At 65.6% G+C, this 57,267-nt stretch carries 50 protein-coding genes (2 of these 50 running past the window's edge); 34 read left to right on the top strand and 16 right to left on the bottom strand.

Annotated elements, in window-relative coordinates; genetic code table 11:
• Positions 1 to 599 carry the 3' portion of a hypothetical protein gene (locus Q8R75_RS01765; protein WP_305614320.1) on the top strand. It extends 409 nt beyond the left edge of the window, so 599 of the gene's 1,008 nt are visible here — the last part of the coding sequence; the start codon falls outside the window, past its left edge; it ends in the stop codon at positions 597 to 599.
• Between the two features lie 3 nt (positions 600 to 602).
• Here the strand turns inward: Q8R75_RS01765 and Q8R75_RS01760 are convergent, their stop codons facing one another.
• From Q8R75_RS01760 to ubiB, 3 genes are all read right to left on the bottom strand, one after another.
• Complete coding sequence (locus tag Q8R75_RS01760; protein WP_305626770.1) at positions 603 to 2,105, bottom strand: sodium:solute symporter family protein; 1,503 nt, start codon at positions 2,103 to 2,105, stop codon at positions 603 to 605.
• 101 nt (positions 2,106 to 2,206) lie between these two features.
• A complete protein-coding gene (locus Q8R75_RS01755) occupies positions 2,207 to 2,803 on the bottom strand; it encodes a hypothetical protein (protein ID WP_305614311.1) in 597 nt (198 codons plus the stop codon).
• Between the two features lie 136 nt (positions 2,804 to 2,939).
• Positions 2,940 to 4,463, bottom strand: coding sequence for a ubiquinone biosynthesis regulatory protein kinase UbiB (gene ubiB / locus Q8R75_RS01750; protein WP_305626768.1), 1,524 nt, complete (start codon positions 4,461 to 4,463; stop codon positions 2,940 to 2,942).
• Between the two features lie 211 nt (positions 4,464 to 4,674).
• Between ubiB and argS the strand changes: the two genes are divergently transcribed.
• The 6 genes from argS to Q8R75_RS01720 all read left to right on the top strand — a co-directional run bounded on the left by argS (position 4,675) and on the right by Q8R75_RS01720 (position 13,937).
• Positions 4,675 to 6,417, top strand: a complete 1,743-nt coding sequence (gene argS / locus Q8R75_RS01745) for an arginine--tRNA ligase (protein ID WP_305614309.1) — start codon at positions 4,675 to 4,677, stop codon at positions 6,415 to 6,417.
• Positions 6,417 to 7,016, top strand: coding sequence for an SPOR domain-containing protein (locus Q8R75_RS01740; protein ID WP_305614308.1), 600 nt, complete (start codon positions 6,417 to 6,419; stop codon positions 7,014 to 7,016). The genes argS and Q8R75_RS01740 overlap by 1 nt, the downstream gene beginning before the upstream one ends.
• A gap of 31 nt (positions 7,017 to 7,047) precedes the next feature.
• A complete protein-coding gene (locus Q8R75_RS01735) occupies positions 7,048 to 7,686 on the top strand; it encodes a thiol:disulfide interchange protein DsbA/DsbL (protein ID WP_305614307.1) in 639 nt (212 codons plus the stop codon).
• Between the two features lie 5 nt (positions 7,687 to 7,691).
• Positions 7,692 to 8,492, top strand: coding sequence for an SDR family oxidoreductase (locus Q8R75_RS01730; RefSeq protein ID WP_305614306.1), 801 nt, complete (start codon positions 7,692 to 7,694; stop codon positions 8,490 to 8,492).
• A gap of 112 nt (positions 8,493 to 8,604) precedes the next feature.
• On the top strand, positions 8,605 to 9,855 hold the full coding sequence (locus tag Q8R75_RS01725; protein ID WP_305614305.1) for an ATP-binding protein: 1,251 nt from the start codon (positions 8,605 to 8,607) through the stop codon (positions 9,853 to 9,855).
• Positions 9,852 to 13,937, top strand: a complete 4,086-nt coding sequence (locus tag Q8R75_RS01720; RefSeq protein WP_305614304.1) for a hypothetical protein — start codon at positions 9,852 to 9,854, stop codon at positions 13,935 to 13,937. The genes Q8R75_RS01725 and Q8R75_RS01720 overlap by 4 nt, the downstream gene beginning before the upstream one ends.
• Positions 13,938 to 14,104: 167 nt before the next feature.
• On the opposite strand, the gene hemL is transcribed toward Q8R75_RS01720, so the two are convergent.
• From hemL to Q8R75_RS01705, 3 genes are read right to left on the bottom strand one after another with little or no spacing between them, the layout of a single operon-like run.
• Positions 14,105 to 15,388 carry a glutamate-1-semialdehyde 2,1-aminomutase gene (hemL, locus tag Q8R75_RS01715; protein ID WP_305614303.1) on the bottom strand — a complete coding sequence of 428 codons (1,284 nt, stop codon included), beginning with the start codon at positions 15,386 to 15,388 and terminating at the stop codon, positions 14,105 to 14,107.
• Positions 15,389 to 15,398: 10 nt separating this feature from the next.
• On the bottom strand, positions 15,399 to 16,022 hold the full coding sequence (gene thiE, locus Q8R75_RS01710) for a thiamine phosphate synthase (protein WP_305626765.1): 624 nt from the start codon (positions 16,020 to 16,022) through the stop codon (positions 15,399 to 15,401).
• Positions 16,023 to 16,025: 3 nt separating this feature from the next.
• Positions 16,026 to 16,877, bottom strand: a complete 852-nt coding sequence (locus Q8R75_RS01705; RefSeq protein WP_305613273.1) for a hydroxymethylpyrimidine/phosphomethylpyrimidine kinase — start codon at positions 16,875 to 16,877, stop codon at positions 16,026 to 16,028.
• 115 nt (positions 16,878 to 16,992) lie between these two features.
• Here Q8R75_RS01705 and Q8R75_RS01700 point away from each other — a divergent pair, with 115 nt between their 5' ends.
• The 6 genes from Q8R75_RS01700 to Q8R75_RS01675 all read left to right on the top strand — a co-directional run bounded on the left by Q8R75_RS01700 (position 16,993) and on the right by Q8R75_RS01675 (position 26,512).
• Positions 16,993 to 17,181, top strand: a complete 189-nt coding sequence (locus Q8R75_RS01700; protein WP_069038733.1) for a rubredoxin — start codon at positions 16,993 to 16,995, stop codon at positions 17,179 to 17,181.
• Between the two features lie 104 nt (positions 17,182 to 17,285).
• Positions 17,286 to 17,684, top strand: a complete 399-nt coding sequence (locus tag Q8R75_RS01695; protein ID WP_305626763.1) for a response regulator — start codon at positions 17,286 to 17,288, stop codon at positions 17,682 to 17,684.
• 31 nt (positions 17,685 to 17,715) lie between these two features.
• Positions 17,716 to 18,099, top strand: a complete 384-nt coding sequence (locus tag Q8R75_RS01690) for a response regulator (RefSeq protein ID WP_069038734.1) — start codon at positions 17,716 to 17,718, stop codon at positions 18,097 to 18,099.
• Positions 18,092 to 18,604: a chemotaxis protein CheW gene (locus Q8R75_RS01685; protein WP_305613275.1), complete on the top strand. Its 513-nt coding sequence runs from the start codon at positions 18,092 to 18,094 to the stop codon at positions 18,602 to 18,604. The genes Q8R75_RS01690 and Q8R75_RS01685 overlap by 8 nt, the downstream gene beginning before the upstream one ends.
• 178 nt (positions 18,605 to 18,782) lie before the next feature.
• Positions 18,783 to 20,876 (top strand): methyl-accepting chemotaxis protein, encoded by a 2,094-nt coding sequence (locus tag Q8R75_RS01680; RefSeq protein WP_305613276.1) that lies wholly within the window; start codon positions 18,783 to 18,785, stop codon positions 20,874 to 20,876.
• On the top strand, positions 20,873 to 26,512 hold the full coding sequence (locus tag Q8R75_RS01675; RefSeq protein ID WP_305613277.1) for an Hpt domain-containing protein: 5,640 nt from the start codon (positions 20,873 to 20,875) through the stop codon (positions 26,510 to 26,512). The genes Q8R75_RS01680 and Q8R75_RS01675 overlap by 4 nt, the downstream gene beginning before the upstream one ends.
• 43 nt (positions 26,513 to 26,555) lie before the next feature.
• Here the strand turns inward: Q8R75_RS01675 and phaC are convergent, their stop codons facing one another.
• On the bottom strand, positions 26,556 to 28,388 hold the full coding sequence (gene phaC, locus Q8R75_RS01670; protein WP_305613278.1) for a class I poly(R)-hydroxyalkanoic acid synthase: 1,833 nt from the start codon (positions 28,386 to 28,388) through the stop codon (positions 26,556 to 26,558).
• Between the two features lie 24 nt (positions 28,389 to 28,412).
• A complete protein-coding gene (locus Q8R75_RS01665; protein WP_305613279.1) occupies positions 28,413 to 29,411 on the bottom strand; it encodes an MBL fold metallo-hydrolase in 999 nt (332 codons plus the stop codon).
• A 260-nt stretch (positions 29,412 to 29,671) separates the two neighbouring features.
• Here Q8R75_RS01665 and Q8R75_RS01660 point away from each other — a divergent pair, with 260 nt between their 5' ends.
• From Q8R75_RS01660 to Q8R75_RS01585, 16 genes are all read left to right on the top strand, one after another.
• Positions 29,672 to 29,986, top strand: coding sequence for a hypothetical protein (locus Q8R75_RS01660; RefSeq protein ID WP_305613280.1), 315 nt, complete (start codon positions 29,672 to 29,674; stop codon positions 29,984 to 29,986).
• A gap of 116 nt (positions 29,987 to 30,102) precedes the next feature.
• Positions 30,103 to 30,672 (top strand): TIGR00730 family Rossman fold protein, encoded by a 570-nt coding sequence (locus Q8R75_RS01655; RefSeq protein WP_305613281.1) that lies wholly within the window; start codon positions 30,103 to 30,105, stop codon positions 30,670 to 30,672.
• Positions 30,662 to 31,039 carry a hypothetical protein gene (locus tag Q8R75_RS01650; RefSeq protein WP_305613282.1) on the top strand — a complete coding sequence of 126 codons (378 nt, stop codon included), beginning with the start codon at positions 30,662 to 30,664 and terminating at the stop codon, positions 31,037 to 31,039. The genes Q8R75_RS01655 and Q8R75_RS01650 overlap by 11 nt, the downstream gene beginning before the upstream one ends.
• Entirely contained in the window at positions 31,036 to 31,830 is a 795-nt protein-coding gene (locus Q8R75_RS01645) for an enoyl-CoA hydratase-related protein (RefSeq protein ID WP_305613283.1), read from the top strand. Before Q8R75_RS01650 ends, Q8R75_RS01645 begins: the two co-directional genes overlap by 4 nt.
• Complete coding sequence (locus Q8R75_RS01640; protein ID WP_305613284.1) at positions 31,830 to 32,741, top strand: hydroxymethylglutaryl-CoA lyase; 912 nt, start codon at positions 31,830 to 31,832, stop codon at positions 32,739 to 32,741. The genes Q8R75_RS01645 and Q8R75_RS01640 overlap by 1 nt, the downstream gene beginning before the upstream one ends.
• Entirely contained in the window at positions 32,738 to 32,932 is a 195-nt protein-coding gene (locus tag Q8R75_RS01635; RefSeq protein ID WP_305613285.1) for a DUF1289 domain-containing protein, read from the top strand. Before Q8R75_RS01640 ends, Q8R75_RS01635 begins: the two co-directional genes overlap by 4 nt.
• Positions 32,933 to 33,378: 446 nt before the next feature.
• Entirely contained in the window at positions 33,379 to 34,227 is an 849-nt protein-coding gene (rapZ, locus tag Q8R75_RS01630; RefSeq protein ID WP_305613287.1) for an RNase adapter RapZ, read from the top strand.
• Complete coding sequence (locus tag Q8R75_RS01625; protein ID WP_305626758.1) at positions 34,224 to 34,598, top strand: NusG domain II-containing protein; 375 nt, start codon at positions 34,224 to 34,226, stop codon at positions 34,596 to 34,598. Before rapZ ends, Q8R75_RS01625 begins: the two co-directional genes overlap by 4 nt.
• Positions 34,598 to 35,119, top strand: coding sequence for a Gx transporter family protein (locus Q8R75_RS01620; protein WP_305614394.1), 522 nt, complete (start codon positions 34,598 to 34,600; stop codon positions 35,117 to 35,119). The genes Q8R75_RS01625 and Q8R75_RS01620 overlap by 1 nt, the downstream gene beginning before the upstream one ends.
• Complete coding sequence (locus tag Q8R75_RS01615; protein WP_305614393.1) at positions 35,116 to 35,751, top strand: flavin prenyltransferase UbiX; 636 nt, start codon at positions 35,116 to 35,118, stop codon at positions 35,749 to 35,751. The genes Q8R75_RS01620 and Q8R75_RS01615 overlap by 4 nt, the downstream gene beginning before the upstream one ends.
• Positions 35,752 to 35,845: 94 nt before the next feature.
• Complete coding sequence (locus Q8R75_RS01610; RefSeq protein ID WP_305614392.1) at positions 35,846 to 36,187, top strand: STAS domain-containing protein; 342 nt, start codon at positions 35,846 to 35,848, stop codon at positions 36,185 to 36,187.
• Positions 36,188 to 36,217: 30 nt separating this feature from the next.
• Positions 36,218 to 37,996 carry a SpoIIE family protein phosphatase gene (locus Q8R75_RS01605; protein ID WP_305614391.1) on the top strand — a complete coding sequence of 593 codons (1,779 nt, stop codon included), beginning with the start codon at positions 36,218 to 36,220 and terminating at the stop codon, positions 37,994 to 37,996.
• A 79-nt stretch (positions 37,997 to 38,075) separates the two neighbouring features.
• Entirely contained in the window at positions 38,076 to 38,834 is a 759-nt protein-coding gene (locus Q8R75_RS01600; RefSeq protein WP_305614390.1) for a GNAT family N-acyltransferase, read from the top strand.
• A 60-nt stretch (positions 38,835 to 38,894) separates the two neighbouring features.
• Positions 38,895 to 39,764 (top strand): lysophospholipid acyltransferase family protein, encoded by an 870-nt coding sequence (locus tag Q8R75_RS01595; RefSeq protein ID WP_305614389.1) that lies wholly within the window; start codon positions 38,895 to 38,897, stop codon positions 39,762 to 39,764.
• A 98-nt stretch (positions 39,765 to 39,862) separates the two neighbouring features.
• A complete protein-coding gene (locus Q8R75_RS01590; RefSeq protein ID WP_305614387.1) occupies positions 39,863 to 42,529 on the top strand; it encodes a CHAT domain-containing protein in 2,667 nt (888 codons plus the stop codon).
• An 88-nt stretch (positions 42,530 to 42,617) separates the two neighbouring features.
• The gene (locus tag Q8R75_RS01585) at positions 42,618 to 43,124 is read left to right on the top strand and encodes a macro domain-containing protein (protein WP_305614386.1); all 507 of its coding nucleotides are present in this window, start codon (positions 42,618 to 42,620) and stop codon (positions 43,122 to 43,124) included.
• A 22-nt stretch (positions 43,125 to 43,146) separates the two neighbouring features.
• Here the strand turns inward: Q8R75_RS01585 and Q8R75_RS01580 are convergent, their stop codons facing one another.
• Both Q8R75_RS01580 and Q8R75_RS01575 read right to left on the bottom strand, forming a co-directional pair.
• A complete protein-coding gene (locus Q8R75_RS01580) occupies positions 43,147 to 44,688 on the bottom strand; it encodes a cryptochrome/photolyase family protein (protein WP_305614385.1) in 1,542 nt (513 codons plus the stop codon).
• Positions 44,681 to 44,770, bottom strand: coding sequence for a DUF2256 domain-containing protein (locus Q8R75_RS01575; protein WP_305614384.1), 90 nt, complete (start codon positions 44,768 to 44,770; stop codon positions 44,681 to 44,683). Before Q8R75_RS01575 ends, Q8R75_RS01580 begins: the two co-directional genes overlap by 8 nt.
• A 251-nt stretch (positions 44,771 to 45,021) precedes the next feature.
• On the opposite strand from Q8R75_RS01575, the gene Q8R75_RS01570 reads away from it, so the two are divergent.
• Positions 45,022 to 46,143, top strand: coding sequence for a sensor domain-containing diguanylate cyclase (locus Q8R75_RS01570; RefSeq protein WP_305614383.1), 1,122 nt, complete (start codon positions 45,022 to 45,024; stop codon positions 46,141 to 46,143).
• A 4-nt stretch (positions 46,144 to 46,147) separates the two neighbouring features.
• Here the strand turns inward: Q8R75_RS01570 and Q8R75_RS01565 are convergent, their stop codons facing one another.
• From Q8R75_RS01565 to gshA, 3 genes are read right to left on the bottom strand one after another with little or no spacing between them, the layout of a single operon-like run.
• Positions 46,148 to 47,170, bottom strand: a complete 1,023-nt coding sequence (locus Q8R75_RS01565) for an FAD:protein FMN transferase (RefSeq protein WP_305614382.1) — start codon at positions 47,168 to 47,170, stop codon at positions 46,148 to 46,150.
• Positions 47,154 to 48,104: a glutathione synthase gene (gene gshB / locus Q8R75_RS01560; RefSeq protein WP_305614395.1), complete on the bottom strand. Its 951-nt coding sequence runs from the start codon at positions 48,102 to 48,104 to the stop codon at positions 47,154 to 47,156. Before gshB ends, Q8R75_RS01565 begins: the two co-directional genes overlap by 17 nt.
• Positions 48,101 to 49,423: a glutamate--cysteine ligase gene (gshA, locus tag Q8R75_RS01555; RefSeq protein ID WP_305627229.1), complete on the bottom strand. Its 1,323-nt coding sequence runs from the start codon at positions 49,421 to 49,423 to the stop codon at positions 48,101 to 48,103. The genes gshB and gshA overlap by 4 nt, the downstream gene beginning before the upstream one ends.
• Before the next feature lie 175 nt (positions 49,424 to 49,598).
• Here gshA and Q8R75_RS01550 point away from each other — a divergent pair, with 175 nt between their 5' ends.
• Together Q8R75_RS01550 and Q8R75_RS01545 are read left to right on the top strand one after the other, a co-directional pair.
• Positions 49,599 to 51,221 (top strand): ABC-F family ATPase, encoded by a 1,623-nt coding sequence (locus Q8R75_RS01550; protein ID WP_305615366.1) that lies wholly within the window; start codon positions 49,599 to 49,601, stop codon positions 51,219 to 51,221.
• Positions 51,218 to 52,105, top strand: a complete 888-nt coding sequence (locus Q8R75_RS01545; RefSeq protein WP_305615364.1) for a DUF3293 domain-containing protein — start codon at positions 51,218 to 51,220, stop codon at positions 52,103 to 52,105. The genes Q8R75_RS01550 and Q8R75_RS01545 overlap by 4 nt, the downstream gene beginning before the upstream one ends.
• 22 nt (positions 52,106 to 52,127) lie before the next feature.
• On the opposite strand, the gene Q8R75_RS01540 is transcribed toward Q8R75_RS01545, so the two are convergent.
• Entirely contained in the window at positions 52,128 to 52,538 is a 411-nt protein-coding gene (locus Q8R75_RS01540) for a hypothetical protein (protein ID WP_305615362.1), read from the bottom strand.
• Positions 52,539 to 52,695: 157 nt separating this feature from the next.
• Here Q8R75_RS01540 and Q8R75_RS01535 point away from each other — a divergent pair, with 157 nt between their 5' ends.
• Together Q8R75_RS01535 and Q8R75_RS01530 are read left to right on the top strand one after the other, a co-directional pair.
• Entirely contained in the window at positions 52,696 to 54,246 is a 1,551-nt protein-coding gene (locus Q8R75_RS01535) for a hypothetical protein (protein WP_305615360.1), read from the top strand.
• Positions 54,243 to 55,856, top strand: coding sequence for a hypothetical protein (locus Q8R75_RS01530; protein ID WP_305615358.1), 1,614 nt, complete (start codon positions 54,243 to 54,245; stop codon positions 55,854 to 55,856). Before Q8R75_RS01535 ends, Q8R75_RS01530 begins: the two co-directional genes overlap by 4 nt.
• Positions 55,857 to 55,881: 25 nt before the next feature.
• Here Q8R75_RS01530 and phoR read toward each other — a convergent pair whose 3' ends face one another.
• Both phoR and phoB read right to left on the bottom strand, forming a co-directional pair.
• A complete protein-coding gene (gene phoR, locus Q8R75_RS01525) occupies positions 55,882 to 57,201 on the bottom strand; it encodes a phosphate regulon sensor histidine kinase PhoR (RefSeq protein WP_305615356.1) in 1,320 nt (439 codons plus the stop codon).
• Between the two features lie 36 nt (positions 57,202 to 57,237).
• On the bottom strand, positions 57,238 to 57,267 hold the end of the coding sequence (phoB, locus tag Q8R75_RS01520; RefSeq protein ID WP_305615354.1) for a phosphate regulon transcriptional regulator PhoB. 660 nt of this gene lie beyond the right edge of the window; 30 of the gene's 690 nt are visible here — the last part of the coding sequence; the start codon falls outside the window, past its right edge — the gene reads right to left on this strand; its stop codon occupies positions 57,238 to 57,240.

The following is a 57,267-nucleotide window of genomic DNA, read 5'->3' as shown; positions in this document are numbered from 1 at the left end:
GAGACCGCCTCCGCCAGCGCGCCAGCGATCTGAAGGTTCAGGCAAGCGAACTGCGGCGCAAGGCCGATGCCGATCGGGCCGCCGCAGACGCGCTCTGCTGGCAGCGCACGCTGGTGTCGTCCTGCATCGAAGAAGCGGACGAAACCCTGCGTCTGCGCGTCACCGAAGTGCGCAAACTGGAGTTGGAAGCGCGCGACATCGAACGTGACTTGCGCACGCGATCCGCTCAGGCGCGACGCGCGGAGAAGCAGCGGACAGCCGATGAACGCCGGCTCAAGTCGATCGAAATGAGCGTGAAGACGCGTGAAACCGAGCAGGCGCAGACGCAACAGCGCGAGCAGGAAGCCCGGGAGCGCGCACAGAAGGATGCCGAGACCGAAGCGCGCGCACGGCTGAAAGCGCAGGAAAGCGCCCGGAAAGAGGCCGAACGGGCCGCCGGGCGGCAACGCGAAGACGCCCGCGCCGCCGAGCGCGCGGCGGACCAGCAGCGCCACGCCGACAAGATCGACGAACGGGTGCGCCGGAAGGAAGCACAACGCGTGCAGCGCGAAGCCGAAGCAGCCGCCAAGGCCAGCTCTCAGCCGCAGCCACCGCACTAGAGATCAGCGCGGCGGCGGCGTACGACCGGTGGCGGCATGATGCGTACCAGCGGCGGCATGGTGATGCAACGCCGCGTGATCCGGCTCATGCGGCAGACGATGGCCCACCCACTGCGGCAGCAGCGAGCCGACGATCATTCCGGTGGCACTGACGACAAGACCGATCAGTTGTGCCGGCACCGCACTGGCCTCGCCGACCAATATCTCGACCAGCAACCATGACCCCAGACCGCCGATGATCGCGGCCAGCGCGCCCTGGGTTGTCGCGCGCTTCCAGAACGCCCCGAAGAACAGCGGCACGAAGGCGCCCGCCAACGTCACCTTGTAGGCGTTCTCGACCATTTCGAAAATGCCCGCTTCGGAATTCAGCGCCACCACCAGCACGATGCCGGCGAAGCCGACGATGGCGCCGCGCATGACAAACAGCAGCTGTCGATCGCCCATGCGCGGATAGAAGCCCTTGACGATGTTTTCGGCAAAGGTGACCGAGGGCGCCAGAAGTGTGGCTGACGAGCAGCTCATGATGGCCGACAGCACCGCACCAAAAAAGAGGATCTGCGCGATCAGCGGTGTGTGCTGCATGACCAGCGTCGGCAGCACGCGCTGCGAATCCTCCTCGATCAGCGCGTTGAAGGTAGCGGGGTCGATCAGTGTCGCCGAGTAGGCGATGAACATCGGCACGAAGCAGAAGCAGAAGTAGATCGATGCACCGAGCACCGAGCCGCTGATTGCGACCTTTGCGCTCTTCGCCGACGTGATGCGCTGGAACACGTCCTGCTGTGGAACGGAACCCAGCATCATGGTCAGCCAGGCACCGAGGAAGGTGATCCACAGCCACGGGTCGGCCGGCGGAAAGAAGTCGAGCTTGCCGGCCGCCGACGCGTGGTCGATCACTGGCGCTACACCCCCGGTCAGGCCGCTGATGACGTAGGCGATGTAGAGCAGACCGCCCATCGACACCGCCATCTGCACGAAATCCAGGATGGCCACCGAGAACATGCCGCCGAATGTGGTGTAGGTCAGCACGATGAGGGCACCGAGCACCATGCCGGTTTCCTGACTGACCGCGCCGTCGGTCACCATGAAGAAGATGAGGCCCATGGCCTTGATCTGGGCCGCCACCCAGCCCAGATACGACACCACGATGCACAGCGACGTGATGACTTCGACCGTGCGGTTGTAACGCAGGCGATAGTAATCGCCGACGGTCATGATGTTCAGCTTGTACAGCTTGGTCGAATAGAAGATGCCGGCGATGATCAGGCACATCGAAGCACCGAACGGATCGGCGACCACGCCGCCAAGGCCTTCAGTGACGAACTGTGCCGACACGCCGAATACCGCCTCGGCGCCGAACCAGGTGGCGAACACCGTGGCGGTCACCACCGGCAGCGGAAGGCTGCGGCCGGCCACGGCGAAATCCCTGGCGTTATGGACCCGTGTCGCGGCATACAGACCGATGCCGACCGACACCATCAGATAGAGCACTACGAACCAGATCAGCATGCATGCCCCGGAGCAACATTTCAGGGCGCGGCACAGCACCGCGCAGGCTCAATGATAACGGCGCGTAAGCCTTGCGGGCACTGGATCTGCGGGGTTTTCGTTCAGGCGTCAAGGCGCCGCGGCGGCAACATGGGCAGACCGGCGAGGGCGGTCATTTCCAGCACCACCAGACCATCGACGCGCAGACCCGACAGATGCATGCGCAGATGGGTCACCAGCGCACTGCGTACGGATTCATCCACGCCGAACAGGCGATCGGGTACCGACAGCGTGACGCGCGGCTGGGCCGCCTCGATGTGCCAGCCCAGTGCGCCGGCCAGCACGCCCGAGCAGGCGTCGATGACGATGTTGCCGACCTCTGCGAGTGCGTCCTGTTCCAGTTCGCCCGGTTCGGCAATGTCACCCGGCAGACCGAGCATGCGCCTCACCAGCGCCAGGCCGCCGAGCTGCGGCAGCACCAGCATGGCTTCGGCGCTGCAGCCCTCGGTGGTGCGCATGCGCTGAGCCACGCCGCACAGGCAACTGTCGAGGCTGGCCAGACACAGATCGAGACGGGTGCGGTCGGCGATCTCGACATGCGAAACCGACATGCCTACCTGCTCGGACACGATCTGCGTGAGGGTGGACGCGGCGCCATGCACCGAGCGGCTCATCGAGCCGGCCAGTTCGCCGAATGCCTTCATGTGTGGAGGAATCATGTTCCTCCCCCCGCTCTGCCCCATACAAATCCTGTCGCCGCTACCGTGGTCGTTCTCATCGTTGGCATCTCCCGGTATGAACAGGGGCTAACGACTTTCGTGGCGACATCTTTAGGGAAGGAATCCCGAGCGACGCTCAGGCGTAGGCGTGCCACACCTCGAAGCCGATCAGCAAAGCGACCAGCAGGCACAGGAACTGTATCCAGCGCAGCTGCCGGCGGCTGCGCTGTTCGAGATCGACCGCCTCCTGCCGCACGTCCTGCGCGGCGGACTGGCTCAACACCTTGTGCGCCAGCCGGGGCAGTTCCGGCATCATCATCGCCCAGGCCGGTGCCTCGTCGAGCAGCTTGCGGCGCAGCGCGCGCCAGCCAACCTGTTCGCTCATCCAGCGTTCCAGAAAGGGCTTGGCGGTTTTCCACAGATCGAGTTCCGGGTCGAGCTGACGACCGAGGCCTTCGATGTTGAGTAGCGTTTTCTGCAGCAGCACCAGCTGAGGCTGGATTTCGACGTTGAACCGGCGCGACACCTGGAACAGCCGCAGCAGCGTGCGGCCGAACTCGATTTCCTTCAGCGGCTTGTCGAAGATCGGTTCGCACACGGCGCGGATCGACGCCTCGAACTCATCCACGCGCGTGCCGCGTGGCACCCATCCGGCATCGACGTGCGCCTGTGCCACCCGCTTGTAGTCACGCTGGAAGAACGCGAGAAAGTTCTGCGCCAGATAGTTCTTGTCCACATCGGTCAGCGTACCCATGATGCCGAAGTCAAGCGCAATGTACTGGCCGTCGGGCGCGACAAAAATGTTGCCCGGGTGCATGTCGGCGTGGAAGAAGCCGTCGCGGAACACCTGGGTGAAGAAGATTTCGACGCCGGCGCACGACAGCGCCGCCATATCGACTCCCTGGGCGCGCAGCGCGTCGGTGTGCGAAATCGGCAGGCCATACATGCGCTCCATCACCATGGCGGTCGGGCCGCAGAAGTCCCAGTACACCTCGGGTACGGCGAGCAGCGGCGAATCGCGGAAGTTGCGGCGCAGCTGAGAACAGTTCGACGCCTCGCGCATGAGGTCGAGTTCGTCGCCCAGATGCTTGGAAAACTCGGCCACCACCTCGCGCGCCTTCAGACGGCGCCCTTCCGACCACACCCGTTCCAGCAGGCCGGCGGCGGTTTCCATCAGCAGGATGTCGTTGGCGATGATGTGTTCGATGCCGGGGCGCAGCACCTTGACCGCCACGTCCTCGCCATTCGGCAGCACCGCAAAATGCACCTGCGCCACCGATGCGGACGCCACCGGCCGGCTTTCGAAGCTGCGGAACACCTGATCGAGCGGCTTGCCGTAGAAGGCTTCGAGGCGGGCGATCGCCTGTTCCGACGGGAACGGCGGCACGCGGTCCTGCAGCTTGGCCAGTTCGTCGGCAATGTCCGGCGGCAGCAGGTCGCGCCGCGTAGACAGCATCTGGCCGAACTTGACGAAAATCGGGCCCAGCGCCTCCAGCGCCTCGCGCAGCCTGACGGCGCGCGGGTCGCTGAAGCGCCGCCCCATCCGGGTAACGCGCAGAAGACTGGCAAAGCGAAGCTTGCTGCCGGCGTCGAGCAGCATCTGGTCAAGCCCGAACCGCAGGCTCACCGTGAGGATCTTGAGCAGTCGCAGCCAGCGCATGCGGCTCAGCCCTCGACCGCACGGAGCGGGGCAGGGACGGACGGTGTGGGGGCTTGAAACCTCATGTTGCGGGGACTCGACAGCGGCGTGCGGAGCGCGCACTGTACAAGAAGCACCGCCACGCCGGAAGCGGCTTTCCGGGCTGTCTGCAGGCTCGCGCTATACTTCGCGGTCTCCAAATGCACTTGCGCATCGCGCTTCCGTTTCATCCATGACCCCCGAACTGCGCCGAGAACTGACCCGTCTGCTGCACGCCGCACTGGCCAGCGTGGCGCCCGACACCGCGCCGCCCGACATTCTTCTTGATCGCCCGAAGCAGGCTTCGCACGGTGATCTCGCCTGCAACGTCGCGCTGCAACTGGCCAAGTCGCTGAAACAGAATCCGCGCGTCATCGCCGAACGCATCGTGCGCGAACTGCCGCCATCGGCCATCGTCGAGCGCGCCGAAGTGGCAGGCGCCGGTTTCATCAATTTCTTCTTCAGTGCTTCCGTCAAGCAGGCCGTCGTCGGCCGCATCCTGAACGAAGGCGAACGCTACGGCCGGTCGGACACCGGCGCCGGCAAAAAGGTGCAGGTCGAATTCGTTTCGGCCAACCCGACCGGGCCGTTGCATGTCGGGCACGGTCGCGGCGCCGCCTACGGCTCGGCGTTGTGCAACCTGCTCGACGCCGCCGGCTATGCAGTGACGCGCGAGTTCTACGTCAATGACGCCGGTCGCCAGCTGGACATCCTCGCCGTATCGGTGTGGCTGCGCTACATGGAAACGCAGGGCGCGGCAGTGAAATTCCCGGCCGACGGCTATCGCGGCGACTATGTGCGCGACATCGGGGCGGAACTGTTCATCCAGCAAGGCACCCGACTGAATCGACACACGGCCGAGCTGCCCGACGCCTCGGTCGCCGGCGATACCGCTGACGCCATGCTCGACGCACTGATCGCGCACGCGAAGACCACGTTGGGCGAAGACTGGTGGACGGTGCATCGCTACGCGCTCGATGCCATGCTGGCCGACCAGCGCAATGATCTGGGCGAGTTCCGCGTGCATTACGACGTGTGGTATTCGGAACAATCGCTGCACAGTAATGGCGCGGTGGATCGCGCCGTGAAACGCCTGCAGGACGGCGGCTTCCTGTACGAACAGGATGGTGCGCTGTGGTTTCGGTCGACCCGCTTCGGCGACGAGAAGGACCGCGTCGTGCGTCGCGAAAATGGCGCCTACACCTACTTCGCGTCCGACATCGCCTATCACGCGGAGAAATTCGCGCGCGGCTTCGACCTCGTCATCGATGTGTGGGGTGCCGACCACCACGGCTACATTCCGCGCGTGAAGGGCGCACTGGCCGCGCTGGGCGAAAACCCGGACAAGCTCGAAATCGCGCTGGTGCAGTTCGCCGTGTTGTACCGCGGCGGTGAAAAGGCCGCCATGGGCAAGCGCTCGGGTGACTTCGTCACGCTGCGCGACCTGCGCGCAGAGGTCGGCAACGACGCGGCGCGTTTCTTTTACGTGCTGCGCAAGAGCGACCAGCATCTGGATTTCGACCTCGATCTTGCCAAATCCGAGTCGAACGACAATCCGGTCTACTACATACAGTACGCGCACGCCCGCATCTGCTCGGTGCTGCGCGAGGCGGTGGCCAATCACGCGCTCGACCTGTCGCTGCTGCCCGGCATCCCGTTCGGTTCATTGACTGGCGAGCGCGAACTGCTGCTGGCCCAGCGCCTGGCCGAATTCCCGGATGTGATCACCCAGGCTGTGGCCGACCGTGCGCCGCACTCGGTCGCCTTCTACCTGCGCGACGTGGCGTCCGATTTCCACGCCTTCTACAACGCCTCGCGCATGCTGGTCGACGACCTGACGACACGTGAAGCCCGGCTCGCGCTGGCAGCAGCCACGCGCCAGGTCATCGCCAACGGACTGACGCTGCTCGGCGTGTCCGCACCGGAATCCATGTAATGGCCAAAGCTGCACAAAAGAAGGCGCCCGCGCGCAAGCATCGCGGCGGCACCGTGGTCGGCATCTTCGTCGGCCTGGTACTGGGCGTGGTGCTGTGCGCCGGCGTGATGTGGTACATCAACGGCTCGGCGCTGCCTCTGCAACTGCGTGAAGCCGCGCCGACGGCCGCGGCGTCCGGTGACGAACCGGTCGCACTGCCCGGCAAGCCGGGTGACAAGCCCCCCGCGAAGCCGCGCTTCGATTTCTATGAAATCCTGCCGGGCAGCCAGAGCGCGCAACCCGCCCCCACCCGCACGCCGCCCGCGGCAGCACCGTCTCAGCCAGAAGAAAGCAGCGCACCCACGGCCGTACCGGCGCCGGCCTCTGCGCCTGAATCGCTGGTTTTGCAGGCTGGCGCCTTTTCGTCGGAAGAAGAAGCGGACAACCTGCGCGCCCGTCTTGCGTTGATGGGTCTGGAGTCGAACATTCAGACCCATGCCGTCGCCGGCAAGGGCACGCTGTACCGCGTACGGCTCGGCCCGTTCGCCAGCCCGGACGACATGAGCCGGGTTCGTGCCGACCTGGCGCAGAACGGGATCGACACTTCGCTTGTCCGATGACCGGACTTGCCATGCATACACAGGAGACAGCATGAAATTCGGATTCAAGCAGATTGCCGCGCTGGCTTTTGCCGGCTTCATGGCCGGTGGCGTCGCTGCCGCCCCGCTGAACGAAAAGGACTTTCGCGAAATCAAGCCGGCACAGTCGGTCGAACCGGGCCCGAAGGTCGAGGTGATCGAATTCTTCTGGTACGGCTGCCCGCACTGTTTCGAGCTCGAGCCGTCATTGAAGAAGTGGATCGACCGCAAGCCGGACGACGTAACCTTCAAGCGGGTACCGGCCATCTTCCGCCAGTCCTGGGTGGCCGGTGCGCAGACTTACTACACGCTGGAAACCCTGGGCGAGCTCGACCGCATGCACAGCAAGGTGTTCGACGCCATCCACATGGAGCGCCAGGCGTTCAACGACATGGCGACCATCAGCAGCTGGATGGGCAAGAACGGCATCGATGCGAAGAAGTTCGAGGACACGGCCAAGTCGTTCGCGGTGTCGGGCAAGGTGCAGCGCGCGCAGCAGATGAGTGCCGCCTATCAGCTCACCGGCGTGCCGGCACTGGTGGTCGATGGCAAATACATCGCGCTCGGCAACAGCTACGAAGGCATGCTCGCCATTGTCGACCAGCTGATCGAGCGCGCCCGCGGCGAGCGCGCAGCGGCCGCCAGGAAGTAAGCCTCATGGACGCAGCGCGTCCGGCAGGAACGGGTGCCCGCGCGGCACCCGTCGTCTTTCTGACCGGTGCATCGAGCGGCATCGGCGAAGCACTGGCCCGCCATTACGCCGCGGAAGGCGCCACGCTCGGCCTCGTTGCGCGGCGAGCGGCACAGCTCGATACCCTGGCTGCCAGCCTGCCGGGGCGACATTTCACCTTTGCCGCCGACGTGCGCGACGCGGCCGCACTGCAGGCCGCCGCCGGATCCTTCATGCAGCAGGCCGGCGTGCCGGACATCGTCATCGGCAACGCCGGCGTGTCGGTCGGCACGCTGACCGGCGAGCTGGAAGACCTGCCAGCGTTCGAAACCATATTCGACATCAACGTGCTGGGGCTGGTGCGCACCTTCGCACCCTTCGTGAAACCGATGCAGGCGCGACGCAGTGGCGCGCTGGTCGGCATCGCCTCGGTCGCCGGCATCCGCGGCCTGCCGGGTGCCGGTGCCTACTGCGCGTCGAAATCGGCGGCCATCACCTATCTGGAAAGCCTGCGCGTGGAACTGCGCGGCAGCGGCGTGAAGGTGCAGACGATCTGCCCCGGCTACATCGACACGCCGATGACTGCCATCAACCCCTACCCGATGCCTTTTCTGCTCAGCGCCGACGAAGCCGCCCCGCGCTTCGCCCGCGTCATCGCACGCGGCACGTCCTACGCGGTCGTGCCCTGGCAGATGGGCGTGGTGGCCAGGCTGCTGCGCCTGCTGCCAGACGCCGTGTTCGACTTCGCCTTCGCGAAAGCCGGCCGGAAGCCACGCGGCACGTTGTAGGGCAGATGCAAGTTGCAGGATTCAAGATCGAGGAAGGCGCTTCGAAACGAGGCTTGCCAAGGCTATACGCATCGTTTAACTTACTGAGTAAATTTACTCAGTAAGTTAAACGATGTTTGTTTACCAGCGTCCGGAAGCGGATCTCCTCATTCAACGCCTTCTGGAATCCCCGCGGTTCCTGATCGTCGTGGCAGGTCCACGCCAGGTCGGCAAGACAACGATGGTGCGGAGCGTCCTCGCGAGCCATGAGCGTGTGAGCCACTCCTTTGTCGCAGTAGACAGCCCCGACGAGCCGTCGTCAGCGAACAGCGACAGCACGACAGCGCCAACAAATATTCAACTGGTGCAACCACGGGACGCAGCATGGCTGGTCGATGTCTGGCAGAGAGCCCGCTCCGTTGCGAGAACCTCACTCGACGGACACATTCTGGTTCTCGACGAAATCCAGAAGATCTCCCGCTGGTCCGATGTCGTGAAAGGTCTTTGGGACGCGGATCGCGCGGAAAACCTGCCCCTGCATGTCGTGCTGCTCGGATCGTCTCCGCTACTCATGCAGCAAGGCATGAGCGAAAGCCTCACCGGACGTTTCGAGACCATTCACCTGACCCATTGGTCCTTCCGCGAAATGGTCGACGCGTTCGACTTCGATCTGGAAGACTTTCTGTACTTTGGTGGCTACCCCGGCAGCGCCGGTCTGACCCGGGACGAGAAGCGGTGGAAAAGCTACGTCATCACCGGCCTGATCGAACCCAGCATCACGAAGGACATCCTGATGATGACGCGGGTCGACAAGCCGGCGCTGCTGCGTCAAGTGTTCGAACTCGGCTGTCGCTACTCCGGTCAGGAACTCTCCTACACCAAAATGATGGGGCAACTGCAGGACGCGGGAAACACCGTGACCTTGGCCCACTATCTGGATCTGCTCGGCCACGCTGGGCTGATCCGCGGTCTGTCCAAGTATGCAGGGCAGCACCATCGCCGTCGGGGTTCATCGCCCAAGCTCAACGTGCTAAACATGGCACTGATGTCTGCAGCCTCCGGCTACAGCAAAGCCGAGGCGCAGGCCGACCGCAGCTTCCGTGGCCGCATGGTGGAAAGCGCCGTCGGGGCGCATCTTCACAATACCGCCCCCGAGGATTGCAGGCTCTATTACTGGCGCGATGGCACCAATGAAGTTGACTACGTTCTTGAGCGAGGCGAACGCCTGGCCATGATCGAAGTGAAGAGCGCGTCGGCACCGGGCGTGATCCGCGGTTTCGATGCGTTCGAACGGCAGTTCGGCCAGTGCCGGCGACTGTTGATCGGCGAAGGAGGTATTCCACTCGCCGAGTTCCTGTCCTACCCCGCAGAGCACTGGCTATGAACGGATCGGAAAAAATCCCGATGCTGGTGCCGCGCACTTGCACAACTCGGCCCGCGAAGAACCAGCCGCCCGTCAGCCTGCCATTGGCCGACTACCGCGAAGTGCCCGCCTATGTGTTGCTCGGGGACCCGGGCGCTGGCAAGACGCAATCTTTCCGGCAGGAAGCCGCTGAAACGGGGGGCCATTACATCAGGGCGCGCGACTTCGCTACCTTCGATCCCGACCCGGAACTCGCAGGCAAGGTGTTTTATATAGACGGATTGGATGAAATGCGTGCCGGAAGCGACGATGGGCGCACCCCGCTTGACCATGTGCGCCGACATCTAGCTCGGCTCGGAAAGCCGAGGTTTCGCCTGTCGTGCCGTGAAGCAGACTGGCTTGGCAGTAGCGACCGCGAAGCGCTAAAGGCAGTTGCGCCCGGCGGGGACATTGCGGTTCTGCACCTGGACCCCTTGAGCGCTGATGACATCCGTCTCTTGCTCAAACGCAAATTCTCGGTTGCCGACCCTGATGGATTCATACGTGATGCCGAACGTCACGGGCTGGATAGCCTGCTGCGCAATCCTCAAACACTCGAATTGATGGTCGAGGCCGTTGGCGGCTCCGAAAAACCGGACAGCCGCGCCGATGTGTACGCCCTTGCGTGCAGAAAACTGGTACGTGAGCCAAACGGCGAGCATCAGGCGGCCACCCGAGCCATCTCGCCACCGCACGACGCCTTGCTCGAAGCAGCTGGCTTCCTCGGCGCCGTTCAGTTGCTTGGCGGACTTGCGGGATTTGCGTTGGAAGAGAATGCAGAGGACAGCCAGCACGCACTCTGGCGCAAGCTCCCGGCTCCAGGTGATCTACCGATGCTGTCCGCAATGTGCCGTCGCCTGTTCCAGCGTGGCGACGACGATCAGCAACGCGCCTTTATCCATCGCAGCATCGCCGAATACCTGGGCGCCCGATACCTCGCAACCCGGATTGAATCGGGAGGCCTGCCAGTGGGGCGAGTCATCGCATTGCTTGTCGGGGAGGACGGTGGCGTCGTTCCCGAACTGCGGGGCTTGATGGCATGGCTGGCGACTCATTGCCGCAGTGCGCGCGAGGCACTCATCGAACGCGACCCGCTCGGCGTGGTGCTTTACGGTGATGTGCGCGCCTTTCCAGTCGAGGACAAGCGCCGTATTCTCGCCGCGCTCAGGTCCGAAGCCGAGCGCTACAAACATTTCCGGTCCGAGGACTGGACAGCTTCCCCGTTTGGCGCGCTGTCGACCTCCGATATGGTGCCGACATTTCTTGAACTGCTTGCATCACCCGCACGGACGGAGGCAGATGTCGCGTTGCTCGACTGCGTTCTCGACGCACTGTTATATGGCCCGCCGCTTTCGACACTTGCAAGCGTCGACGATCAGCAGCGCCTCACCAGCCTGCTTGAAGCGATCGCACGGAATGCAGGTGATCGCTCCGATATTCGGGCTACCGCACTGGACATCCTGATGTGCGACATAGCCGCGAACAAGGATCGACTGATCGCCTTCGCAAAAGATGCACATAGTGGTCGAGTGGAAGATGAAGACGACGAGCTGATCGGTCGGATTCTGCATGAGCTATTTCCGGACCACCTCTCGGCAGAATCAATATTTCAACTCTTGCACCCACGAAAACGAGACCGCCTGACCGGCTTGTATCGCATGTTCTGGGCCTTCGAAATTGCGAAAAACTCTCGTGATGACCTGCTTCCTGAACTGCTTGACCAGATGGTCGTTCACAGCCGTGAGGTACGCGCTGCCCTAAATGAAAGCGATGCCGGCCGAATTTTCGGAGCCCTCCTTTTTCGCGCACTCGAGAAACATGGCGATCTGATTGATGACGAGCGTCTTTATAGTTGGTTGGGCATCGGACTTGATGAAGAGTCTGAAGGGCAAATGGAAAGCGCCGACCAGCAACGTATTGCGTTGTGGTTCAAGTCGCGGCCGGAGCGATACAAGTCGATACACACCAAAGCAATTCATGCGTGCGCCAATTCCGAGAACCTCCGCTCCTGCTTATATCTAGCAAACTCGCGCCTTTACGATGCGGAAGCACCCAGCGACATCGTGCCTTGGTTGCTGGAGCATGCGGCGACAGAAACGCAGACCGAACTTCGTGAACACTATTTCTCGGAAGCGGTCAGGCACCTTACGCTGCAGGGCGGACAGCGTTGGCCAACGCTTGACGCACTTGATTATCTGGCACCTTGGATGGCCAAACACCCCATGTTTGACGAGATTCTTCAAGGATTCACCTCCTGGCGGCTCGACGACATGCGCAAGCGTCAAGCGTCTTGGAAACAAGAGCAAAGCAAGGAGCGAACGCGTCGACAGGAAACCGCCCGTGCGGGGTTGCGCAAACAGATTGAAGAAATTCGCGCGGGTACGGCGCATCCATCCGTGCTCAACCAACTGGCTTGGGCCTATCTCGGTCTGCATTCAGAAGTATCGAGTGAAACACCGCGCGCGCGCCTTGCCGACCTTTTCGGACAGGACGATGAACTGATCGACGCGGCGTACCTGGGATTCCATCGCGCACTGAATCGGAACGACCTTCCAACCGTCGCCGAAATCGTTGATCTCGAAACCAAGGGGCGAATGCACTTCATCCGCCAGCCCTGCCTCGTGGGCATGGCCGAACTGTTTGCCAGCGACCCCGCTGCGGCGATGCGTTTGGACAATGAGCTGCTGTGCAAGCTAGTCGCGTTTCGGCTGACATGGGGTGCTGAACTTGCAAGCGATTGGCTGGATGCGCTGATTAACGCCCGGCCAGCGCTGGTCGCTGACGTACTCGTAGTCTATGCGCTGGCTCTGCTGCGCGCCGGTCGTGACCATCTGTACGGTATCTGGCGACTGGGCTATGGCGCCGACGACATGGCAGCACTTGCGCGGCTCGCAGTACCGCGCATTCTCGAAGGGTTTCCGCTGCGAGCGAACGAAAAGATGCTCTCGAGCGTGCTCGACCCACTGCTCAAGGCGGGATTGCGCCATCTGGATCGCCCGGTCATGACCGATCTCGTTTCCGCTCGACTGGCCCGAAGCAGTATGACCACTGCACAGCGCACTTACTGGCTCGCGTGCGGACTGATGATGTCACCGGAAGAGTACGCGCCGAAGCTGAGGGAACATGTTGCCCGCCGCGAAGCGCTGCTCGGCCACCTGGGGAATTTTCTTGTCGAAGGCGAAAGATGGGCCGGGCTCACCAGCGGGCTTTCAGTAGCAGCGATCGGCATATTGATCGAAATGCTCGCCCCGAACAGCCCACCCGAACGCCCCGAGGGAGCGCATTGGGTCAGTCAGGCGATGCAGGTTGCCGACGTGGTCAGCGGACTCATCAGCACACTGGACAACAACCCGTCCGAAGACGCCGGCCGCGAGCTGGAGCGACTGTTGGCCCGGCCTGGATTGACGCGGTGGCAGGACAAACTGCGCCATTCCATCCATGCTCAGCGCATCGCACGACGCAAGGCCACATACCGCCGGCTCGATGTAGCCGATGTCTGCCGAACCCTGGTCAATCGGGAGCCGGCCAATGCAGCCGACCTCGCCGCACTTACGGTTGCACATCTGCAGGACCTTGCAAGAAGGATTCGCGACGGCAGTACCAACGACTACCGGCAGTACTGGAGCAATAAGCGCCGGAAGCCGGAAAATGAATGTCGTGACGCCCTGCTGTCCGATCTCCAGGACAGGCTCGCAAAGCAAGGGGTCGATGCGATCAAGGAGGGCTATTACGCCGAGGACAAGCGGGCTGACATCCGGGTAGCAATGGGCGGTGCCAACGGGTTCAATGTCCCCATCGAGATCAAGAAGGACGCCCACAAAGACCTCTGGCGTGCGATCCGTGAGCAACTGATCACGCGCTACACCCGCGACCCGGGGGCGGACGGCTTCGGCATCTACCTGGTATTCTGGTTCGGGGGAAGCGGAATGCCACTGAACGCGGGAAAGAAACCGCGCACGTCCGCCGAACTGCAGGAGCAACTGTGCTCATCCCTCACGGATGAGGAAGCCCGGCGCATTTCGGTCGTAGTGATCGATTGCGCGTTGCCGGCGACGAAGAAGTGAGCGTCAGCCGGACACTGTCTGCGCTGGCTCGATGACGGTCAGCCGGATCATCCGTCAGACCCACGCAGGCGTCGTCAAGCAGCCGCAAATAACAAAATCCGTGCGGCGTGGCACCTGAATGCCCGACACTCTTCGCAAGGTGAATCTTGCCCCGCGTCTCTTTGGCATCAAGCCACCTTGGCAAACGCGGCCTTCGCCCGCGCCAGCGTCTGCGCCACGTCATCCTCGCTGTGCGCGCCCGACACGAAACCCGCCTCGAACGCCGACGGCGCGAGATACACGCCAGCGTCGAGCATGGCGTGGAAGAAGCGGTTGAAGCGTTCGCGGTCGGACTGCATGACTTCGGCGTAGCTCGCCGGCGGCGCATCGCGGAAATACAGGCCGAACATGCCGCCGACCGACTGCGCCGAGAACGGCACGCCGGCCTCGCGGGCGGCGGCGTCCATGCCATCGGTGAATTGCTTCGTGCGCGCGGCAAGGCGGTCGTGGAAGCCGGGGGCATCAATCAGTTCCAGCGTCTTCAGACCCGCCGCCACGGCGACCGGGTTGCCGGACAGCGTGCCGGCCTGATACACGGCGCCGATCGGTGCGATGGCGGCCATGATGTCGCGCCGGCCGCCGAAGGCACCGACCGGCATGCCGCCACCGATCACCTTGCCCAGCGTGGTGAGGTCGGGAGTGATGCCGAACAGGCCCTGGGCGCCGACCGGGCCGACACGGAAACCGGTCATCACCTCGTCGAAGATCAGCACCGCACCATATTGCGTACACAACGCGCGCATCGCATCGAGGAAGGCGCGCGTCGGCACGATGAGGTTCATGTTGCCGACCACCGGCTCGACGATGACGCAGGCGATGCGCTCGCCGTGGTTGCGGAAGCAGTCTTCCAGTTGCTGCGGGTCGTTGTAGTCGAGCACCAGCGTGTGTTTGGCGAAATCGGCCGGCACACCGCCCGAACTCGGATTGCCGAAGGTGAGCGCGCCGGAGCCGGCCTTGACCAGCAGGCTGTCGGCGTGGCCGTGATAGCAGCCTTCGAACTTCACGATGGTGTCGCGGCCGGTGAAACCGCGTGCCAGACGGATGGCGCTCATCGTCGCCTCGGTGCCCGAACTGACCAGGCGTACCTGTTCGATGGACGGCACGCGCGCGCACAGCAGTTCGGCCATCAGGATTTCGCCTTCGGTCGGAGCGCCGAACGACAGGCCGCCCACCGCCGCTTCCTGCACGGCCCGGATCACTTCCGGATGTGCATGGCCCAGGATGGCCGGGCCCCAGGACCCCACATAGTCGATGTATTCAACGCCATCGGCGTCCCACAACCGGCTGCCCACGCCACGCGTGAAGAAGCGTGGCGTCCCGCCAACCGAGCGGAAAGCCCGGACCGGTGAATTGACGCCGCCCGGAATGCTGCGCTGGGCGCGTTCGAAAAGCTGCTCGTTGCGGGTGGTCATGGCGATTCCTTCAGAAAAGCTGCGCATAGGCACGTGCCCGCGCGGAAATATCGGGGGCGTCGAACAGATCGGACACCACGGCGAGCAAGTCGGCTCCGGCTTCGATCAACGCCGGTGCCCGCGCCAGCGTGATGCCGCCAATGGCGCAGCGGGCAATGCCCAGATCGGCCACCTCGGCGAAGCGCGCGCGGTCGGCGACCGGCGCGGCGGGCTTGGTTGCCGACGCGAACATCGCACCGAAGGCCACGTAGTCGGCGCCGGCACTCCGGGCGTCGCGTGCCAGCCCGGCATCGTTGTAGCAGGACACGCCGATCAACGACGTCGGACCGAGCCGCCGGCGGGCCGCCGCCGGATCGCTGTCTTCGCGACCGACGTGCACGCCATCGGCGCCGACTTCGTGCGCCAGCTCGACATCGTCGTTGATGATGAAGCGCGTTCCGCAGACCGTGGTGATGGCGCGCAGCGCGCGGGCGTCGGCCAGACGGCTCGCGGCATCCGGCGACTTGTTGCGGTACTGCAGCAACACCGCGCCGCCGACGCAGGCGGCCTCGACTGCGCGGTAGAGCGCAGGGCCGGTCAGGGTTTCGGGGGTCACGGCGTACAGGCCGCGCAACAAACTGAGGTCGGCAGCCATCGTCTAGTCGTCGCTGCCGTCGTCCGCGTCCATATTGCTGTTGCGCGTCCAGAAGAAGCGGTCGGGCAGATACTGACCCATGCCGGGCCGGAAACCGTTGACCAGCGTACGCCAGGTATATTCCTGTGCCGCCTGCACGGCCGCGCCGACATCGAGGCCCTGCGCCAGCCAGGCAGCCACAGCCGACGCGAGCGTACAGCCGGAGCCGTGGTAACTGCCGGGCAGGCGGTCCCATTCGTCGCGCCGGATCACGCCGCCATGGCCGTACAGCACGTTGCTGACGCGCAGCGTCGATTCGTGGGTGCCGGTCAGCAGAACATGCCCGCAGCCGGCCGCTATCAGCAGCCGGGCGCACTCATCGAGCGCGAGCGGGTCCTGGCGGTTGTCCGGGTCGTCGTCTTCGTCCTCGTCGTCTTCGTCGTCGCCGAACTGCGCCAGCCGGCGCGCTTCGAGGCTGTTGGGCGTCAGCACCGTGGTCAGCGGCAGCAGCAGTTCCTGCAGCGCGATCACCATTTCCTCATCGGCCAGTTCGTCGCCGCGGCCGGATGACAGCACCGGATCGAACACCACCGGAAGATGCGGGTAATCGGAAATGATTTCGGCAATGGCGGCGATGTTCTCCACGCTGCCCATGACGCCGATCTTGAAGGCCGCTACCGGAACATCCGACAGCAGCACACGCGCCTGATCGACCACCAGGTCGTCGTCCATCGGCACAATTTCCTCGACGCCGGTGGTGTCCTGCACGGTGACAGCCGTCACCACGCCGAGCGGATGGCAGCCGAGCGCCGACAGCGTCATCAGATCGGCCTGCATGCCAGCGCCACCGGTGGGGTCGGTGGCGGAAAAACACATGACAAGAGGCGGATGCGCCCGCACATCACGATTGACCATAAAGCGCGCGCCCGGATTGTCGTTACAGAAGGTTAATTACGGTAATATCGATTCGATTCTAACAAACCATACTGCCATGAGTTCCACAGTCACGGCCGAATTCCAGAGTTACATGTGTCTCATTTGCGGCTTCATCTACGACGAAGCCGCCGGTCTGCCGGAAGAAGGTATCGCGCCCGGCACGCGCTGGGCGGATGTCCCGCCCAACTGGACCTGTCCCGAGTGCAGCGCACGCAAGGACGACTTTGAAATGGTCCAGATCTGACCAGCCGCCGGTCGTTTCCGCAGCGTGCGACCCACGTCGCTGTCTGACGGCGAACGGCACAACATCGCGGCATCGATCGTCGCGCACAAGAACGGGAGAGCATCTTGGCTGAATCGGGTGGCAGCGCCGGCGTCAAGGTGATGGTGATCGACGACAGCAACACCATCCGCCGCAGTGCCGAAATCTTTCTTGTCCAGGCCGGATATCAGGTCGTTCTAGCCGAAGACGGCTTCGATGCGCTGTCGAAAATCAGCGACCACCATCCGCAGATCATTTTCTGCGACATCATGATGCCGCGTCTGGATGGCTATCAGACCTGCGCGCTCATCAAGAAAAACCCGAGGTTTGCCGCTACTCCTGTCGTGATGCTTTCTTCGCGCGACGGTCTGTTCGACCGCGCACGCGGCCGGATGGTCGGCTCGGACGAATACCTCACCAAACCCTTCACCAAGGACAGCCTGCTGCAGGCAGTGTCGCGTCACGCGCGCAACGGCGCTGACTGACCCGCCGGCGCTCACCGAACGCGGAGCCACAATGGCCATCAAGCGCATCATGGTGGTGGACGACTCGCCCACCGAACGCCATGTACTGAACGACTTCCTGACCCGCAAGGGCTTCGAGGTCATCATCGCCGAGAACGGCGAGCAGGCCATCGAGAAAGCCAAGGCTGAAAAGCCCGACCTCATCCTGATGGACGTCGTGATGCCCGGCGTCAACGGCTACCAGGCGACGCGCACCATCACGCGCGAGGACAGCACGCGCGACATCCCGGTGATCATGTGCACCAGCAAGGATCTACCGACCGACCGCATCTGGGGCATGCGGCAGGGCGCGCTCGACTACATGGTGAAACCGGTCAATCTGGAAGAATTGCTGGGCCGCATCCAGCAACTGGGCGCGGCGGGCAACGATGGCTAGGACATCGCTGCGCGAATTCGAGGAAGAGCTGGCCCGCAAGCTGTCCGATACCTCCGGACAGACCAGCACGCGCGCGCTGCTTGGCGTGCAGGCGGGCGACGAGTTGTGGCTGGTCGATCTGGCCGAATCCGGCGAAATCCTGCCGGTGCCCGCGCTGACGCCGGTACCGCTGACCTGCAGCTGGCTGCGCGGCATCGCCAACGTGCGTGGCCTGCTCTACGCGGTAACCGATTTCGCCGCCTTTCAGGGCGGCGCATCGACCGGTGTGGCGGGCGAAACGAGGCTGCTGCTGCCACACGCCAAGTTCGGGACCAACAGCGCGCTGCTGGTGTCCCGTGTGCTCGGCCTGCGTTCGCTGGAAGATTTCGAAGGCGCTGACGCCGGTCCGGCCGATGCCCGCCCCTGGGCGTCGGACCGGCTGGTCGACACCCAGGGGCGTGTGTGGCTGCGGCTGGATCCGCGCCGCCTGTACGCAGACCCCGGCTTTGCCGACGTGGCGGCCTGACCCGCATGCCGGCCCTGCTCGCCATATCTCACACTGCCGGTTGCCGCCGCTCACCCGGCACTGAATCGGGCCATGCTTTCGTGTTCGCGCTTCCGGGCGGGCTGCTGCTCCGGTTTCCAGCCTTGCTCTGGTTTCCCGCCTTTTTCCCTACGCAACGTAGTCCCCGAGGAAAGTCCCGATGGCGTTGAACATTCCTGGACTGAAATCCGCTGCGCAGGCAGGCACCGACAATGCGCCGTCGGATCTGGCGGGCGCCGCGGGATTCCTGCGCGGCAGGCTGCCGCTGATCGGCCACCTGCCGCTCGGTCAGCAGGTGAGGTCGCTTGCCGTGATCTTCCTGCTGTTCATCGCGCTGGCGGCGCTGCTGGTGTGGCAGGACTGGCGTGGCACGCGGCAAAACGCGGCCCACATCCATGCGGCGGGTCAGTTGCGCGCGCTGCTGCAAGGCGTCACGAAGTCTGCGCCGCAGGCCATGGCCGGACAGGCCGGTGCCTTGACTGAGCTGTCATCCGGTCGCGCTGCCGTCACGGCGCTGCTCGACACGCTGAACCGCGGCGGCGAGGTGGATGGGGTGTCACTGCCTGCCGCCAGCGGCGCTGCAAAGGATGCGCTGCAGCAGATCGATGCCGCGTGGAGCAGTCAGGACCGCAATGCCGCCCTGCTGCAGGGCCAGCAGCAGACCCTGCTTGCGCTCCGCGAGGCCGGCCGCACGCTCGACGCCGCTGCACCGCCGATGATGGCTGTGCTCGGCCGCATCGCCGCCCAGCGCGGCGCGCGCGATGGCGGGCTCAGCCTGTCGTTTGCCACCAGCGTCGGTCAGGCCCGGACGGCGATCCATGCGCTCACCAGCGCCTTGCCAGCGCCGGCCGACACCGTAGATGCACTTCTGCGCACCCTGCCCGCGCTGCTCGACAGTGCGGCCCAGCTCGAACAGGGCGCCGAGGGCGAGCCGCGCGACGCCTTTGCGCAGGCGCGCAGCGAACTGGCACCGCCTCTTGCCGCGCTGGCGGCAGCGCTGGACAAGCCGGCCGATCTGGTCGGCGCGCGGGCCGCGGGTCTGGCATTGATCGGCGGCGCGCCTGCGCTGACGGCTGCGGCCGACGCGCTGGCTGCCATCTATTCGACGGAGCGCGACGCCCGTGCGCTGCGCACGCTCGGTGCCGTGCTGTGCGTGTTGCTTGCGCTGGCCAGCGTGTTCATGATGGTGCGCGCCTACAACGAGGACCAGCACCGGCAACGCATTCTCGTCGAAGGTTCGCGCGAAGAGGCGAAGCGCGAAAAGGACACGACGCAGCAGGCGATCCTGCGTCTGATGAATGAAATGGGCGACCTGGCCGACGGCGACCTGACGGTGCGAGCAACGGTTTCGGAAGACATCACCGGCGCCATCGCCGACTCGGTCAACTACACCATCGAGGAACTGTCGGTGCTGGTGAAGCGGATCAACGACGCCGCCGGACGCGTGGCCGAAGCGTCTGAATCGGCACAGCGCATTTCGACCCAGCTGCTGACGGCAGCGGAGCGGCAGTCGCGCGAGGTGACCGAGTCCGGTCAGTCGGTGCTGGTCATGGCGAAATCGATGAATGCGGTGTCCGAAGAGGCGACCCGCTCGGCGCAGGTGGCACGCCAGTCGCTGGCGGCAGCCCAGAACGGCTCGAACGCGGTGTCGAATTCGATCCGCGGCATGAACGACATCCGCGACCAGATCCAGGAAACGTCGAAGCGCATCAAGCGTCTCGGCGAGTCTTCCCAGGAAATCAGCGAAATCGTCGAACTGATTTCCGACATTACCGAACAGACCAACGTGCTGGCGCTGAATGCCGCCATCCAGGCAGCGGGCGCCGGTGAGGCCGGACGCGGCTTCACCGTGGTGGCCGAAGAGGTGCAGCGGCTGGCCGAACGGTCGGGCGAGGCGACCAAGCAGATCGCAGCCATCGTGCGCACCATCCAGACCGACACCCAGAACGCGGTCGCGGCGATGGAAAACTCGACCCGCGGCGTGGTCGAGGGCGCACGCCTGTCCGATGCAGCCGGACAGGCGCTGGACGAAATTTCAACCGTATCGACCGAACTGACCGGGCTGATCGAAGCGATTTCGTCATCGGCCCAGGTGCAGGCGGAGCAGGCGACCCGGGTGGCGCACGGCATGCAGGGCATCCTGCGCATCACCGAACAGACCACGGTCGGCACCAAGCAAACTGCACTTTCCATCGGACAGCTGGCCGATCTGGCGGCTGAACTCAAAGGCTCGGTCGCGGGCTTCAAGGTATGAACACGACGCCTTCCACCCATCAGGATCTCGGCCCGCTGATCTGGGTCCGCGGCGAGATCGATCTGGCGCTGATCCGCGCGTCCGAAGCACTCGGCAACGAAGATCATCAGGCAGGTGCCGAGCCGCTCAAATTCGCCCAGACCCATCTGCACCAGGCACGCGGCGCGCTGGCCATCGTCGGCCTCGACGGCCTGACCCATTTCTGCGACGCGCTCGAACAGATGTTCGCCGATTGGCACGCCGGCCGGCTGGCCAGCAGCCGGGGTGCTGCATCGCTCGCCCAGCGCGCCATCGCATCGGTGCGTGGTCATCTCGACGAACTGGTCGCTGGCGGTGTCGACCAGCCGATGCGGCTGATGCCGCTGTATCGCGACCTGATGGCGCTGCGCGGCGAAACGGTGGTGGTGCCGTCGGAACTGTTTTTCCCCGATCTCACGCTGCGCCCGCCGACACCGGCCCAGCCGGCGCCGCAACTGTCGCCGCTTGACCGTGCGCGGGCGCTGCGCGCCGCGCGCAGCCAGTTCGAGCGTGGCCTGCTGCGCTTCCTGCGCGACGATCGCGAAGGTCTGCCGCAGATGCGTCAGGCCATCGGTGCCATCGAACAGATGCAGTCGGCGCCGGCCACGCGCGCCTTCTGGTGGGTATGCGGCGCGCTGACCGATGGTCTGGCGCAAGGCGCCATCCGGGGCGATTTCTTCATCAAGCGGCTGTGCGCACGCATGGACGTGCAGATGCGTCGCCTGCTCGAAGGCTCGCGCGGCGTGGCCGAACGGCTGATGCGTGATTCGCTGTATTTCATCGCCACCGCCGAACAGGTTACGCCGCACATCCGTCAGGTGCGCGACACCTATCGTCTCGACGCACTGCTGGCGCCCGGCGATACGGCTGGCCACGAGGACTTCGGCACGCTGCGCCCGGCGCTGGCCGCACTGCGCGAATCGCTCGGCCAGGGCAAGGACGCGTGGACACGTTTTTCGTCCGGTGCGGCGGTCGGCCTGCCGCAGTTCCATGAACAATGCGAAGCGATGGTCGCGGCAGCCGCCCGCGTCGGTCAGCCCGATCTGGCGCGGCTGGCCGCCGCGCTGCTCGATCTCGGCCAGTGGCTGCGCCGCGATCCGCTGCAGCACACCGAAAGTCTGGCGATGGAAGTCGCCACCGCGCTGCTGGTGATGGACGCACTGGTCGAGCAGTTCAGCCGCGCGCAGAGCGAAGACCTGCCGAGCCAGGTCGACACGCTGATCGACCGCCTCGCGCGTGCGCGCCGCGGCGAGGCGCTGCCCGCGATGCAGATTCCGCTGTTCGACGAAATGTCGCGCCGCGCGCAGGAACGACTGTTCATGGGTCAGGTGGCGCGCGAAATCATGGCCAGCCTGGCCGATGTCGAACAACAACTCGACGGCTACTTCCGCGATCCCTCGCGTGCGGCCGAACTGGCATCGCTGGCCGGCCCGCTGAAGCAGATAGACGGCGCGCTGAACATGCTGGGGCAGGACGCCGCCGTGTCGTTGGTGCGTCGCGCCGCGGCGCAGATCGCCGACATGGCGAAGCCGGAACATGAAATCGTCGACGGCGAGTTCGAAACGCTGGCGCACCAGCTGTCAGGCCTGGGCTTCTTCGTCGACAAGCTGCAGTACGGTCCGGCCGATCTCGACCTCATCCTGAACCCGCGCAGCGCGGCGCATGACGCCGCCGAAGCCGGCGAAGGCGCAAGCGTGGAGTCGGAACTTGCGAACCGGCGGGAGAAAGCGGCTCAGCTGCTCGACAGGCTGTCTCACGGTGGCGCCGACGAGCACACGCGCGACGAACTGCGTCAGGCACTGGAAACCATCCGGCAGGACGCCAAGCTGCTCGCCGATGAAAAGCTTGAGCAGCGTGCCACCGAAGCGCTGGCTGCACTCAAGGCGGGTGAGGCGGTACCCGATGCCGCCATTGCCGACGCGGTGCAGGGCATCGGCCAGACACCGCACGAGTCGCTTGCGCCGTCGGCCGATACGGTGCGCCTCGCCGAAGCCAGCCAGGAAGATTTCGACGCCGAACTGCTCGAAATATTCATCGAGGAAGCGCGCGAAGTGCTCGACACGATGGCGTCGAGCACAGACGCTGCGCGCCTGCAGCCGCACCGTCAGGATCTGCTGACCACGCTGCGACGCGGCTTCCATACACTCAAGGGCAGCGGTCGCATGGTCGGCCTGCGCGACCTGGGTGAAGCGGCGTTCGCGGTCGAGCAGGCGATGAACCGCTGGCTGGGTAGCGAGCGCGACGGCACACCGGAGCTGTTCGACCTGCTCGACGGCGCGCGCATGCTGTTCGCCAGCTGGGTCGACCGGCTGGCACAGGGCGACACCCGCTCCCCGGAACACGAATGGCTGCAGCCGGCCTGCGACGCGATACACACGCACGACGCAGAGCCGGCTGAAGGCGCGGCATCGGTCGCTGCCGTCACGGGCGGCGACCTCGACATCGACCTCGATTTCAATTTCAATCTGGAGGGCGATGCGCCGGCAGCGGAGCTTGTCTCAGCGAATGTCTTCGAGCCCGACACCGGCCTCGATTCGGTGACCAACATCGTCGCGCTCGATGCTCCGCTGGATGCCGCAGCCGGCGATGTCGATCTCGAACTCGATTTCGACCTGGAAGCACCAGGTATCGAACTGACGCTGCCGGAAAGTACGATAGACATCACGTCCGACATCGACGCCGAAGAGCGCGCACTCGATGCCGGCGCCGACCGCACGCTGTTCGACCTGTTTCTCGCCGAGGCGCGCGGCCACGTCGCCACGCTGCGACGCGAACTGACGCGGCTGCACATCAATCCGTCGCTGCGTCCGAGCCAGGACAGCCTGCTCGCCGCGCACACGCTGGGCGGCATTTCGCTCACCGTCAACCAGGACGACATCAGCGCGCTGGCGCGCGCGCTCGAACATGCGCTGCTGCGCTGCGAAGCACGCGGTGACGCGCCACAAGCCGACCAGTCCGCGCTGCTGAACAGCGCCGCCAGCACGCTCGAAGCCCAGATCGCCGCCATCGAAGCCGGGGCGATCGCCACCCCGGCACCCGAACTGATTGCCCGGCTCAATGCGCTTTTCGGCTTCTCCGCCGTAGCGCCGGAGACCGTCGAACTGCAGGTGCTCGAACTGCCGGACATGGACATCACGCCGGTTGCAGACGTCACCGACGTGCTGGTGGAAGCGCCCGAACCGCCGCAAGCCGAGCCTTTCGAGATGGCAGGCGAGCCGCCCGCCGCGATGGCAACTGAAGAGGACATCGTCGTTGCCGATGGCCCGGTCGTCACTACCTTCGAGAAGGTCACGCTGCCGGACGAATACGTGCTGGCCGAGGCCGCCGGCAATGACGCGCTGCCGTTCGAAACGGCACGCCTGCCATCAGCCCGCGCTGCCGCGACGGCCGAGAGCGCGCAAGCCTCCGTGGTACCGGATGAAATCGATCATCAGCTGCTGCCGATCTTCATCGAGGAAGCGCATGACCTGCTTCGGGAAATCGGCAGCGAACTGCGCAGCTGGCGCGACGACACCAACGCGCTGAGTGCGTCGGACGCGTTGCGCCGGCAACTGCATACGCTCAAGGGCAGTGCCCGGATGGCTGGCGTAATGCGCTTCGGCGATCTGGTGCACAGCATGGAAACGCTGATCGAACAGCCGTGTGCGACAGAGGATCGCGCGCTGCTGCTCGACGAGCTTGACCTCGGCTATGACCGCTGCGAAGAACTGGTGGCGAAGCTCGAACGCGGCGAAGCGCTGACTCCGGCGACCGAGGAAACGGCGACGCCGACTCCCGCGGCCGAGGACGATGCCGGCGTACCGCGCGATCGGCCGTCGGTTCGCGTGCGCTCCGACAAGGTCGACCGCTTCGTCAACGAAGCGGGTGAAATGAGCATTGCGCGCACCCGCATCGAGGGCGAGCTGCGCTCGCTGCGCGGCTCGCTGAATGACCTGACGGAAAACGTTCAGCGCCTGCGCAGCCAGCTGCGCGAAATCGAAATCCAGGCCGAGAGCCAGATGCAATCGCGCATGGCGGCTGCCGAGGCGCAGCACGAGCAGTTCGACCCGCTGGAAATGGATCGCTTCACGCGCTTCCAGGAGCTGTCGCGCATGATGGCCGAAAGCCTGTCTGACGTGACCACGGTGCAGTACAACCTGGTGCGCAATCTCGACGCGGCCGACACCGCCATCCAGTCGCAGGCGCGGCTGAACCGCGACCTGTCGCAGGCGCTGATGTCGGTGCGCATGGTGCCGTTCTCGACGCTGGAAGACCGGCTGTACCGGGTGGCTCGCCAGTCGGCCAAGGAAACCGGCAAGAAGGTCAATCTGGAATTGAACAACACGCGCATCGAACTCGACCGGGAAGTACTGGAGAAAATGACCGGCCCGATCGAGCACCTGCTGCGCAACGCGGTGGCGCACGGAATCGAGCCGCGCGAGGTGCGCGAGGCGGCGGGCAAGTCGGAAACCGGCGAGATCGTCATTTCCCTGATCCAGCAGACCAACGAAGTCATCATCGAACTGGTCGACGATGGCAGCGGTCTGGCGTTCGAACGCATCCGCGCGCGCGCCGTCGAGCGCGGTCTGCTCGGCGCCGACGAGGAGGCCGACGAACGAAGGTTGACCGGCCTCATTTTCGAACCGGGCTTCTCGACCGCCGAACAGCTGTCGGAACTGGCTGGCCGTGGCGTCGGCATGGACGTGGTGAGGAGTGCCACGACCGCACTGGGCGGCCGCATCGAAACCACATCCGAGGCCGGCCGCGGTACGCGCTTCAGGCTGTCGCTGCCGATGACGCTTGCGGTGACCCAGTCGCTGCTGGTGAGCAGCGGCGGCAAGACCTACGCCGTTCCGTCTTCGATGGTGAAGCACGCGCGCGAGTTGAGCGACGACGAAGCGGTCACGCTCCGTCTGGCGGGTGGCCAGGACTGGATGGACCACCACTACACCTATCATTACCTGCCACGGCTGCTGGGCAATGCCGACGCCCAGCCGGGCACCGGGACCTGGCTGCTGCTGCTCGGCGCCGGGAACGAACTGATGGCGCTGGAGGCAGACGGGCTGCGCGGCAACCAGGAAGTGGTCGTGAAGCCCGTCGGACCGCAGCTGTCACGGTTGGCCGGCATCGCCGGCGCCACCGTGCTGGCCGACGGCGAAGTCACGCTGATCATCAACCCGGTGTCGCTCGCTTCACGCATCGGTCGCATGGCCGACCGACCCGACATCGTGCGCGCCGTACCGGAAGTGCCGGAAGCGCTGCCGCCGCTGATCATGGTGGTGGACGATTCGCTGACCGTGCGCAAGGTGAGCAGCCGGCTGCTGGAACGTGAAGGCTATCGCGTGATAACGGCCAAGGACGGTGTCGATGCGCTGGAAAAGCTGGCCGACAAGCTGCCGGCAGTCATGCTGGTGGACATCGAAATGCCGCGCATGGACGGCTTCGAACTGACGTTGAAGGTACGCGCTGACGAACGCACGCGCGACATTCCCATCGTGATGATCACCTCGCGCATCGCCGAGAAGCATCAGGCTTATGCGCGCGAGATCGGCGTGAACGAGTATCTGGGCAAGCCCTACGACGAAGCCCACCTGCTGCAGCGGGTGGCGGACTTCACCGGTGGCAGCGGCCGCCGGTGAAGTCGGGGGCGCCTTGCGCGCCCCCCTTTCCGTAACCTCTCGATCAGCCCTTCACCGTATCCAGACGCAGCTTGGCGTAACGGCCCGGCGCATCCTCGATCACCTTCAGCTTGCCCTTGGCCGGGTCGCGCGCCGGCACCATTTCTGCGTCAAGCGCAGTGACCCACTGCTGCCAGTCGGTCCACCATGAACCGGTGTGCTGCGTGCAGCCCTCCAACCACGCGTCGGCTTCGGCTGCCAGCTTGGGCGCGGCATTGGTCCAGTAACCGTATTTGTTGGCGGCCGGCGGATTGACGATACCGGCAATATGGCCGGAACCGCCGAGCACGAAGCGGGTCGGGCCCGACAGCAGGGTGGCACCGGTATAGGTGCTCTTCCACGGCGCGATGTGGTCTTCGATGGCCGAAATGAAATACACCGGTTGCTTGATCTTGCGAATGTCGATCGCCTCACCGAGCACCGTGATGCCACCCGGTTCGCGCAGCTTGTTGTGGATGTACATCTGCCGCAGGTAATAACTGTGCATGCAGGCCGGCATGCGGGTCGAATCGGAGTTCCAGTACAGCAGGTCGAACGGGAACGGTTCGCGGCCCATCAGGTAGTTGTTCACGACGAACGACCAGATGAGATCGTTCGAGCGCAGCATGTTGAAGGTGCCGGCCATTTCCGACCCTTCGAGATAGCCGCGCGAGAACATCTTCTTTTCCAGCCCCTCGACGGCCTTTTCGTCGATGAACACGCCCAGCTCACCCGGTTCGGAGAAATCGATCAGCGTGGTGAAGAAGGTCGCGCTGGCGATCCGCTTGTCCTTCTTCGCCGACAGGTAGGCCAGCGTGGTGGCCAGCAGCGTGCCGCCGAGGCAGTAGCCGGCGGCATTCACTTCGGTTTCGCCGGTCTGCTTCGTGATCATGTCGAGCGCGGCCAGCGGGCCCTGTTGCACATAATCTTCGAAGGTCAGCTGGGCCAGCTTTTCGTCCGGATTGACCCAGGAGATGACGAACACGGTATGACCCTGATCGGTCGCCCACTTGATGTAGCTGTTCGAGTCGCGCAGGTCGAGGATGTAGTACTTGTTGATCCAGGGCGGCACGATCAGCAAGGGGCGCTTGAACTGCTGTTCGGTCGTCGGGTTGAACTGCAGCAGCTGCATCAGCGCGTTCTCGCCCACCACCTTGCCCTGCGTGGTGGCCACATTGCGGCCCAGTTCGAAGGCCGAAGTGTCGGTCATGCGCACGCGCAGCTGGCCGTCGCCGTCCTCGATGTCGCGCAGCAGGTTGTTGAAGCCCTTCAGCAGGTTCTGGCCGTGGCTGCGCACGGTTTCGCGCAGCACTTCGGGGTTGGTCAGCGCGAAATTGCTCGGGCTGAAGGCGTTGATGGTCTGGCGGGTGAAGAAATTGACCTTCTGCAGCGTGTGTTCGTCCATGCCTTCGACGTTGCTCACCACATCGTGGATGTGGCGCGCCGAAATCAGATAGCTCTGCTTGAAGAAATCAAACAGGAAATGGCTCTGCCACTCTTCGCCGCGAAAGCGGTTGTCGCCTTTGACCGGGGTGACCACCGGTGCGGCATCGACGCCCATGAATTTCAACATCGATTGCTGCCACAGCGTGTAGTAGTCCCACACCAGCCCCATCTGCGCCTGCGCCAGCTTGTACGGGTTGGACAGCAGGTGCGACGTCATGTCCATGAAAGCCTGGGCGATGCCCAGTTCGTCGGTCGGCGGCGTGATGCCGCGCTTGAGCTGACGCTGCACGTGGTCACCCAGCAGCTTGGACGCACGTTCGGCAACCTGGGCATAGGTCTTGGCGACTTCTGCCGGATCCGGCAGGGACGACGCCTCGGGCTGTGTGGTGTCTTTGGTGGCTGGTTTATTCATGGCTCTGGCTCCCCCGGAAACTGGTTAAGGCTGGGTGTAACGAAGCACGCCGCCCTGCTCAGGCAGGCGACGCAGGCGGCCCGTTTGCCACAGGTGGTTGAGGTGGGCAATCACCTCACCCATGGCAAATCGGGTCTGGAAACTGTCGAGTTCGCGTTTGAACAGCGCCGGAAGCAGCGCTGCGGCGGTCTGCGGTTCAGCACACAGACTCACGATCAGCGCGAGCCGTTCCGCATGGTGCGCCTGAAGCGCGTCCACGCGTGCGGCGATGCCGACATACGGATCGCCGTGCGCAGGCAGCACCACCGTGTTAACGGGCAGCGCGCGAAAAAGTTCGATGGAATCGAGGTACTGGCCGACCGCATCCACCTCGGGCTCGTAAGCCAGCGTCGGCGTGTTGGGCGAAATGCGCGGCAGAAGCATGTCGCCAGCGATCAGTACCGGATCGTTGGCACGATGGAAGGACAGATGCTCAGGCGAGTGGCCGTAGCCGACGATGGCGGTCCAGTCGTCACCGCCGATGCGCAGGGTTTCGCCAGGCAGGATGCGCCGCATCGCCAGCGGCAATTCACCGACGACCTGCCGGTAGCGCCCGCTTTCACCGCGCATCGCATCGGTGTGTCCCGCGCCCAGACCGTGCAGCACGAAGAAATCTGCCATCAAGCCGCGATCCGACGCCGGCACGGTACCGAACCATGCCTGCGCTGTCATGTATTCGCCGAGCGACATCCAGATGCGCGCGTCGGTTTGCTTCGCGAGCCACTCGCCCAGACCGAAGTGGTCGGGGTGGCAATGGGTGATCAGTATCCGGCGCACCGGGCGCCCGGCGAGGTCGCCGGTCAGCGCCGCAGTCCAGTTGGCGCGCGTCGCGTCGTCCGGGAAACCCGCGTCCACCAGCGTCCAGCACGGTCCGTTATTGACGTCATCCTCGTACTGATCCTCGATCGCCCAAAGATTCACATGACCGGGCGCGAAAGCGACCGGCATGCGCAACCAGTGGACGCCACGCGCAACCTTAACCATGCAGCCTGGCGGCGGGGCGATCGCGGGATGAGGTTCGAGTGCAGACACGATGGGCAGCGCAGTCCAAGGCGTTGAATTTCCTGAATGGTAACCCGAAACGACTGCGCATTGTGCAGTGCAATATCGAACCTGCTTCCGGAACGCAGCCGTGGGCTTGCTAGACTGCGAGTCAAAGAATGGAACACCGGCGGCTGACCGGCATCAGAGATCTGCGGCTCACCTGATGGCCCATGAATCCGGAGGAAACAATGCGGAAAACGATGTGTGCGCTGCTGCTCGCGCTGTGCGGCCCGGTGGTGTGGGCCGAGGACGAAGACCCGACGAAGTTCGTCACCTTCAGCCAGGATTTCGCCGGCAACTGTGTGTCGCGCAACTCGGTGCAACTGCTCGTTTCCAATAGCCATCCGACGCGCACCGTCATGGTGTGGCTCGACCGCTTTCACATGGATGTGGGCACCGGCGACCGCTCGAAAACGGAGATGAAACCGGGCGCCGAGCCAGTACCCCTCGGTTGCTCGCGTACGCTCGACGGGCCGCAGGAATGGCGCATCGCCCGGGCAAAATTTCTCGACTGAGCATCGATCCGGATCCGGAAATCTTCGCGCCCCGCCAGGCTCGCCCTGCGCAGGGCACCCGCGGCCGGGCATACTCGCCGGTGCAGGCTTTCTCCAACCCGAATTCGTACTGTCCGATGCGCGTCTGTGTGTTCTGTGGCTCCCGCGAGGGTGACCGCCCCCTCTATCGCGACACCGCCGCCGAACTGGGCTCGCTGATCGCGCGCGCCGGCCACGGCGTGGTCTACGGTGGCGGCAATATCGGTCTGATGGGCATCATCGCCGATGCGGCGCTGGCGGCCGGCGGCGAGGTGATCGGTGTCATTCCGCGTCACCTGCTCGATCGCGAAGTTGCCCACAGTGGCCTGAGCACGCTGCACGTGGTGCGCAGCATGCACGAGCGCAAGGCATTGATGGCGGAACTGGCCGACGTATTCGTCGCCGCACCCGGCGGCTTTGGCACGCTGGACGAACTGTGCGAAATTCTTACCTGGGCGCAGCTGGGACTGCATCGCAAGCCGTGCGGCCTGCTGAACACGGCGGGCTACTTTGATCCACTGCTCGCGATGTTCGATCATTCGGTGCAGGAAGGTTTTCTCAGCGTTGCGCATCGGCAGCTCATGCCATCCGAGCACGACGCGCAACGCCTGCTCGATCGCCTGCTGTCCGCTGTCGTTTCCGGGGAGAATTCGCTGCATGAAGCCTGATCTGACGCGCCTGCTGTTCGCCTGTACCTGCGTATTCCTGCCCGCAGTCGGCACCGCCCAGAGCGCACACGTGCGTCCGGTCGACCTGGTGCAAGCGGTGCCGCTGCTGACCGAAAGCGGTCGCGCCGGCTACAGCCGTTTTCTGCGCATCGGCATCCGCCCGCGCGCTTTTGCGCTGAACATGAATGGCGACTGGGCGTGGAATGCCGGCGAAGGCGCAGTGACTGACGCACTTGCACGCTGCGAAGCACACGGCCTGCCCTGCCAGTTATATGCCGTAGACGAGGAAGTCGTCATGCCCGGCTTCGAACTGGGTGCGCCGCTGCGCGCGCTCGGCGGCACGCTCGTTCAGGGAGACCCGCAGTGACGCGCCATGCCGACGCGCTCGTGCTGTCCGAAGTCGATGCCGGCATCGGCATCGTCACGCTGAATCGCCCGCATGCGCACAATCTGCTCGACGCGTCGCTCGCGGAGTCACTGATCGGTGCCATCGACGATCTGGTCGCACACCCGGGCGTGCGCACCATCGTCTTGTCGGCGCTGGGCGACAGCTTCAGCATCGGTTCCGACCCGCTCGAGCTGGAGCGCAGCGGCCTGATCGCCGTCGAGCCGGCGCTCGCCGCGCGATTGCTGCGCAGCGTGGCCGAATGCGCGCGACCCGTGGTGGCACGCGTGCAGGGCCCGGCCTACGGGCTGGGTGCCGGCCTGATTGCCGCATGCGACATCGCCATCGCCAGTTTCGATGCCGAGTTTTCGTTCGAAGCCGTGCATATCGGTCGCGTACCGGCTGTCATCGCGCCCTACGTGATCGCCGCAATCGGTCCGCAGCGCGCGCGCCGCTACTTCCTGACCGGCGAGCGCTTTTCTGCATCCGAGGCCTACCGCATCGGCCTGCTGTCGGAACTGGCCGCGTCGGCCGATCAACTCGACGATGCGATCGGCGAGGTGGTCGATGCGCTGCTGCTCGGCGGACCGCGCGCGCAACAGCAGGTCAAATCCCTGGTGCGCGCGCTCGGCCGGCCGCGGGTGGATGAGAAGACGCTCGATCAGGCGGTGGACATCGAACACCGGCTCGACGCTGGCGCCGAGGCACAGGAAGGGCTGGACGCGCTGTTCGGGCGGCGTCATCCCGGCTGGGTGCCGGTTGGCGGTGCGTGATGGCGGCGCTGCCTGCTGCCGTACGCATCGTCGAGGTCGGCCCGCGCGACGGCCTGCAGAACGAAACCGTCGCGCTCGACGTCGACCACAGGCTCGAATTGATCGGCCGGCTGGCAGATACCGGTCTGCGCGACATCGAAGCCGGTGCCTTCGTGTCGCCGAGCCGGGTGCCCAATATGGCTGGCAGTGGCGAACTGATGCGGAGGCTCGACCGCCGCCCCGGTGTCAGCTACCCCTGTCTCGTACCGAACGAAACCGGCCTTGATGCCGCGCTGGACGCCGGCTGCACCGACATCGCGATCTTTGCCGCCGTGTCGGAAACCTTTTCGCAACGCAATACGGGCTGCAGCATCGCTGAATCGATGGACCGGCTGGCGCGCGTAGCAGTGCGCGCGCAAGACGCCGGTCTGCGGGTGCGCGGCTACCTGTCGTGTGTCATGGGCTGCCCGTATGAAGGTGCGGTCAACAATGAAACGGTCGCCACACTCGCGGCCGACCTGAGCGCCATGGGCTGTCACGAAGTGAGCCTCGGCGACACGACTGGCGTCGGCAGCCCGTTCCGGGTGCGTTCGCTGATCGACGGCGTCGCGCGACGCGTACCGCCGGAGCGGCTCGCCGGTCATTTCCACGATACCTGGGGCATGGCCGCAGCGAATGTCCATGCGGCCACACTGGCTGGAGTGGCCGTGTTCGACGCCTCGGTCGGCGGATTGGGCGGTTGTCCGTTCGCGCCGGGAGCAACCGGAAACGTTGCGACCGAAGACCTGGTCTATCTTTTCGATGATGCCGGCGTGCACACCGGTGTCGATCTGCAGAAGCTGGTGGAGGTAGCGCACTGGATCAGCGCGCAGCTGGACCGCCCTGTCGCATCGCGTGTCGCCCGTGCCTTCAACTCAAGACGACTTTCATGATCGCTTCACCTTGTACCGGCGTTTGCCAGCTTGATCCCGCCACTGCACTCTGCCTGGGCTGCCTGCGCTCGCGCGATGAAATCGCCTGCTGGGGTTCAACGACCGACAGCCATCGCCTGCAGATCCTGGCAAACATCGGCCGACGCGAAGCCGCCGGGCACCTGCGGGTCACGCCGACGGACGGCATGTGAGCAAGTCAACCCGACTTCAGTTTGCGTGGGCTGACTGCCGGCTCGACGGGCGCCTGTTCGGCGGGCGCAGGGTACTCACGAGCGAGCGGATCATTCTGCACCGGTTCGTTGCGCGGCCCCGATCGATCGGCGTCCCGTTCGGAACGCCGCCTGTTGGCCTGACTGCGCTGAAGTCTGAGATATCGCATGCCGGGCTCCTTCGAATTGAAAGTGCAGCGGGCGGAAATCCGGACACGGCGTGGAAACGCGTCAGCCTTTGCAGAAAAATCGCCTGCGACGCACCCGTGTGGATCATCATGGGCGGCCTGTGGCGGACGACGGGTCAAGGTGTCCGGAGCAGGCCCGAGCTTCAAGCGTAGATTGCGGCCGGCCAGAGTCAAGCATGTTGTATGCATGAACATCCATTTGCAGGGTGAATCAAGGTGAACGAATTGCGACGCGGCGCGATGCGCCTCGTATTGATCAGCGGCATGTCCGGTTCCGGCAAGAGCGTGGCGCTCAATGTGCTGGAAGATGGCGGTTTCTTCTGCGTCGACAATCTGCCGGCGCCGCTGCTGCCGCAGCTGGTCGGGCATTTGCGCGAAGCTGGCTACAGCCGGGTCGCCATCGCGGTGGACGTGCGTTCGGGCAAGAGCATGGAAGCGTTGCCGCCGATGATGGGCGTGCTGCGCAACGGCACCCAACTGCAGACGCTGTTTCTCGACGCGCGTGACGCCACGCTGATTGCGCGCTTCTCGGAAACACGCCGCCGCCACCCGCTGGGCGACGACCAGACCTCGCTCGGCGAGGCAATCCGGCGCGAGCGCGAGTTGCTTGGGCCGATCGTCGAACTGGGTCACCGCATCGACACCAGCGATCTGCACGCCTCCGTGCTGCGCAAGTGGATACGCGACGTGGTCGAGGTCGACGAAGCTGCCGGGTTGACGCTGATGTTCGAGTCGTTCGGTTTCAAGCATGGCATTCCGCTCGACGCCGATCTCGTGTTCGACGTACGTTGCCTGCCCAATCCGTATTACGACCTCGCACTGCGACCGCAGAGCGGACAGGACAAGCCGGTGATCGATTTCCTCGAAGGCCACGCCGAGGTGATCCGCATGCGCGACGACATCGCGCGCTTCGTGCGCGACTGGCTGCCCTGCTATGTGAAGGACAGCCGCAGCTATCTCACCGTGGCCATCGGCTGTACCGGTGGCCAGCATCGCTCCGTTTATATGGCGCAGTGGCTGGCCGAACATTTCCGCAGCGCGGCGCGCGTGCTGGTGCGCCATCGCTCGCTGGCTTCGGCGCATAAATGAAGGCAGTGCGGCCAGGCGACTGGCTGGTCATTGCCGCCGGGCTGCTCGCCACCGCGGCGACGGCGGCCGCGCAATGGGGCCGCGGCGCACCGGCCATGGCACAGGTAAGGCTGGACGGGCGCATCGTGGCCGAACTGCCGCTGACCGGCACGCATCGCATCGCCCTGGACGGCGCCCTGGCCGCGCGCGGCCAGACCGTGATCGAGGTCGAACCGGGCCGGGCGCGCATCGCGGCCGATCCGGGCCCGCGCCAGTACTGCGTGCAACAGGGCTGGCTGACCCGCGCCGGCAGTGTTGCGGTGTGCGCACCCAGCCACATTTCGCTGCAACTGGTCGGGCCCGACGGTGCGCATGACACGGTGGCATTCTGATGTCGTCATCGGCCACGACGCTGCAGGTCGAGCCCAGTGCGCGCGATCGCCGGCTGGCGCGCTACGCGGCGGCGGCGATCGCCGCCTCGCTGGTCGAAGCGGCCATTCCGAGTCCGCTGCCGGGCGTCAAGCCAGGTCTGGCGAACATCGTCATCCTGATCGTGCTGGCGCGTCACGGCTGGCGCGACGCCGCCTGGGTCAGCGTGCTGCGGGTGGTTGCCGGCAGCCTGCTCGCCGGCCAGTTTCTTGCGCCCGGATTCTTTCTGGCCGGTGCCGGCGCACTGGCCAGTCTGGCGGCGCTGGGGGTGCTGCAGGCAGTGTCCTGGCAATGGCTCGGACCGATCGGCCGCTCGGTCGCCGCGGCGTTTGCCCACATCGGTGCGCAGCTCGTACTGGCGCGGCTTTGGCTGGTGCCGCATGACGGCCTTTTCAATCTGGCACCGGTTTTTTTTGGCGCCGCGCTGCTGTTCGGCATCCTCAACGGCATCGTCGCCGGCCGGCTGATGCAGGAGAAAACATGATCCGCACGTCCCCCGCTGTACCGCCGACCATCCTTGTCGCACTGACCGGCGCCTCCGGCATGCCATACGGCCTGCGCCTGATCGAATGCCTGCTCGGCGCCGGCTGCAAGGTGTGGCTGGTTTATTCGCAGGTGGCGCAGATCGTGGCCCGGCAGGAGATGGATCTGCTGCTGCCGGCCAATCCGGCACAGGCCGCACGCGAACTGTCCACGCGTTTCAATGCCCCGCCTGGCCAGCTTGAAGTATTTGGCCGCGAGGACTGGAACTGCCCGCCCGCGTCCGGTTCAAATCCGCCCGACGCGATGGTGGTGTGCCCGTGCTCGATGGGCACGCTGGCTGCGATCGCCCACGGTCTGGCATCGAGCCTGATCGAGCGCGCCGCTGACGTGGTCATGAAGGAACGCCGGCAGCTCATCCTGGTGCCGCGCGAAACGCCATTTTCCACGCTGCATCTGGAGAACATGCTGAGCCTGTCGCGCAATGGCGCGGTCATCCTGCCGCCGTCGCCCGGCTTCTATCATCAGCCTCGGGGCATCGACCACCTGGTCGATTTCGTCGTCGCCCGCGTGCTCGACCAGTTGCGCGTGCCGCACGAGCTGTTGCCGCGCTGGGGCGACACGCCGGGAGAGTGAAAGCGCTGTCACACGCCTGACATGGAAATGAAACAAGCTGCAGAGCTCGTTCGGTCGCCCCCAGTCGGCGATCGGATAACACCGGAGCAAGCAAATGAAAATGGACAGCCAGACGCTGGATGGCGACATCACCCTGATCCGGCTGGACGGCCGGCTCGACATCGAAGGCGCGCAGACACTGGACCAGCCCTTCACCTATCTGACCAGCACGCATCCGGCAAAAATTGTGGTCGACCTGTCAGACGTCAGTTTCGTCGCGTCGATCGGCATCCGGACCTTGCTGGCTGGCGCGCGTGGCCAGGCCTCGCGCGGCGGAAAACTGGTGCTGTTCGGTGCCCAGCCCATGGTACTTCGCGTGCTGCAGACCGCCGGCGTCGACCAGTTGCTGACCTTGTGCGCCGACCTCGACGCCGCGCGCGCAGCACTCGACGCCTGAGCCCGCTCGACTTGCCTCTCGGGGGCGCCGATGCATAGCGCCCACGCACGCCGCAGCCTGCGGCTGATCAACGACAGCGGCGCGATTTCCGCCGCCAGCGCCTGGCTGCGCACGCTGGGCGACAGTTTCGAGCTGGGCAGCGAACTCACGTTCAGGCTCGATCTGTGCGTGTCGGAGCTGGTTGCCAACATCGTCAGCTACGCCTTCGACGACGAAGCGCCACACACGCTGGCACTCGATCTCATACTCGAACCGCAGTCGGTCAAGCTGGTCATCGCCGACGACGGCTGCGAATTCGATCCGCTCGCACTGCCCGATCCGGTCGCCCCAGCGACGCTGGAAGAAGCGAGTGTTGGCGGCCTCGGTGTGCATCTGGTGCGCCAGTTTGCCGATCAGGTGAGCTACGAGCGGGTCGGTGCACGCAACCAGCTGACGCTCGCCTGGACCCGGCCCGGCCGCGCCGGGCCGGCACAGGGCCGCGCGCCGATCCGTCGCGGCATCGAACGCCGGCGCCGCCCGGCCACGGCCATCCCGCTGACCACCGGCGATGGCGCGCGCATCGGCGCCGAGCGGCGCAGCGGTGGCGAGCGGCGCGCGCTGGGTTTCATTTCCCGCATCGAACTGTTCCGCGACGTGCCGTATGCGTTGATCGAAGGCCTGCTCGCGCACTGCCCGCAGCGCGACTATCCCGACGAATACGTCGTGCTGGCGCCCGGCATATCGAACGAACACGTGGCGCTGGTGCTGACGGGCCGGTTGCGCGTGCACCTCGACAACCCTCAGGGCGGCGATTACAGCGTGATCGCGGCAGGCGAATGTGCCGGCGAGCTGTCAATCATCGACGGCGAACCTGCTTCGGCCTGGGTGGTGGCCGAACCGGGCACCCGCCTGCTGCTGATCGATGCCCACCAGTTCTTTTCCGAGCTGCTGCCGCTGCCGCGCGTCGCGCGCAATCTGCTCGGCATGATGGCGGCGCGCATGCGCAAGACCAATCAGCAGGTGATCGACCGGGTGCGCAACTCGATGGTGCTCGACCGGCTGCAGTCGGAAATGCGCACCGCGCAGGAAATCCAGACCGGCATGCTGCCGATGCGCTCGCCGCTGTTTCCCGAGCATTTCGAAATTGAATGCGAAGCGAGCATCCAGCAGGCACGCGAAGTGGGCGGCGATTTTTTCGACGCCTTCTTCATCGACGAGAAGCGGCTGTTCGTGGCGATCGGCGATGTGTGCGGCAAGGGCATGCCGGCCGCGTTGCTGATGATGCGCACGCTGACCACGCTGCGCTCGGAAGCCGGCCGCAAGCAGGGCCAGAAAGGCCATCTCGAACGCGTGATGGAGCGCATCAACCGCAAGCTGGCTCTGAACAACGACCGTCTGCTGTTCGCCAGCCTGTTCATCGGCCTGCTCGACACCGGCATTGGCAGCTTCCGCTTTGCCAATGCCGGTCACATGCGACCGGTCATCGCGCGACACGGCGAGCCGGCCTCGCTGCTCAAGGTACCGCGCAACCCGATCGCCGGCATTGATCCGGCGATCGATTACGCGCTCGGCGAAACCCGGCTGGCGCGCGGCGACCTGCTGCTGCTGTACACCGATGGCGTGACCGAGGCGGAAAACGCAGCCGCCGAACAGTTCGGCGAAGCACGCCTGCTCGCCGCCGTGTCCGGCGCGGCGCGCGGCAGCGCGCTGCAGACCATAGGCGCGGTGCGTGACGCCACGCGCGCATTCTGCGGCGCGCACGCCCAGGCCGACGACATCACTCTGCTGGCGCTGCGCTTTCTCGGCCAGCCCCGAGGGTCGCCGCTGTAACCGTCGTGACGCCGCTACGTCATATCGCCTGAACACTGCGCACATATCGTGAAGCGGACCCTTCACGGAGACCGCATGCATGCTTCAGGTCGATACCGCACGCGAGCGGCGTGCCCAGCGCAATCTCAGCGTCACGCTGGCGAATTGCGAATCCGAAATCCTGGCGGCGCAGAAATTGCGCTGGCGCGTATTTGTCGAGGAACTTGGCGCCCGCCTCGACACGCCTACCCACGGCGTGGACAGCGACCGCTTCGATCCGCACTGCGATCACCTCATCGTGCGCGATGACGACAACGGCCGCATCGTCGGCTGTTACCGCATCCTGGCGCCCGATGCAGCGCGGCGCACCGGCGGCTATTACTCGGAAACCGAGTTCGACCTCGGCCGGCTCGACCACCTGCGTTCGCAGATCGTCGAGATCGGCCGCTCCTGCATCGACCCGGACTACCGCAACAACGCCGCGGTGATCGCGCTGCTGTGGTCCGGTCTCGCGCGCTATCTGCTCGACGGCGGCTACCAGTACCTTATCGGCTGCGCCAGCATCAGCATGGCCGATGGTGGTCACAACGCAGCCGCGATCTTCAACAGCCTGAGCGAGCGCATGGCGCCGCCCGAGTACCGCGTGTTTCCAAAGGTGCGTCTGCCGCTGGAGCGGCTGACACCTCACCCGGCCTGCGTCGTGCCGCCACTGGTCAAGGGCTATCTGCGCGCCGGTGCAGACGTGTGCGGCGAACCGGCCTGGGACCCGGACTTCAATACGGCCGACCTGCCGCTGCTGCTTACCCTGTCACGGCTGGACGCACGCTATGCCAGGCACTTCGTGCAGCGCGCGGCCTGAGCCGGGCACCTTCGTCGAACCATCGGGCAAACCATCAGGCAGAATGCGAGGACGCGCGCCATGTCACTGATCGATATCTCAGCCGACTTTTTCGACGCATCCGCCTTGACTTTCGAAAGCCCGCCAGCCCGCCAGCCCGTTCGCAACGCCTCCGACAGAGGCCTGCGCGCGGGACTGCGCATGAGCTGGCGCATTTCGAGGCTGGCCATGCATCTGGCCGACGGCTGCGCCCGTGTGGCGCTGATCTATCCGCTGGTGTCGGCGCGCACGCAACGCAAGATAAAGGCACAGTGGTCGCGCCGCCTGCTGCGCGTGCTCGGCGTCGAACTGCAGGCCGGCGGACCGTTGCCGCGTCCTGGCCAGCTGCTGGTGAGCAATCACATTTCGTGGGTGGACGTGTTCGTCATCAATGCGATTTCGCCGCTCGGCTTCGTCTGCAAGGATGAAATCCGCAGCTGGCCGGTACTGGGCTGGCTGGTCGCGCGCAATGAAACAGTGTTCATCCGTCGCACCAGCCGCAACTCGGCGGCCGAAGTGCGCAACACGTTGGTCAGCGCGCTGAGCTGCGGCCGCAGCGTCATGGTGTTCCCGGAAGGCACGACCACCGACGGGCGCAGCGTACTGCCGTTTCGCGCCGCAATGTTCCAGGCGGCGATCGACGCCGGCCGCGCGGTCAAGCCGGTGCGCCTGCGCTATCTCGACGTGCGCGGCGAGCTCTCCGAAGCCGCCGTGTACATCGGCGACACCACCTTCTGGCAGTCGGTGTGCCGGCTCGCCCGCGCACCGCGCACCGTTGCACAGGTCGAACTGCTGCCATCGCTGCCCACGCACGGCCATAGCCGCCAGCATCTGGCCCGCACCACGCATGCCACCGTGTCCGGCCTCGAAATCCCTGCCGCCGGCCACGATCCGGCGATAAGCACTGACTGACGCACTGCCGGGCGCCGCCCGGCAGTGCGCGGTCTATACTCGGTTCGCCTGCCAGAACGGATGACCGGCCGGTCATCGGGCAGCGCCGGAGCCAGCCGTTGAAAATCTTCTTGTCCTACGCGTCGGAAATACGCGCGCGTGCCGAAGGCGTGAATGCCGCGCTGCAGGCCGCCGGACACGACGTATTCTTCGACCGCGAAGACCTGCCGGCTGGCCTGAACTACGACGACCGCATCCGCAGTGCGATCGAAAGCAGCGACCTGTTCGTTTTCCTGCTGTCGCCCGCAGCCGTCGCCGAAGGCCACTACACCCGTACCGAACTGAAGATTGCCCGCCGCCGCTGGCCGGACCCGGCAGGGCACGTGCTGCCGGTGATGGTCGACGCCACACCGTTCAGCGCCCTGCCGCCTTATCTGGGCTCGGTCACCGTACTGGTGCCGGAAGGCAATCTGGCGGCCGAAGTCGTGCTGGCGGTAGCAGATATCGAGCAGTTGCCATCTCATGCACCGGCCGAACCCGAAGCCGTCACGCCACTGCCCGACACGCCCGACGTCGCACCCACCTATGCCTCGCTGAAGGTACGCTTTTCCTACGCCGAGGCCGGCCGCTACACGGTGGATATCAACAGCCCGCCGGCCGTCGACAGCTTCAGCGGCGACTGCGTGATCGATGCACCGGCGATCGAGGACGCGATGCGCGGCGCACCGGTTGGCGACACACTGCGGCGCCCCCCCGGTGCCCTTGCCCACAACGGCCTGCCCACGGCGGCCCAGGCACGCGACGCCGGCACCCTGCTTTACAGGGCTCTGTTCGGACCGACGCTGCGGCCGGGCATCGAAGACAGCCTGCGCGCCATCGATCCGCAACAGGGCAAGGGGCTGCGCTTCGTCATCGACACCACCGACACGCCCGAACTGGGTCGCCTGCCATGGGAATTCCTGTACAGCCCGGAGAAGGACGACTTCCTGTTCTCCGACCGGATGAAGCCGGTGGTGCGCTGGCTCGACGTCGATGAACCCACGCCGACGTTGAGCATTTCGCCGCCGCTGCGCGTGCTGATCGCATTCGCCGCCCCGGGCGGTCTGGCGCCGCTGAGCATCGGCGACGAACTGGCGCGGCTCGACCAGGCGCTGCTGCCGCTGACCAGGCGCGGCCTGATCGGCATCACGCGGCTGGAGAACGCCACGCTGGAGCGGCTGGACGAAGCGCTTCTGACGGTGCGCCCGCACGTGCTGCATTTTATCGGCCACGGCGACTTCAACGGCGGCGACGGCCTGCTGCTGCTGGAGAGCGACACGCCGGACCGCGCGCCCGACCCGCTGACCGGGCGCCGGCTCGGCGTGCTGCTGCGCAATCATCTGGCGAATCTTCGGCTGGTGTTCCTGAACAGTTGCATGGGTGGCGCGGTATCGCCGGTCGACCCGTTCGGCGGCATCGCGCAGACGCTGATCCGGCGCGGCGTGCCGGCGGTGATTGCGATGCAGTTCGCGATTCCCGACAAGGCCGCGGTCGAGCTGTCGCGTCACTTCTACCGCTACCTCGCCGCCGGCCAGCCGGTCGACGCCGCACTCACGTCGGCACGCGCCTTTCTGTTCGCCCGCGGACACGAGGTCGAGTGGGGCGCACCGGCGCTGCACATGCGATCGCCTGACGGGCGGCTGTTCGCGATCGCGGCGCCAGTGATGGCCGCTGCGCCACCACCGGTGATCGCCGTTGTACCCGCACCAAAGCCGGCGGCAGTCGAACCGGAGGCCGCGCGCGCAGCGGCGGCGCCGATTCTGTCCGAGCCGCTGGCACCACCGGTCCCGCGCGACGCTGCGGCGCACGCCCCGGCTGCCGCGCCGTCCCCCTCCACACCGGCAGCACCGCCGCCGGATCCGGCCGGCGCGCTGGCGCGAGCGGGATCACGTGCTCCGCTGTACGGTGCACTCGGCGTGGTCCTGCTGCTGGTGATCGGTGCGGGCCTGCTCATGCTGAGCGCCCGTGACACGGCAGAGCCGCCGGCCGGGGTCGGTGCCCCGGCGGGCACTGACAGCAGCGGACCGGTACCTGTCGCCGCGGCCGATGGCGATGCACGCGCCGTGTTGTCGGAGGCACGACGCCTGCTGCAGACGGGACAGGATGCGGCTGCGGCGGTCGCGTTGCAGCGGGCGCTGACGCTCGACCCTGGCGTACTCAGCGAGACCAGCCTCGGCGACGAGACCTATGCGCTTGCCCTGCAGTTGCATGAGGCTGCACAGCGCCAGACCGACCCGGAGCTCGGCGCGCTGTTTGGTAGTCTCGTTGACCGACTGGCTCCCCCCGCCCTGGCAGTGGGTGGCGAACCGGCACCACCCGGGCAGATCGCCGAGTTGCCGGTACCGCGCGCAGGCAGCGATGATGGCGCGCTCGTCTATATCGTGCAGCGTGGCGACACGCTGTCCGGCATCGCCGCGCGGCTGCTCGGCCAGACGGAACAATGGCCTGCGCTGCTCGACCATCACAACGCGGTCGCCCTGCGGATTCCGACTCTGCGCCGGATCGACGATCCGGACCGCATCCTGGCCGGCGAAGGACTGGCGACTGCATGGTCGGCCAATGCAGTCGGACAGGGCGGTTGGTCCTATTTCGTGCAGCGCGGCGACTCGCTGTGGGGGATTTCGACCCGCCTTTACGGTGATGGCCAGCTCTGGCCCCAAATCGCCCGGGCCAACATTGACCGGGTGCCCGACCCCTCCCGCATCGCGCCCGGACTGGAACTGTTCATCCCCGCACCCAGGAATTGACCCCGGTCAACGGTCGCCCGGCGCAGCCGCGTACTGTGGAACTGACGCGCAACACCCATGCTGCGCGCGGCTTTCAGGGGGAAAATTGATGATTCAGTACGTAACGGGCGACATTCTGCTGAGCCAGGCTCAGGTCATTGCGCACGGCATCGCGCCGCAGGAACACTTCGACCATGGTCTCGCACTTGCGCTACGCGAACGCTGGCCGTCGATGGCGCGCGACTACCGGCATGCGCAGCGCGGCCAGCATCTGGAGGCCGGCACGGTATGGTCCTGGGCCGGCGTGGACAGCGACGGCAGCACACGCACCATTCTCAATCTGCTGACCCAGAAAATGGTGGGCGAAGGGCCGTCGGCGCGACCCGGCAAGGCAACGCTGGAATCGGTCCACCACGCGCTGAAGGCGCTGGCGCGCTACGCAAGCTCCACCGGCGTCACCAGCATCGCGCTGCCACGACTGGCTACCGGTGTCGGCGGCATGGACTGGGCCGACGTGAAGCCGCTGGTCGAACAACATCTGGCGCCGCTGGGCATTCCGGTCATCGTCTATGAAACCTATCATCAGGGCGTGGCTGCGAGCGAAGTGCTGAAGTAGCCATTGCCAGGGTCGGCAGACCCTAAAGCCGGTCGAGGTTTTCCAGCATCCCGGCCGCACGGATGCGGAGCGCGCTGCGCTCCGCATCACCGATGCGCTGCAGGTTCTTCACCATCAGCGCAGTGCGCGGATTGCCGGCAAAGGCCGCCTCGTGGCGGTCGAGAAAGTGCCAGTACAGCGTGGTGACCGGACACGCGCGCTCGCCGGTGCGTTCGGTCGGCTTGTAGCGGCAACCTTCGCAGTAATTGCTCATGCGCTGGATGTAGGCGCCGCTGGCGACATAGGGCTTGCTGGTGAAGCGGCCACCGTTGGCGTACAGCGTCATGCCGGCGACGTTGGGCAGTTCGACCCACTCGACCGCATCGACATAGACCGCCAGATACCAGTCTTCGACCTGCTGCGGTTCGACCTCCGCCAGCAGCGCGAACTGGCCGGTGACCATGAGCCGCTGGATGTGATGCGCGTAGCCGTATTGCAGCGTCTGGCCGACGGCCGCGCGCATGCATTGCATCTGCGTGTCGCCGGTCCAGTACCAGCGCGGCAGCGCACGCGCGTGGCCGAAATGGTTGGCCTGGCGAAGGCCGGGCATGTCGAGCCAGTACATGCCGCGGATGAATTCGCGCCAGCCCAGCACCTGACGCACGAAGCCCTCGACCGACTGCAGCGGCAGGCGATGACGCTGCATGGCGTCGACCGCCGCTGCGATCACTTCGCGCGGGCTGATCAGCTTCAGGTTCATCGCCGCACTGATGCGGGCGTGCCACAGCCAGGGCTGACCGGTCCACATCGCATCCTGATGGTGGCCGAACAATTCGAGACGGTGCTCGACGAAATCCAGAAGCGCGGCCAGCGCGTCGGCACGGGTGACCGGCCAGTCGAAGTCTGCGGTCGAGCCGGGATGATCGGCAAAGCGTGTGTCGACCAGATCGATCACGTCGCGCGTCACGTCGTCGGGCGGAAAAGCGAGCGGTGCGGGTACAAGGCCCGGGCCGCGCTTGCCGAAACCGGCCCGGTTGTCGGCGTCGAAATTCCAGCGCCCGCCTGCCGGCTCGCCGCCGTCCATCAGCACGGCGTGCCGTTCGCGCATGTGGCGGTAGAAGAACTCCATGCGCGGCTGCTTGTACTTGCGCGCCCAGTCGGCGAATCCCTGGCGCGACATCATGAAGTGCAGGTCGTCGCGCACATCGATCGTCATCCCGCTGTTGGAACACAGCGCGCGGATCGCCTGCTCGAGTCGCCACTCGCCCGGCTCGACCAGCACCAGTTTGCGCGGATGGTGCTGCGCGAGGCGCGCCGCGAGGATGTCGACCAGCGCCGCTTCGGCGTCGTCGCCGAGCGCGCGGTAGTCCACCGTCCAGCCGCGCGTGCGCAGGTTCTGCGCGAAATGCCGCATGGCCGACAGGAACAGCGCGCTGCGGGCCTTGTGGCTCCAGACGCGGGTCGATTCGCCGCTCGCCTCGATCATCAGCACGGCATCGCACGCCGGATCGAAACCTTCGAACGCGGCGGACTCCGCATCCAGCTGGTCACCCAGCACCAGCACCAGATGGCGCAACTCAGGCATGCGGCACCCCCTTGCGGCGGCAGGCATCGGAGCAGTACTTCACCTGTTCCCAGTTCTTCGCCCAGGATTTGCGCCACGTCATTTCACGGCCACAGGCAGCGCAAGGCCGGCTGGGCAACGACTGCTTGTTTCCTTTGAAATGAATGGTCATGACGCACCGGAATGACGGGACGTGAGAAAGACCGGCATTGCGCTGCCGGGTTTCACCACACGAAGGTATTTTTGTCGGGTGCCGTCGACAGCACGGCGTCGCGTCGGAAACACGACGCCCATCACGGCTCAAGGTCGAGCCGGAAAAGGCGTTAAATCAGCAACGATACCTGTTGAGTACCGATGAAAGCCGCTCCCATACCTGCCAACGAAATGCAGCGCCTGCACGCGTTGCACCGCCTCGATCTGCTCGATACCGACCCCGAGCCGGCATTCGACGACCTGACCATGCTCGCCGCACAGATCTGCGAAGCACCGATCGCACTCGTGTCTCTGGTGGACGCCGAGCGGCAATGGTTCAAGTCGCGCTGCGGACTGCAGGCGACCGAAACATCGCGCGATGTATCGATGTGTGCCCATGCGTTCACCGAACAGGATGGTCTGCTTGTCGTGACGGATACCTTGCTCGACGATCGCTTTGCCGATAGTCCGCTGGTGGTCGGCGAACCGCATATCCGCTTCTATGGAGGCGTAGTGCTGTGGTCGCCGGACCGGCTGCCGCTGGGCGCCCTTTGCGTGATCGACCACCGTCCGCGCGCGGTGGATGCGTCGCAACAGCAGGCGTTGAGAGCGCTGGCCCGGCAGGCGGAGGCGCAGATACATCTGCGGTTGCGCGTGCGCGAACTGCGCGAAACGTCGCTGGCGCTCGAACACCAGAAATCGCAGCTGATACGCCAACACGATGCACTGGAAGCGCGCTGCGAAAAACTCTCGGTCGAGGCGCGCGTGGATGCGCTGACCGGCGTCGGCTCCCGGCGCGACGCCGACGACCGGCTGAACGAAGAGTTTCGCGTCGCACGGACGCTGAATCTGCCGCTGTCGGTTGCACTGATCGATATCGACCACTTCAAGCAGGTGAACGACACCTTCGGCCACCCGCGGGGCGACGAAGTGCTTCGTGAAGTGGCGCGCAGGCTCGCGTCGGCGCTGCGCAGCGCCGACTATCTTGCGCGGTTCGGCGGCGAAGAGTTCGTCGTCATGCTGCCGAACACGCCGGCCGGGCTGGCGCGGCAGATCTGCGAACGTCTGCGCCGCGCAGTCGAGGCCGGTCCATGGTGCGCGCCTGACGCACTGACCGTGAGCATCGGCCTCGCCAGCATCGGTGCGCAGGTGACATCAGTCGAAAGCCTGGTCAAGGCGGCCGATGACGCGCTGTACCGGGCCAAGCGCGATGGCCGCAACCGGGTCGAGGCGGCGACCGACCGGACGTCAGCCAGCGCGGGCAAGCCAGTGGGCGCGAAATGATCGCTCAGCGCAGCCGCGCCTGCATGTCCGGCGTGGCGGCCACGCTGCCATCCCGGTCAACGCGCAGCGCGTAACTGACGCCCATGCGCGCGGCCAGCGCCTGCCAATGGTCGCGCCCGGCAATGAACAGCGGCTTGCTGTCGGCGTCCGAGCGCGCACCGGCCCCGGGCGCAGCAGGAATCAGCACGGTCAGCGACTGGGTGTGGCGCACCGGCTGACCATCGCGCGGATCGATCAGGTGGCACAGCCGCTCTTCGTCGAGTTCGAAGTAGCGCTGGTAGTCGCCCGAGGTGCCGATGGCCTCGCCGTCGCGCAGCTCGACACTGGCCAGCGCTTCGGACTTGCGCGGGTGCTGGATGCCGACGCGCCAGTGCTGGTTGCCCTTGCGGCCCAGCGCCATCACATTGCCGCCGATATTGATCAACGCATTGCGCACACCGCGCGCACGCAGCAGCGCGGCCGCGCGGTCGAGCGCGTAACCCTTGGCATAGCCGCCCAGGTCGAACTGCACGGCGACGTTGCGGCTGCTCAGGCGATGACCGCCAGCCGGCCCGGGGGCGATGTCGACATCGGCCATGCGCGGCCACGCCGCGATCAACGCCGCCAGCGTCGCCGCATCGGGCCGCCGCGGCAGGAACTCGTCAGCGTGGAAACCCCAGGCGGCGATCAGCGCACCGGCGGCAGGATTGAACAGGTCTTCGCCGCGCAGTGCCGTGGCCTTCACATCAGAGAGCAACTGCGCCATTTCATCATCGATGGCGGCCGGCTGGCCGGCGGCGATGGCGGCGTTGATGCGCGTCAGCTCCGACGGCTGCCAGGCGTGCAGCAGGCGGTGCAGGCGATCGAATTCACGCAGTACCTCGCCCAGCGCAGCACGCGCCTGTGCGCGGTCGACGCCGTAGACGACGACTTCGACCCGGGTACCGAACACGAAGGATTCCTGCCGCTCGACCGGATCGCGTGCGCAGCCCGCGAGCAGCACGCACAGCCACAGCAGCGCAAAGACAGCGCTAGCGCGTTGCCGCACGTTCGAGCGCGTCGACGAACATCGCGGCGACATCGAAGCCCGTCTGTTCGGTGATTTCCACGAAACAGGTTGGGCTGGTGACATTGATTTCGGTCAGCCGGTCGCCGATCACGTCCAGCCCGACCAGCAGCAGGCCGCGCGCGGCGAGCACCGGGCCGAGCGCGCGGGCGATCCGCCAGTCGGCTTCGGACAGCGGCTGCGCCACGCCGCGCCCGCCGACCGCGAGATTGCCGCGCGTCTCGCCGGCCTTCGGGATGCGCGCCAGGCAGAACGGCACCGGCTCGCCATCGATCAGCAGGATGCGCTTGTCGCCCTGCGCGATGTCCGGTATGAATCGCTGCGCCATCAGCGTGTCGCCGCCGTCGCCGGTCAGCGTTTCGATGATCACATTGCGGTTAGGGTCATCGGCGCGCACGCGGAAGATGCGCGAGCCGCCCATGCCGTCGAGCGGTTTGAGGATGCTGTCGCGATGCAGGTCGATGAAGGCATTGATCGCCGCGACATCGCGCGTGACCAGCGTCGGCGTGATCAGGTCGGGAAATTCGCAGATCGAAACCTTCTCCGAGTGATCGCGCACCGCACGCGGATGGTTGAACACGCGCGCCCCGCCTGCCACGGCGCGCTCGAGCATCCAGGTGGCGGTGATGTACTCGAAGTCGAACGGCGGGTCCTGGCGCATCAGCACGGCGTCGAAGTCGCGCAACGCGCGCATCTCGGCACCGGCCGGGCTGTACCAGGGCTGGTCGCCCTGCGCGAGGTCGATGCGCAGCGCGCTCGCCGACAGCTCGCTGCCCGACAGACTCAGCGCCCCGCGCTGCACGGTCCAGATTTCGTGACCGCGGCGTGCCGCCTCGCGCATCATGGCGATGCTGGAATCCTTGACTGGCTTGAGCGCGTCGAGCGGATCGACGATGAAGGCGAATTGCATGATCAGCCGCGCAGCCCTGTTTCGATGGCTTCATCGTGACCGTCGAGCGGCAGGCCGCGGTCAAGTTCGATGCTGGCCGCCAGCAGCGCAAGGCGCGCTACCACACCATAGGCATAGAACCGGTTCGGCGGCGCATCCGGCTCGCAGCCCGGGTCGGGCATTGTGCAACAGGCTTCGAACGCCAGCGGCTTGAAGTGCATGCCGGGCGCGTTCAGGTTTTCGTCGCGACCGCGCTCGGCATGTACGCGGTAGAAACCGCCTACGACGTAGCGGTCGATCATGTACACCACCGGTTCGGCAACGCCGCCATCGACCGTCTCGAAGGTGGGTACGCCTTCCTGGATCAGCACCGAACTGACTTCCATGCCTTCCTTGATGACAGCCATCTTGTTGCGCTGCTTGCGGTTGAGGCCGACGATTTCGGACGGGTCGCGCACCGTCATGATGCCCATGCCGTAGGTGCCGGCATCGGCCTTCACGATGACGAAGGGATCGTGGTCGATGCTGTGCTGGGCGTACTTGTCGCGGATGCGCGCGAGCAGCGCACCGACCCGCGTCGCCAGACACTCCTCGCCGCTGCGCTCATGGAAGTTGATGTCGTGGCAGACATCGAACATGGGATCGATGAGCCAGGGGTCGATGTCCATGACTGACGAAAAGCTGCGCGCCACCTCGCTGTAGGCCTCGAAGTGTTGCGACTTGCGACGGGTCGTCCAGCCGGCATGCAGCGGCGGAATGACGGTCTGTTCGCGCACGTTCTGCAGCACCTCGGGCACGCCGGCCGACAGGTCGTTGTTGAGCAGGATGGCGCACGGGTCAAAACCTTCGACACCGATGCGCCGCCCGCCGGGCAGGCGGATCAGCGGTTCGAGCAGCAGGCTCTGGCCGTCGCCCAGGTCCAGCGTGGTCGGCGCGGCAATGTCCGGCAGCACGCTGCCGATGCGCACGTGCAGCCCGGCCAGCTTCAGGATGTGCGCCAGCCTCGCCACATTGCGCAGGTAGAACAGGTTGCGCGTGTGGTTTTCGGGCACCAGCACCAGGTTGCGCGCTTCGGGACACAGCTTTTCTATCGCCGTCATCGTCGCCTGCACGCACAAGGGCAGAAAGGCAGCGTTGAGATTGTTGAAGCCGCCGGGAAACAGATTGGTATCGACCGGCGCCAGCTTGAAGCCAGCGTTGCGCAGGTCGACCGAGGCATAAAAGGGTGGCGAGTGCTCCAGCCACTGCGAACGGAACCACTGTTCGATATCGGTCTGGCGTTCCAGGAAGCAGCGCTCCAGCGCGAGCAGCGGGCCGGTGAGCGCGGTGGTCAGATGAGGCACCATGGGCGTTGGGCGGTCGCGATCCGCATTGAAATTCAGGCCGCGAATTGTACCCCTGCGTTACCCCCGCGGTCTGCGCGGCTGCCTCGGGGACGTGCCGACCCGGACAGCTTGCCGGGTGCGCTCCGGTACAATCCGGCCTCTTGCGCATCCGCGCGTTCAATTTTCCGTGAGTGCCATGCTGTCCGCTTCCAACATCACCATGCAGTTCGGTGCCAAACCGCTGTTCGACAATGTCAGCATCAAGTTCGGCGGCGGCTTTCGCTACGGCCTGATCGGCGCCAACGGCGCCGGCAAGTCGACCTTCATGAAAATCCTCGCCGGCGTGCTCGAACCGACCGCCGGCAATGTCGTGCTCGATCCGCACGAGCGCATGGCCTTCCTGCGTCAGGACCAGTTCGCCTTCGAAGACCTGCGGGTGATCGACGTGGTCATGATGGGTCACGCTGAAATGTGGACCTGCATGCAGGAGAAGGACGCTCTCTACGCGAACCCGGAGGCGACCGAAGAGGACTACATGCGCGCCGCCGAACTCGAAGGCGAGTTCGCCGAGTACGACGGCTACACGGCGGAGGCGCGCGCCGGCGAGTTGTTGCTCGGCGTCGGCATTCCGACGGAACAGCACACCGGACCGATGCGCGAGGTCGCGCCCGGCTGGAAGCTGCGCGTGCTGCTGTGCCAGGCGCTGTTCGCCAACCCGGACGTGCTGTTGCTCGACGAACCGACCAACAATCTCGACATCAACACCATCCGCTGGCTCGAACACGTGCTGAACGAACGCAACAGCACGATGATCATCATCAGCCACGACCGTCACTTCCTGAACCAGGTGTGCACCCACATGGCCGATCTGGACTACGCGACCATCCGCGTCTATCCGGGCACCTGGGACGACTACATCGAGGCATCGACGCAGGCGCGCGAGCGGGTCGCCGCGGCGAACGCCAAGGCCAAGGAACGCGTGGCCGACCTGCAGAGCTTCGTACGCCGCTTCTCGGCCAATGCGTCCAAATCCAAGCAGGCCACGTCGCGGCTGAAGATGATCGACAAGATCAAGATCGAGGAATTCAAGCCGAGCTCGCGCCAGTATCCCTGGATACGCTTCGAGTACGACCCGAAGGAAAAGCTGCACCGTCAGGCGGTCGAGCTGGAAAACGTGGTGTTCGGCTACGACGGCGGCCCGCAGATCCTGAAGGGCTTCACCGCTACCTTCGACGGCGGCGACCGCGTGGCCATCATCGGCGAGAACGGCGTCGGCAAGACCACCTTCCTCAAGCTGCTGGTGGGCGAACTGGCGCCGCAGCACGGTGCGATCAAGTGGGCGGAAAAGGCCAGGCTGGGCTATTTCGCGCAGGACCACACGACCGACTTCGACAGTGATCTGAACCTGACCGACTGGATCAGCGGCCACGTGCGCGAGGGCGGCTACGAGGGCGACGACGCGATCACGCTGATCCGCGGCACGCTCGGCCGGCTGCTGTTCGGCGGCGAAGACGTGAAGAAGAAGGTGCGCGTGCTGTCCGGCGGCGAACAGGGCCGCATGATGTTCGGCCGGCTGATGCTGCAGCGGAAGAATGTGCTGCTGCTCGACGAACCGACCAATCACATGGACATGGAATCGATCGAATCGCTGAATGCCGGTCTCGACGCGTTCGAAGGTACGCTGTTCTTCGTGTCACACGACCGCGCCTTCGTGTCGACGCTGGCCACACGCGTGCTGGAAATGCGCGCCGATGGTCAGATCACCGATTACCGCGGCGGCTACGAGGAATACCTCGCCAGCCAGGGCATCGAAGATTGAGCGCCGACGCGTCGAGCGCCGGCAACCCTGGTGCCCGTTGTCCGATCTGCGGCGATGCGCCGGGCCACCACTGGCTTTGGCGCGACGAGCGGCTGCGCATCATCGATGCACGCGATGCCGACCACCCGGCCTTCCTGCGCGTGGTCTGGAACACGCATGCGCGCGAAATGACCGATCTGGGCGACGCCGACCGCCAGCACCTGATGGAGGTGGTGTGGCAGGTCGAACGCGCCGTGCGTGAAATCGCCCAGCCGGACAAGATCAACCTGGGCAGCCTCGGAAACATGGTGCCGCACCTGCACTGGCACGTCATCGCCCGCTGGCCGGACGACGCGCATTTTCCGGGGTCGGTCTGGAGTGCGAAGCAGCGCGAAGGCGCGACCCGCCCGCGGATACCCGCCGCGCTATGGCGCGCCACGCTGCTGGCGCGGCTGGGGCTGCCGGTGGTGGCGGTTACGCCCGAGCTGGTCGCGGCCTACGAAGGCACCGCCTATGCGGCCGACCTGCCCGGCGGTCCGGCCACGCTGCGCATCGGCACGCCGGAACCGCTGCTCGAGCACTGGCTGGCCGAACACGGACAGAACCGCTGGGCGGTCATTTCCGCCGCCAATCCGTGGTCATCGCGCTGCGAAAAAGACGCCAACCATGCCGCGCACACCGCCCTGCGCGCGCTGCTGATGCAGCGCGGCCTGCCGGTATGCGAAGCCATGAACTGGCCGGACGACGGCGTCGCCGGCTGGACCGAACCGGCGCTGCTGTGCGCCGGCCTCAGCCCTGAGGAAGCGATGCGGATAGGCGCCGCCTTCGGACAGAACGCGGTGTTGTGCGGCGAAGCGGGCGACATGGCACGGCTGATGTGGTGCGTGCGCCCGAAAGACAATTGATCCCGCGGGCAGGCAGCGCCGCTCAGTAGCCTTTGGGGCTGTAATCGGGCCCGCCGTCCGGTGTCGCCGCAGGACGGGTGCGCGCGACATGCCAGGTGCCGCCCAGGCCGTCGCCGCTGGCCTGGCCCGGTTTCACATCCCCCACAAAGTAGTACAACGGCTTGCCTTGATGCGCCCATTGCAGGCGGCCATCGTCACGGCGCAACAGCGGGAAGGCCGGCTTTGCCGACGTATCGGCCTGCGCGGAAAAAGGCGGCCACTGCACGGCGCATTCATCCTTGCAGGCGCTGGCACCTGCGCCGTCGCGATCGAACGTATACAGCACCCGGCCGGCCGGGTCGGTGAGCCGTCCGTCCGCGCCTTCGACCGGCTGCGCCAGCGCAGTCGGGCAGCACGCCACAGTGACGATGCACAGCAGGCATCTCGATAACATGTCGATCTCCCGGTCTGGTGACTTGGCACAGGCAGCGCATGCCCGCAGGTTGCGATGCCGCAGCCGGTCAAAAAAAGCGCGCGATCAGGACGGGTGCGCGCACGCAAACAGCGGCAGGCACATAGAATCAGGTATCGGTATCCGCTGCAAGATCGCAATGCACCCGTTCGCCCTGCCTGCCACCGCACTGACGCACCCGCCCGAGCTCGGCTCGGCCCGGGCGGCGCGCGACTGGCTGCAGCAGCTCGACAGCACGCAGCCACTGAACGCGCAGGCCAGCCTGCTCGGCCAGATCAATCTGCTGAACCGCTTTCGCATGACGCCGGGCGAGCGATTGCGTGTGATCGAAGAGCTGCGCGCTGCCGTGCTGCACGCGCAAGCCGGCGCGTCGAGCCGCTTTGTCGGCCGGCCGCTGCCGCTATCGGCCGGCGAGCGCGCAGCCTTCGATGCCAATCAGGCGATGTGGGATGCGCTGGCAACGTCCTACCTGCACTGCCTGGCCGCGGCGCTTGATGGCGACGGCGGCGTCGCCGGACAGGTCGGGCTGATTGCACACCGCGCGCTGAGCGCGCTGTCTCAGATGCAGCTCGACGCGATGCGCGCCGCCCATCTGCCACCGGCCGGCTATTGGCGGCGCACCCATGCCTGCTATGAAGCGGCAGAAAAGCTTGGGGCGGCCGAACGCAAGATCCAGGACGACACGCTGAATGAAGAACGGCCCACCAGCGTGCGCGCCGCCTATGTGCTGTGCGTTCTGATGCACACCGCCAGCCCGTTCGGTCTGACGCACCGCCAGTTGCGCATGCTGTACCGCTGGCTCGGCAAGTGGTCGGGCAAGGTGGCGCTGCTCGACACTGCGATCCACCAGTGCGCGCTGCCGCCGCTGATGCTCGACCTGTCGAGCGACGAGGCGATCGCGCGTGCAGCGCAGCGCGAAAGCTCGCTGCGCTGGCTGGTGCTGGACGAGTTTTCACACGGCATCCGCAAGCGCCTGGGTCTGCTTGCGCAGGGTGAAACGCCGGTCGCCCTGCGTCTGGGCGACGAACTGAGCCCGGCCCAGGCGGACCGCCTGCTGCGCCACCTGCACACGCACTGCTGCCGCGGTGGCCTGACACGCGCCGAACCGAGGCGGCCGCTGCAGCAGAATGCATCGGTGGTCGTCGGCATGCTGGCGGTGCAGCAGTTTCTTGGCGGTGGCGCCGCTGCACTCGACTCCGTGCAATCGGCCAGCGCGCCCGCCACCACCGCCACTGGTTATCTGGTGGAAGACTGGCGCATCCTCGACGACAGCGCCACCGGTCTGCGGCTGGGCCGTCGCATCGGCGGCGACGGCATGCGCGTGAGCAACGGCATGCTGCTGGCGGTGCGGCCGGACAATGTAAGCCAGTTCATGCTGGCCCATATCTGCTGGGTCATGGCCAATGGCATCGAGCTTCAGATCGGCATCAGCCTGCTCGCCGGCACACCTCAGCCGGTCGGACTGGCCCGCGCGCCCGACGGCCAGGGCGAACATCAGGGGCACGGACTGCTGATGCCGGCCGTCGAGCGCATCGGCCAGCCGGAATGCGTGGCGCTACCGTCAGGCTGGTATCGCAAGTCGCGCGACATCCTGCTGTCGGGTGACGCGGGCCGGCGGCGCGTGCGACTGGTTGAATCGCTGGAACGCGGCGCCGATTTTGATCTCGCGCGCATCGAGCCGGCAGCATGACCGACATTCCGCCCCTCCCCGGCACACTGAACTACCGCGACGCCCGCCAGTGCAAGACACTGATAGCGGAATTGCCGCTGACCAATGTGCCGCGGGTGCGCGATACGCTGACCCGGCTGCTGTACGGTCTCAGGCAGACACCACCGCGCAGCCCGGATTATCTCGACGTGCTGGAAGCCATGCGGGCACCGCTGCATTTCCTGCAGGAAAGTCTGGCGGTGCGCTACAGCAGCCGGCCGGTGATTCCGGGCGGCGCAGAAGATCCGGTGCTGCGCCAGGTCGTTGCGCTGTGGCTGGGCATGGCGCAGGCCTATGCGCAGGCGGCGGAGCAGACCGGTGTGCATCCGCTGTCCGACACGCAGCTCGCGCTGGTCTGCCAGCGCTGCGTGCTGTATGCCGGCCGGGCGGTGATCGAGTATTTCCGCGCCCGGCGGACGATCCCGCGCGGCATGTGGCTGGAGCTGCACGGTTATTTCAGCACGGCCGACGAATGGGGCTTCGCCACGCAGCCGGTGGCCGACAGTCTGAAGGAGGGCGGCTATCCGCAGAGCGCAGCCGAATCCTACTGCTGCGTGCTTCTGATCGACCTGTCGAACCCTTATGGCCGCAGTCCGCGCGAATTCGAATGGGTGTGCCGCTGGGCCGACCAGTACGCCAGCCTGACCGAAATCATGCCGGTGTTCGGCGGCACCGACGCCAAGACCTATGCCATCGACCTCAACCGCGACAACGGCGCCAAGCCGCTGGAAGTGTTCGCCCGCGCGCCATCGCTGCGCCGGCTCGGTTCGGCCCGGCTGGCCAGCGAGATCGAGCGCGTCGTGGCGGGACTCAAGCAAGGTCTGTCACCGGAACATCTCGGTCTGGGCGCTGATTGCCACCCTGTTTCAGCGGGCCGCCTGCTGCTGCTTCTCTACAAGCCGTGGTGCCACGCCGCCAATCCGCGCCGCTTCCAGCGGCGCGTCGGTGCCGGCGACATCGATATCGCCCTGGGCTTCGAAGCCATGCATTTTCTGATCAGCGGCAGTGAATTCGTGCAGCCGCCGCCGGCCCGCATCTACAGCCACAGCGATTTCATCGACATCGCCACTTTCGGCGAACGCGCCCACGACGGCGCCGGTCTGGCGGTAAGGCAAGCCAGCGCGCGGGCACACTACCCCACCCGGCGTTGGGCGATGCTCGACCACAGCGTGATGGGCTATCGCCTGCGCGCGCCACCGGACACCGGCCCGGTCGAGCACGCGCAGATCGTCGCCGTGTTCGGCCCTGATGCCGAGCACTGGCGAGTGGCGCGTGTGTCCTGGTTGATGGTCGAAGCCGACGCCCGCCTGCTGGTCGGGCTGCATGTGCTGCCGGGCACGCCGCGCGCCATTGCGATACGGCCCAAGGTTGAAGACGGCGCACCGGCGGAGCGATTCATCCGTGCCTTCCTGCTGCCGTCCGTGCAGGTGATGGGCGAGGAAGCCACACTGGTCGTTCCGCGCGGCTGGTTCCAGCAGGACCGCACGCTCGAAATCTATGTGAACGACACCGTGCTCGGCGTGACCCTGACGCGGCTGAATACCTTTGGCATCAATTACGAACGGGTGGCATTCAGCGAGCTGGCCAAGTAACCGGCGGTGCGGTCCCTGCGAAAACCTAGGCAGCCACCGCCTGCATGGGCTTCAATGTGAGCCGGGCCGGAAAGCGAACGGTGAAGCAGCTGCCCTTGCCCGGTTCGCTGACGACATTGAGCGTCGCCTGGTGGCGTTCGAGCACATGCTTGACGATGGCGAGACCCAGACCGGTACCGCCGGTTTCGCGCGACCGGCCACGATCGACCCGGTAAAAGCGTTCGGTCAGGCGCGGAATGTGCTGCGCATCGATGCCGATCCCGTTGTCTTCGACCGAGAAAACACCGCAGCCGTCGACCACCGTCCAGCCCAGTCGCACCCGACCGCCATCGGGTGTGTAGCGCACCGCGTTGCTGGCCAGATTGCCGAGCGCGCTGCGCAGATCGCGCGCGCAGCCGGTGACCGCGCCGGGCGGGCTGTCCAGTTCGAGCAGCACCTCGTGCCGCCCGCCGGACAGCGCACGTGTTTCGATCATCACGATATCGAGCAGATTGCGCATGTCGACCGCTTCTTCCGGCATCGGTGCGTCGGTTTCCAGCGCTGACAGCGTCAACAGATCATCAACCAGACGCTGCATGCGCACCGACTGCTGCTGCGCCATCGCGATGAAGGACAGCGCCTGTTCGTGCGGCAGTTCGGGCAGCGCGTCCTCAAGTGTTTCGAGGAAGCCGTGAATCACCGTCAGCGGGGTCTTCATTTCGTGTGACACGTTGGCAACGAAGTCGCGCCGCATCGTTTCGAGCTTTTCAAGCTGCGTGATGTCGCGCGACAGCAGCAGCTTCTGCTCGTCGCCAAAGGCCACCACGCGGATCTGCAGCGTGCGGCCAGGCTGGCGCGGCGAAGGCATCAACAGGGGCTCGGTGTAGTCGCCCGATTGAAGGTAGCCGGCGAACTCCGGCTGACGCAGCAGGTTCAGCAGCGAGCTGCCGATGTCGCGTTGCCCGTCGAGACCGAGGTGCTGCTCGGCCATCGGATTCAGCCACTCGATCACCTCGTCGCGCGACATGATGAGCGTGCCGTCGGGCATCGCTCGGCTGGCTTCGCGCATGCGTTCGAGCCGGCTGCGCAGGTCTTCCCGCAGATGGCGCGCGTTGCGCTCGCGCCGCGCCAGCTTGGCGAACAGGAATTCCCACTGACCGGCGCCATCGGGCAGCGCCGTATCGACGGTCGAATTGAGCCAGTGATCGAAGCGGCCTATTTCGTACTGGTCGCGCAGGCTCCCCGCCAGCAGTACACCCACCGCCAGCGCCAATCCGAATACGACCGACCCAGCGATCAGCCCGGTCAGCACGCAGGCGCCAACCAGTGCCGCGCGCAGCAGGACGCGAAACCAGAATTCACGCATGGCGGAACGATCCGTTCATTCGCGGATTATCGCGCGCTATTCCTTCTGGCAGGACAGTCTGTAGCC

Source organism: Methyloversatilis sp. (assembly GCF_030696805.1).
GTDB lineage: Bacteria > Pseudomonadota > Gammaproteobacteria > Burkholderiales > Rhodocyclaceae > Methyloversatilis.
This window is presented reverse-complemented; position numbering and strand designations above follow the sequence as displayed.

Excerpts from the sequence above, each read along its gene's own strand:
- Q8R75_RS01760 (WP_305626770.1), bottom strand. The coding sequence starts at position 2,105 with ATGCTGATCTGGTTCGTAGTGCTCTATCTGATGGTGTCGGTCGGCATC.
- Q8R75_RS01755 (WP_305614311.1), bottom strand. The coding sequence starts at position 2,803 with ATGATTCCTCCACACATGAAGGCATTCGGCGAACTGGCCGGCTCGATG.
- ubiB (WP_305626768.1), bottom strand. The coding sequence starts at position 4,463 with ATGCGCTGGCTGCGACTGCTCAAGATCCTCACGGTGAGCCTGCGGTTC.
- argS (WP_305614309.1), top strand. The coding sequence starts at position 4,675 with ATGACCCCCGAACTGCGCCGAGAACTGACCCGTCTGCTGCACGCCGCA.
- Q8R75_RS01740 (WP_305614308.1), top strand. The coding sequence starts at position 6,417 with ATGGCCAAAGCTGCACAAAAGAAGGCGCCCGCGCGCAAGCATCGCGGC.
- Q8R75_RS01735 (WP_305614307.1), top strand. The coding sequence starts at position 7,048 with ATGAAATTCGGATTCAAGCAGATTGCCGCGCTGGCTTTTGCCGGCTTC.
- Q8R75_RS01730 (WP_305614306.1), top strand. The coding sequence starts at position 7,692 with ATGGACGCAGCGCGTCCGGCAGGAACGGGTGCCCGCGCGGCACCCGTC.
- Q8R75_RS01725 (WP_305614305.1), top strand. The coding sequence starts at position 8,605 with ATGTTTGTTTACCAGCGTCCGGAAGCGGATCTCCTCATTCAACGCCTT.
- Q8R75_RS01720 (WP_305614304.1), top strand. The coding sequence starts at position 9,852 with ATGAACGGATCGGAAAAAATCCCGATGCTGGTGCCGCGCACTTGCACA.
- hemL (WP_305614303.1), bottom strand. The coding sequence starts at position 15,388 with ATGACCACCCGCAACGAGCAGCTTTTCGAACGCGCCCAGCGCAGCATT.
- thiE (WP_305626765.1), bottom strand. The coding sequence starts at position 16,022 with ATGGCTGCCGACCTCAGTTTGTTGCGCGGCCTGTACGCCGTGACCCCC.
- Q8R75_RS01705 (WP_305613273.1), bottom strand. The coding sequence starts at position 16,877 with ATGTGTTTTTCCGCCACCGACCCCACCGGTGGCGCTGGCATGCAGGCC.
- Q8R75_RS01700 (WP_069038733.1), top strand. The coding sequence starts at position 16,993 with ATGAGTTCCACAGTCACGGCCGAATTCCAGAGTTACATGTGTCTCATT.
- Q8R75_RS01690 (WP_069038734.1), top strand. The coding sequence starts at position 17,716 with ATGGCCATCAAGCGCATCATGGTGGTGGACGACTCGCCCACCGAACGC.
- Q8R75_RS01685 (WP_305613275.1), top strand. The coding sequence starts at position 18,092 with ATGGCTAGGACATCGCTGCGCGAATTCGAGGAAGAGCTGGCCCGCAAG.
- Q8R75_RS01680 (WP_305613276.1), top strand. The coding sequence starts at position 18,783 with ATGGCGTTGAACATTCCTGGACTGAAATCCGCTGCGCAGGCAGGCACC.
- Q8R75_RS01675 (WP_305613277.1), top strand. The coding sequence starts at position 20,873 with ATGAACACGACGCCTTCCACCCATCAGGATCTCGGCCCGCTGATCTGG.
- phaC (WP_305613278.1), bottom strand. The coding sequence starts at position 28,388 with ATGAATAAACCAGCCACCAAAGACACCACACAGCCCGAGGCGTCGTCC.
- Q8R75_RS01665 (WP_305613279.1), bottom strand. The coding sequence starts at position 29,411 with ATGGTTAAGGTTGCGCGTGGCGTCCACTGGTTGCGCATGCCGGTCGCT.
- Q8R75_RS01660 (WP_305613280.1), top strand. The coding sequence starts at position 29,672 with ATGTGTGCGCTGCTGCTCGCGCTGTGCGGCCCGGTGGTGTGGGCCGAG.
- Q8R75_RS01655 (WP_305613281.1), top strand. The coding sequence starts at position 30,103 with ATGCGCGTCTGTGTGTTCTGTGGCTCCCGCGAGGGTGACCGCCCCCTC.
- Q8R75_RS01650 (WP_305613282.1), top strand. The coding sequence starts at position 30,662 with ATGAAGCCTGATCTGACGCGCCTGCTGTTCGCCTGTACCTGCGTATTC.
- Q8R75_RS01640 (WP_305613284.1), top strand. The coding sequence starts at position 31,830 with ATGGCGGCGCTGCCTGCTGCCGTACGCATCGTCGAGGTCGGCCCGCGC.
- Q8R75_RS01635 (WP_305613285.1), top strand. The coding sequence starts at position 32,738 with ATGATCGCTTCACCTTGTACCGGCGTTTGCCAGCTTGATCCCGCCACT.
- rapZ (WP_305613287.1), top strand. The coding sequence starts at position 33,379 with ATGCGCCTCGTATTGATCAGCGGCATGTCCGGTTCCGGCAAGAGCGTG.
- Q8R75_RS01625 (WP_305626758.1), top strand. The coding sequence starts at position 34,224 with ATGAAGGCAGTGCGGCCAGGCGACTGGCTGGTCATTGCCGCCGGGCTG.
- Q8R75_RS01620 (WP_305614394.1), top strand. The coding sequence starts at position 34,598 with ATGTCGTCATCGGCCACGACGCTGCAGGTCGAGCCCAGTGCGCGCGAT.
- Q8R75_RS01615 (WP_305614393.1), top strand. The coding sequence starts at position 35,116 with ATGATCCGCACGTCCCCCGCTGTACCGCCGACCATCCTTGTCGCACTG.
- Q8R75_RS01610 (WP_305614392.1), top strand. The coding sequence starts at position 35,846 with ATGAAAATGGACAGCCAGACGCTGGATGGCGACATCACCCTGATCCGG.
- Q8R75_RS01605 (WP_305614391.1), top strand. The coding sequence starts at position 36,218 with ATGCATAGCGCCCACGCACGCCGCAGCCTGCGGCTGATCAACGACAGC.
- Q8R75_RS01600 (WP_305614390.1), top strand. The coding sequence starts at position 38,076 with ATGCTTCAGGTCGATACCGCACGCGAGCGGCGTGCCCAGCGCAATCTC.
- Q8R75_RS01595 (WP_305614389.1), top strand. The coding sequence starts at position 38,895 with ATGTCACTGATCGATATCTCAGCCGACTTTTTCGACGCATCCGCCTTG.
- Q8R75_RS01585 (WP_305614386.1), top strand. The coding sequence starts at position 42,618 with ATGATTCAGTACGTAACGGGCGACATTCTGCTGAGCCAGGCTCAGGTC.
- Q8R75_RS01580 (WP_305614385.1), bottom strand. The coding sequence starts at position 44,688 with ATGCCTGAGTTGCGCCATCTGGTGCTGGTGCTGGGTGACCAGCTGGAT.
- Q8R75_RS01575 (WP_305614384.1), bottom strand. The coding sequence starts at position 44,770 with ATGACGTGGCGCAAATCCTGGGCGAAGAACTGGGAACAGGTGAAGTAC.
- Q8R75_RS01570 (WP_305614383.1), top strand. The coding sequence starts at position 45,022 with ATGAAAGCCGCTCCCATACCTGCCAACGAAATGCAGCGCCTGCACGCG.
- gshA (WP_305627229.1), bottom strand. The coding sequence starts at position 49,423 with ATGGTGCCTCATCTGACCACCGCGCTCACCGGCCCGCTGCTCGCGCTG.
- Q8R75_RS01550 (WP_305615366.1), top strand. The coding sequence starts at position 49,599 with ATGCTGTCCGCTTCCAACATCACCATGCAGTTCGGTGCCAAACCGCTG.
- Q8R75_RS01540 (WP_305615362.1), bottom strand. The coding sequence starts at position 52,538 with ATGTTATCGAGATGCCTGCTGTGCATCGTCACTGTGGCGTGCTGCCCG.
- Q8R75_RS01535 (WP_305615360.1), top strand. The coding sequence starts at position 52,696 with ATGCACCCGTTCGCCCTGCCTGCCACCGCACTGACGCACCCGCCCGAG.
- Q8R75_RS01530 (WP_305615358.1), top strand. The coding sequence starts at position 54,243 with ATGACCGACATTCCGCCCCTCCCCGGCACACTGAACTACCGCGACGCC.
- phoR (WP_305615356.1), bottom strand. The coding sequence starts at position 57,201 with ATGCGTGAATTCTGGTTTCGCGTCCTGCTGCGCGCGGCACTGGTTGGC.